General features: G+C 40.3%; 67 protein-coding genes, 1 tRNA gene, 2 other RNA genes and 2 other annotated features (1 of these 72 running past the window's edge). Of the genes, 16 read left to right on the top strand and 54 right to left on the bottom strand.

Annotated features, from left to right (window positions below; all coding sequences use genetic code 11):
• Positions 1-116 precede the first annotated feature (116 nt).
• Complete coding sequence (locus C7384_RS05370; protein WP_089938850.1) at positions 117-527, bottom strand: Rrf2 family transcriptional regulator; 411 nt, start codon at positions 525-527, stop codon at positions 117-119.
• Positions 528-608: 81 nt separating this feature from the next.
• Between C7384_RS05370 and C7384_RS05375 the strand changes: the two genes are divergently transcribed.
• On the top strand, positions 609-1208 hold the full coding sequence (locus C7384_RS05375; protein WP_089938852.1) for a nitroreductase family protein: 600 nt from the start codon (positions 609-611) through the stop codon (positions 1206-1208).
• Positions 1209-1290: 82 nt separating this feature from the next.
• Positions 1291-1611 (top strand): DMT family transporter, encoded by a 321-nt coding sequence (locus tag C7384_RS05380; RefSeq protein ID WP_089938854.1) that lies wholly within the window; start codon positions 1291-1293, stop codon positions 1609-1611.
• A 35-nt stretch (positions 1612-1646) separates the two neighbouring features.
• Here the strand turns inward: C7384_RS05380 and C7384_RS05385 are convergent, their stop codons facing one another.
• On the bottom strand, positions 1647-2819 hold the full coding sequence (locus tag C7384_RS05385; protein ID WP_089938855.1) for a hypothetical protein: 1173 nt from the start codon (positions 2817-2819) through the stop codon (positions 1647-1649).
• A gap of 152 nt (positions 2820-2971) precedes the next feature.
• Here C7384_RS05385 and C7384_RS05390 point away from each other — a divergent pair, with 152 nt between their 5' ends.
• From C7384_RS05390 to C7384_RS08130, 4 genes are all read left to right on the top strand, one after another.
• The gene (locus tag C7384_RS05390; RefSeq protein ID WP_089938858.1) at positions 2972-3472 is read left to right on the top strand and encodes an MscL family protein; all 501 of its coding nucleotides are present in this window, start codon (positions 2972-2974) and stop codon (positions 3470-3472) included.
• A 22-nt stretch (positions 3473-3494) separates the two neighbouring features.
• Positions 3495-3851, top strand: coding sequence for a ribonuclease G (locus C7384_RS05395; protein ID WP_089938860.1), 357 nt, complete (start codon positions 3495-3497; stop codon positions 3849-3851).
• Positions 3852-3953: 102 nt separating this feature from the next.
• The gene (locus tag C7384_RS05400) at positions 3954-4781 is read left to right on the top strand and encodes a GIY-YIG nuclease family protein (protein WP_089939025.1); all 828 of its coding nucleotides are present in this window, start codon (positions 3954-3956) and stop codon (positions 4779-4781) included.
• A gap of 87 nt (positions 4782-4868) precedes the next feature.
• Entirely contained in the window at positions 4869-5006 is a 138-nt protein-coding gene (locus tag C7384_RS08130; protein WP_165806782.1) for a hypothetical protein, read from the top strand.
• A gap of 65 nt (positions 5007-5071) precedes the next feature.
• On the opposite strand, the gene C7384_RS05405 is transcribed toward C7384_RS08130, so the two are convergent.
• Positions 5072-5653: a TMEM175 family protein gene (locus C7384_RS05405; protein WP_089938861.1), complete on the bottom strand. Its 582-nt coding sequence runs from the start codon at positions 5651-5653 to the stop codon at positions 5072-5074.
• Positions 5654-6664: 1011 nt separating this feature from the next.
• On the opposite strand from C7384_RS05405, the gene C7384_RS08135 reads away from it, so the two are divergent.
• From C7384_RS08135 to C7384_RS05420, 3 genes are all read left to right on the top strand, one after another.
• Entirely contained in the window at positions 6665-6814 is a 150-nt protein-coding gene (locus tag C7384_RS08135; RefSeq protein ID WP_165806783.1) for a hypothetical protein, read from the top strand.
• 29 nt (positions 6815-6843) lie between these two features.
• Complete coding sequence (locus C7384_RS05415) at positions 6844-7308, top strand: hypothetical protein (protein WP_089938864.1); 465 nt, start codon at positions 6844-6846, stop codon at positions 7306-7308.
• Between the two features lie 98 nt (positions 7309-7406).
• The gene (locus C7384_RS05420; RefSeq protein ID WP_089938865.1) at positions 7407-8996 is read left to right on the top strand and encodes an SIR2 family protein; all 1590 of its coding nucleotides are present in this window, start codon (positions 7407-7409) and stop codon (positions 8994-8996) included.
• Between the two features lie 1289 nt (positions 8997-10285).
• Here C7384_RS05420 and C7384_RS05425 read toward each other — a convergent pair.
• The 21 genes from C7384_RS05425 to gap all read right to left on the bottom strand — a co-directional run bounded on the left by C7384_RS05425 (position 10286) and on the right by gap (position 27233).
• A complete protein-coding gene (locus C7384_RS05425; protein WP_089938866.1) occupies positions 10286-10864 on the bottom strand; it encodes a GNAT family protein in 579 nt (192 codons plus the stop codon).
• Entirely contained in the window at positions 10854-11039 is a 186-nt protein-coding gene (locus C7384_RS05430) for a hypothetical protein (RefSeq protein WP_089938867.1), read from the bottom strand. The genes C7384_RS05425 and C7384_RS05430 overlap by 11 nt, the downstream gene beginning before the upstream one ends.
• 1158 nt (positions 11040-12197) lie before the next feature.
• Positions 12198-12560 (bottom strand): DUF1304 domain-containing protein, encoded by a 363-nt coding sequence (locus tag C7384_RS05435; RefSeq protein ID WP_089938869.1) that lies wholly within the window; start codon positions 12558-12560, stop codon positions 12198-12200.
• A 179-nt stretch (positions 12561-12739) separates the two neighbouring features.
• A complete protein-coding gene (locus C7384_RS05440) occupies positions 12740-13150 on the bottom strand; it encodes a DUF722 domain-containing protein (protein WP_089938871.1) in 411 nt (136 codons plus the stop codon).
• Positions 13151-13664: 514 nt separating this feature from the next.
• Positions 13665-14022: a transfer-messenger RNA gene (ssrA, locus tag C7384_RS05445) on the bottom strand.
• Between the two features lie 58 nt (positions 14023-14080).
• A complete protein-coding gene (accA, locus tag C7384_RS05450) occupies positions 14081-14881 on the bottom strand; it encodes a carboxyltransferase subunit alpha (RefSeq protein ID WP_089938873.1) in 801 nt (266 codons plus the stop codon).
• A gap of 1 nt (position 14882) precedes the next feature.
• Positions 14883-15722 carry an acetyl-CoA carboxylase, carboxyltransferase subunit beta gene (accD, locus tag C7384_RS05455; protein WP_089938875.1) on the bottom strand — a complete coding sequence of 280 codons (840 nt, stop codon included), beginning with the start codon at positions 15720-15722 and terminating at the stop codon, positions 14883-14885.
• Between the two features lie 52 nt (positions 15723-15774).
• Positions 15775-17163, bottom strand: a complete 1389-nt coding sequence (locus tag C7384_RS05460; protein WP_089938877.1) for an acetyl-CoA carboxylase biotin carboxylase subunit — start codon at positions 17161-17163, stop codon at positions 15775-15777.
• Between the two features lies 1 nt (position 17164).
• On the bottom strand, positions 17165-17596 hold the full coding sequence (fabZ, locus tag C7384_RS05465) for a 3-hydroxyacyl-ACP dehydratase FabZ (RefSeq protein WP_089938879.1): 432 nt from the start codon (positions 17594-17596) through the stop codon (positions 17165-17167).
• 58 nt (positions 17597-17654) lie between these two features.
• Positions 17655-18125, bottom strand: coding sequence for an acetyl-CoA carboxylase biotin carboxyl carrier protein (gene accB / locus C7384_RS05470; protein ID WP_089938881.1), 471 nt, complete (start codon positions 18123-18125; stop codon positions 17655-17657).
• Entirely contained in the window at positions 18125-19390 is a 1266-nt protein-coding gene (gene fabF / locus C7384_RS05475) for a beta-ketoacyl-ACP synthase II (protein WP_089938883.1), read from the bottom strand. Before fabF ends, accB begins: the two co-directional genes overlap by 1 nt.
• Positions 19391-19416: 26 nt before the next feature.
• Positions 19417-20145: a 3-oxoacyl-ACP reductase FabG gene (fabG, locus tag C7384_RS05480; RefSeq protein ID WP_089938885.1), complete on the bottom strand. Its 729-nt coding sequence runs from the start codon at positions 20143-20145 to the stop codon at positions 19417-19419.
• 3 nt (positions 20146-20148) lie between these two features.
• Complete coding sequence (locus tag C7384_RS05485) at positions 20149-21087, bottom strand: ACP S-malonyltransferase (protein WP_089938887.1); 939 nt, start codon at positions 21085-21087, stop codon at positions 20149-20151.
• A gap of 17 nt (positions 21088-21104) precedes the next feature.
• Entirely contained in the window at positions 21105-22070 is a 966-nt protein-coding gene (locus C7384_RS05490; protein WP_089938889.1) for a DUF561 domain-containing protein, read from the bottom strand.
• A 57-nt stretch (positions 22071-22127) separates the two neighbouring features.
• On the bottom strand, positions 22128-22370 hold the full coding sequence (locus C7384_RS05495) for an acyl carrier protein (RefSeq protein WP_089938890.1): 243 nt from the start codon (positions 22368-22370) through the stop codon (positions 22128-22130).
• A gap of 77 nt (positions 22371-22447) precedes the next feature.
• Positions 22448-23422, bottom strand: coding sequence for a beta-ketoacyl-ACP synthase III (locus C7384_RS05500; RefSeq protein WP_089939026.1), 975 nt, complete (start codon positions 23420-23422; stop codon positions 22448-22450).
• Between the two features lie 32 nt (positions 23423-23454).
• Complete coding sequence (locus tag C7384_RS05505) at positions 23455-23910, bottom strand: MarR family winged helix-turn-helix transcriptional regulator (RefSeq protein WP_089938892.1); 456 nt, start codon at positions 23908-23910, stop codon at positions 23455-23457.
• The gene (gene fabZ, locus C7384_RS05510; RefSeq protein WP_089938893.1) at positions 23903-24352 is read right to left on the bottom strand and encodes a 3-hydroxyacyl-ACP dehydratase FabZ; all 450 of its coding nucleotides are present in this window, start codon (positions 24350-24352) and stop codon (positions 23903-23905) included. The genes C7384_RS05505 and fabZ (C7384_RS05510) overlap by 8 nt, the downstream gene beginning before the upstream one ends.
• Positions 24353-24449: 97 nt before the next feature.
• On the bottom strand, positions 24450-25286 hold the full coding sequence (locus tag C7384_RS05515; RefSeq protein ID WP_089938895.1) for a YdcF family protein: 837 nt from the start codon (positions 25284-25286) through the stop codon (positions 24450-24452).
• A gap of 16 nt (positions 25287-25302) precedes the next feature.
• Positions 25303-26112, bottom strand: a complete 810-nt coding sequence (locus tag C7384_RS05520; protein WP_089938896.1) for a metallophosphoesterase — start codon at positions 26110-26112, stop codon at positions 25303-25305.
• A 107-nt stretch (positions 26113-26219) separates the two neighbouring features.
• Positions 26220-27233, bottom strand: a complete 1014-nt coding sequence (gene gap, locus C7384_RS05525) for a type I glyceraldehyde-3-phosphate dehydrogenase (protein WP_089938899.1) — start codon at positions 27231-27233, stop codon at positions 26220-26222.
• 247 nt (positions 27234-27480) lie between these two features.
• On the opposite strand from gap, the gene C7384_RS05530 reads away from it, so the two are divergent.
• Positions 27481-27981 (top strand): ECF transporter S component, encoded by a 501-nt coding sequence (locus tag C7384_RS05530; protein WP_089938900.1) that lies wholly within the window; start codon positions 27481-27483, stop codon positions 27979-27981.
• 131 nt (positions 27982-28112) lie between these two features.
• On the top strand, positions 28113-29450 hold the full coding sequence (locus C7384_RS05535) for a dihydrolipoyl dehydrogenase family protein (RefSeq protein WP_089938902.1): 1338 nt from the start codon (positions 28113-28115) through the stop codon (positions 29448-29450).
• Between the two features lie 59 nt (positions 29451-29509).
• On the opposite strand, the gene metG is transcribed toward C7384_RS05535, so the two are convergent.
• On the bottom strand, positions 29510-31549 hold the full coding sequence (gene metG / locus C7384_RS05540; RefSeq protein WP_089938904.1) for a methionine--tRNA ligase: 2040 nt from the start codon (positions 31547-31549) through the stop codon (positions 29510-29512).
• A 438-nt stretch (positions 31550-31987) separates the two neighbouring features.
• Here metG and C7384_RS05545 point away from each other — a divergent pair, with 438 nt between their 5' ends.
• From C7384_RS05545 to C7384_RS05560, 4 genes are read left to right on the top strand one after another with little or no spacing between them, the layout of a single operon-like run.
• Positions 31988-32776: a transporter substrate-binding domain-containing protein gene (locus C7384_RS05545; protein WP_089938906.1), complete on the top strand. Its 789-nt coding sequence runs from the start codon at positions 31988-31990 to the stop codon at positions 32774-32776.
• Between the two features lie 23 nt (positions 32777-32799).
• On the top strand, positions 32800-33498 hold the full coding sequence (locus tag C7384_RS05550) for an amino acid ABC transporter permease (protein WP_089938909.1): 699 nt from the start codon (positions 32800-32802) through the stop codon (positions 33496-33498).
• Entirely contained in the window at positions 33495-34229 is a 735-nt protein-coding gene (locus tag C7384_RS05555) for an amino acid ABC transporter ATP-binding protein (protein ID WP_089938911.1), read from the top strand. The genes C7384_RS05550 and C7384_RS05555 overlap by 4 nt, the downstream gene beginning before the upstream one ends.
• Positions 34229-35080, top strand: a complete 852-nt coding sequence (locus C7384_RS05560; protein WP_089938913.1) for a DNA/RNA non-specific endonuclease — start codon at positions 34229-34231, stop codon at positions 35078-35080. The genes C7384_RS05555 and C7384_RS05560 overlap by 1 nt, the downstream gene beginning before the upstream one ends.
• A 26-nt stretch (positions 35081-35106) precedes the next feature.
• Here C7384_RS05560 and C7384_RS05565 read toward each other — a convergent pair whose 3' ends face one another.
• Positions 35107-36102 carry an NAD(P)/FAD-dependent oxidoreductase gene (locus C7384_RS05565; RefSeq protein ID WP_089938914.1) on the bottom strand — a complete coding sequence of 332 codons (996 nt, stop codon included), beginning with the start codon at positions 36100-36102 and terminating at the stop codon, positions 35107-35109.
• 92 nt (positions 36103-36194) lie between these two features.
• Here C7384_RS05565 and C7384_RS05570 point away from each other — a divergent pair, with 92 nt between their 5' ends.
• The gene (locus tag C7384_RS05570; RefSeq protein WP_089938916.1) at positions 36195-37151 is read left to right on the top strand and encodes a nucleoside hydrolase; all 957 of its coding nucleotides are present in this window, start codon (positions 36195-36197) and stop codon (positions 37149-37151) included.
• 54 nt (positions 37152-37205) lie between these two features.
• On the opposite strand, the gene C7384_RS05575 is transcribed toward C7384_RS05570, so the two are convergent.
• The 28 genes from C7384_RS05575 to rlmB form a co-directional block, all read right to left on the bottom strand.
• Positions 37206-37856: a deoxynucleoside kinase gene (locus tag C7384_RS05575; protein WP_089938918.1), complete on the bottom strand. Its 651-nt coding sequence runs from the start codon at positions 37854-37856 to the stop codon at positions 37206-37208.
• Positions 37857-37909: 53 nt separating this feature from the next.
• A complete protein-coding gene (locus tag C7384_RS05580; protein WP_089938919.1) occupies positions 37910-38677 on the bottom strand; it encodes a M15 family metallopeptidase in 768 nt (255 codons plus the stop codon).
• Between the two features lie 56 nt (positions 38678-38733).
• A tRNA-Lys gene (locus tag C7384_RS05585) sits at positions 38734-38806 on the bottom strand.
• Positions 38807-38890: 84 nt separating this feature from the next.
• Positions 38891-40297, bottom strand: coding sequence for an APC family permease (locus tag C7384_RS05590; protein ID WP_176760693.1), 1407 nt, complete (start codon positions 40295-40297; stop codon positions 38891-38893).
• An 8-nt stretch (positions 40298-40305) separates the two neighbouring features.
• Positions 40306-41034: a gamma-glutamyl-gamma-aminobutyrate hydrolase family protein gene (locus C7384_RS05595; protein WP_089938920.1), complete on the bottom strand. Its 729-nt coding sequence runs from the start codon at positions 41032-41034 to the stop codon at positions 40306-40308.
• Positions 41035-41079: 45 nt separating this feature from the next.
• Positions 41080-41329 (bottom strand) — a binding site (T-box leader).
• Positions 41330-41406: 77 nt separating this feature from the next.
• The gene (locus C7384_RS05600; RefSeq protein ID WP_089938921.1) at positions 41407-42282 is read right to left on the bottom strand and encodes an ROK family protein; all 876 of its coding nucleotides are present in this window, start codon (positions 42280-42282) and stop codon (positions 41407-41409) included.
• Positions 42283-42740: 458 nt separating this feature from the next.
• The gene (locus tag C7384_RS05605; RefSeq protein WP_089938923.1) at positions 42741-43373 is read right to left on the bottom strand and encodes a CPBP family intramembrane glutamic endopeptidase; all 633 of its coding nucleotides are present in this window, start codon (positions 43371-43373) and stop codon (positions 42741-42743) included.
• Between the two features lie 91 nt (positions 43374-43464).
• Entirely contained in the window at positions 43465-44454 is a 990-nt protein-coding gene (gene galE, locus C7384_RS05610) for a UDP-glucose 4-epimerase GalE (RefSeq protein ID WP_089938926.1), read from the bottom strand.
• Positions 44455-44475: 21 nt separating this feature from the next.
• A complete protein-coding gene (locus C7384_RS05615; RefSeq protein WP_089938928.1) occupies positions 44476-45222 on the bottom strand; it encodes an acyl-[acyl-carrier-protein] thioesterase in 747 nt (248 codons plus the stop codon).
• A complete protein-coding gene (rsmI, locus tag C7384_RS05620) occupies positions 45222-46100 on the bottom strand; it encodes a 16S rRNA (cytidine(1402)-2'-O)-methyltransferase (protein WP_089938930.1) in 879 nt (292 codons plus the stop codon). The genes C7384_RS05615 and rsmI overlap by 1 nt, the downstream gene beginning before the upstream one ends.
• Entirely contained in the window at positions 46078-47013 is a 936-nt protein-coding gene (locus C7384_RS05625; protein WP_089938932.1) for a DNA polymerase III subunit delta, read from the bottom strand. Before C7384_RS05625 ends, rsmI begins: the two co-directional genes overlap by 23 nt.
• On the bottom strand, positions 47013-47336 hold the full coding sequence (locus C7384_RS05630; RefSeq protein WP_089938934.1) for a cyclic-di-AMP receptor: 324 nt from the start codon (positions 47334-47336) through the stop codon (positions 47013-47015). The genes C7384_RS05625 and C7384_RS05630 overlap by 1 nt, the downstream gene beginning before the upstream one ends.
• A complete protein-coding gene (tmk, locus tag C7384_RS05635; RefSeq protein WP_243400720.1) occupies positions 47333-47977 on the bottom strand; it encodes a dTMP kinase in 645 nt (214 codons plus the stop codon). The genes C7384_RS05630 and tmk overlap by 4 nt, the downstream gene beginning before the upstream one ends.
• A 1-nt stretch (position 47978) precedes the next feature.
• Positions 47979-48236, bottom strand: a complete 258-nt coding sequence (locus C7384_RS05640) for a DUF2508 family protein (RefSeq protein ID WP_089938938.1) — start codon at positions 48234-48236, stop codon at positions 47979-47981.
• Complete coding sequence (recR, locus tag C7384_RS05645) at positions 48233-48838, bottom strand: recombination mediator RecR (RefSeq protein WP_089938940.1); 606 nt, start codon at positions 48836-48838, stop codon at positions 48233-48235. The genes C7384_RS05640 and recR overlap by 4 nt, the downstream gene beginning before the upstream one ends.
• Positions 48838-50643 (bottom strand): DNA polymerase III subunit gamma/tau, encoded by a 1806-nt coding sequence (gene dnaX, locus C7384_RS05650; protein WP_089938943.1) that lies wholly within the window; start codon positions 50641-50643, stop codon positions 48838-48840. Before dnaX ends, recR begins: the two co-directional genes overlap by 1 nt.
• A gap of 39 nt (positions 50644-50682) precedes the next feature.
• Positions 50683-50780, bottom strand: an RNA gene (gene ffs, locus C7384_RS05655) — signal recognition particle sRNA small type.
• 46 nt (positions 50781-50826) lie between these two features.
• A complete protein-coding gene (tadA, locus tag C7384_RS05660; RefSeq protein WP_089938945.1) occupies positions 50827-51339 on the bottom strand; it encodes a tRNA adenosine(34) deaminase TadA in 513 nt (170 codons plus the stop codon).
• Positions 51329-51949, bottom strand: coding sequence for a class I SAM-dependent methyltransferase (locus C7384_RS05665; protein WP_089938947.1), 621 nt, complete (start codon positions 51947-51949; stop codon positions 51329-51331). Before C7384_RS05665 ends, tadA begins: the two co-directional genes overlap by 11 nt.
• Before the next feature lie 61 nt (positions 51950-52010).
• The gene (gene rplL / locus C7384_RS05670; RefSeq protein WP_089938949.1) at positions 52011-52376 is read right to left on the bottom strand and encodes a 50S ribosomal protein L7/L12; all 366 of its coding nucleotides are present in this window, start codon (positions 52374-52376) and stop codon (positions 52011-52013) included.
• A gap of 42 nt (positions 52377-52418) precedes the next feature.
• Positions 52419-52940: a 50S ribosomal protein L10 gene (gene rplJ / locus C7384_RS05675; RefSeq protein WP_089938952.1), complete on the bottom strand. Its 522-nt coding sequence runs from the start codon at positions 52938-52940 to the stop codon at positions 52419-52421.
• A gap of 27 nt (positions 52941-52967) precedes the next feature.
• Positions 52968-53087 (bottom strand) — a sequence feature (ribosomal protein L10 leader region).
• Between the two features lie 36 nt (positions 53088-53123).
• Positions 53124-53816 (bottom strand): 50S ribosomal protein L1, encoded by a 693-nt coding sequence (rplA, locus tag C7384_RS05680; RefSeq protein WP_089938954.1) that lies wholly within the window; start codon positions 53814-53816, stop codon positions 53124-53126.
• A complete protein-coding gene (gene rplK, locus C7384_RS05685; RefSeq protein ID WP_089938955.1) occupies positions 53816-54280 on the bottom strand; it encodes a 50S ribosomal protein L11 in 465 nt (154 codons plus the stop codon). The genes rplA and rplK overlap by 1 nt, the downstream gene beginning before the upstream one ends.
• Positions 54281-54404: 124 nt before the next feature.
• Complete coding sequence (gene nusG, locus C7384_RS05690) at positions 54405-54977, bottom strand: transcription termination/antitermination protein NusG (RefSeq protein ID WP_089938958.1); 573 nt, start codon at positions 54975-54977, stop codon at positions 54405-54407.
• Between the two features lie 97 nt (positions 54978-55074).
• A complete protein-coding gene (gene secE / locus C7384_RS05695) occupies positions 55075-55251 on the bottom strand; it encodes a preprotein translocase subunit SecE (RefSeq protein WP_089938960.1) in 177 nt (58 codons plus the stop codon).
• A 14-nt stretch (positions 55252-55265) separates the two neighbouring features.
• On the bottom strand, positions 55266-55415 hold the full coding sequence (gene rpmG / locus C7384_RS05700; protein ID WP_089938962.1) for a 50S ribosomal protein L33: 150 nt from the start codon (positions 55413-55415) through the stop codon (positions 55266-55268).
• 50 nt (positions 55416-55465) lie between these two features.
• Positions 55466-56011, bottom strand: coding sequence for a sigma-70 RNA polymerase sigma factor region 4 domain-containing protein (locus C7384_RS05705; protein ID WP_243400721.1), 546 nt, complete (start codon positions 56009-56011; stop codon positions 55466-55468).
• A 29-nt stretch (positions 56012-56040) separates the two neighbouring features.
• Positions 56041-56528 carry the 3' portion of a 23S rRNA (guanosine(2251)-2'-O)-methyltransferase RlmB gene (gene rlmB / locus C7384_RS05710; RefSeq protein WP_089938966.1) on the bottom strand. 262 nt of this gene lie beyond the right edge of the window, so the window shows 488 of its 750 coding nt (coding positions 263-750); its start codon lies off the right edge, out of view; it ends in the stop codon at positions 56041-56043.

The raw sequence follows: 56528 nt of genomic DNA on the forward strand, positions 1-56528 counted from the left end.
CGCAGTATCAAAAACAAAAAGTCGCCTAATTACCGTAGTAATTAAGCGACAAGATTTATGACATTACTTCTCTCCAATTTGGAGGGCGCACTTCAATAGGCGTCTTTTTATATTGTTTATAATTTTGCCATCAAATCAGCCAAAGTCATTTTCGCTAGCTGCTGTTTAACTACTTGATCCAATTGATCATATTCGATGGCCAAGGCCCTTTTAATATTTCTACCAACCGGACATTCTGGATTCGTATTTTCATCAATAGGAATCACCCGTTGCGGTTCATCTAAGGCTTGATAAACCGACAAAAAAGTAATTTCATCAACTGATTTTGCCAAAGAAGGGTTGGCTACCCCACTCCTCGAACAAATCAAACCGGCCTTTTTTAGTTTTCCCATGATCCGTCTAATCCGAGTTGGATTGGTATTAACACTATCAGCAATTTGTTGACTAGTGATACCTTCATTTTCTTCAAACATTTTTAAATAAACCAAAATATGTAAGGCATCACTAAACTGTAAAGAATACTTCATTATCTATCCCCTGACTTGACCATTCGTTAAAAAGAGTATAGCATATTAGGTGTATTTTATATAAGCACAAGGAGAAAACATATGACTTTTCATTCTTTACAACAAAAGCGCCGTTCCATCTATAACTTAGGAAACCAGCTTACTCAAACGCCAGAAGAGATTTTTAACATCGTAAATGGGGCCGTCCGTGAAGCCCCTAGTGCCTTCAACAGTCAATCTGTTCGGGCCGTAACCCTAACTGGCGCTGCTCATGAAAAGTTATGGGATTTAGTCTTGGCCCAATTAAAGACTGTTGCCAAAGACCCCGAAAGTTTTCAAAAGACTCAAAACAAAATCGATCATTCCTTTAAGTCAGGATTTGGCACGGTATTGTTATTTACAGATACCGCAGTTGTGAAAAATTTAGAAGAACGCTTTCCTTTTTACGCCGATAATTTCTATGATTGGTCCGAACAAGCCTTAGGTATTGCTAGTTATGCCATTTGGGTTACCTTAGCTGAGGCTGGTATTGGTGCTTCTAATCAGCACTACAATCCCTTAATTGACCAAGCACTCCAGGCTGAATTCAACTTTCCAGCTAATTGGCATTTACGGGCAGAAATGCCCTTTGGCTCAATCCAAGCCCCAGCCGATACTAAAGAATACATGGCCGACGATCAGCGTTTCCGCTTAATTCAGTAGTTTCCTAAATAGTTTTATTCTCTTTTAATGTATTTATAATAAACTGGAAAGAGCAATTTAAAATACTCAAGGAGAATCAACCATGGGATACTTACTCCTAGCCTTGGCAATTGCTGGCGAAATCATTGCCACCAACCTGTTAAAGGCTTCAGCTGGTTTCACCAGGCTCTGGCCTTCAGTTGGCTCCATGCTAACTTATGGTTTTTGTTTTTACTGCTTTGCCCTGTCACTCAAAAGTGTTAATTTGAGTATTGCTTATGCCGTATGGGCCGGATTAGGCATTGTTATAACCACTCTGATTGCGGTTTTCTTTTGGAAGGAGCCGATCAATTGGCCCATTATCATTGGGATTACTCTAATTGTCATTGGGGTGGTTATCGTTTCTTGGTTTGAACCATCATAATAAAAACGGATTCCTCACGGAATCCGTTTTTATTATTACTGAACAATCTGGCTAGGAATAGTCACAATGCGATCAATTATTTTAGGATGTTGTCCCTGTTCACGATACATCTTGGCTCCGCTCTCAAAAATTAAGGAGACATCCTGACTAGTATTATCCAAACTAACTTGCTCAACTGATGATGGTACCTGAACTTTTTTAGCATCTTTTACATCATCACGATAGTCAAATTTATCGCCCGTCTGGCCATTAGGCTGTACAACCATCAACACTGAATTATCATCCCCATTCGACTGGGTAATTAATGCCAAATTAGACTTAGTAATCGCTAATCCCTGCATGCGGTCAAAGCCGGAAGCTAAGGCACTAATTTTCTTTTCTTTGAATAAGGTTTCAACATATTCTTTAAAGCTCGTTCCTTGATAAACCACCTCAACTCGTTGATTATCCGTTGGTAAGCCCGTATTGGCGTCAAAAGGCATAACGGCAATCGTCCGTGTAGCAGCATTTAAACCATATTTAACAATAAACATTTCGTGGTTATGATAAGCAATGCCCGACGTTCGACTAGCCCATGGAATGGCAATCCGCTCACTTTTTAAAATAGGCCGATCTTTTGTTGGTTGATACTGCTTAATATTGGTGACATCCGTATAGGATAGACCCGCAAATTGCGTCCCATCATTTGACCACCATAGTCGCTGGTATTGTGGATCATAGGCTAAACCACCGACGTGTGATTTACTATCTAAAATTAAACTTTTTACATATTTTTGGCTAGCTTTATCAATCACCATAATGAGTGAATTACGCTGATGATCACCATCGTAAAGGCTGACAAAAATATACTGATTATTCTGGGTAATCCCCTGTGGTACCCAATTATTACCAAAACTAGCTTTGCGACTGCGGTGATCAACTGACCAAGCTCCTCGTAGTCCTGGTAATACAATTCCAGACAAATCATCAGGGCTTAGCTGGGTTGCTAACTTGCCTTGATGATTGGCTTCGATAAAATTATGTTTGAATTCATTTTCACTGACTAATGGTTGTGTATCCGCCTGCCACATTGGTACATCTTTGGCGGCAACAATCATTTTTTTATATTTATCGGTTCGATTAACGTGACTGATACTTAGCGCCGTGCCACAAAATAATAGTACGACGATTCCCACATAAATCACACAATCCCAATTTTTACGCTTCATTATTTATATATCCTCTATTAATTAAATTATAAAATATTTTTTAAAAAAAGGCTTATAAATACTACAATCCACTCACCATGCTAGAATGGAATAAGGGGGAAAGGTTATTAGGCTTAGTTATCACAACGGACATTACAAGGAGTTTCAATGTTATGAAAACTACAGACCGCATCACACAAAAAACTGATAAGTTACTCAACAATACAAATGCTAAATGGGTAGCCTTCCGGCAATTTATTTTTGCGCCTAACCTACTCACCTTTGTTATTTCGGTGGTTGTTGGTAACAGTTTTGGATCGGCCATTAAGGATTTAATTTCCACCGTCTCTGGTACAGTTAACTTTTTAATCAAATGGTCGCTATACAAGGATCATCCACTTGATTTTGATTTAATTGCCTCTCCTTTTGGCGACTTTTTTAATAGTTTTTTGACAATGCTCTTTATCGCTGTAACAGTCTTTTACACGATTCAATTTATTAATAAGTCCCTGATTCGTACTAAAGAAGAACAATGGGGCTTTGACCAAGCACATGAAGATGCCCTTGTATTCCAAAAGATGCAGGCGGAAAACAATAAATTGCAAGCGGAAAATGCCCAGTTACAAAAGCAAATGTTAGCTAAGCTAGATGCTCTAACCTCCCAGAAAAATTAATTTATTAAGGAGAGAGTAAGACATGAATGAAAATAGTAAAGAAGTACCACAAGAAGTCAAGGGCTGGAACTGGGGAGCCTTTATGTATGGTATCTTTTGGGGAATTGGAAATAAAACCTATCTGCCTTTGTTAAGTTTAATTCCAATCTTTAACTTTGTCTGGATTTTTGTCTGTGGCTTTAAAGGCAACGAATGGGCCTGGCAAAAAGGTGATTACCAAGATATCGAGACTTTCCAAGCCGTTCAAGCGACTTGGAATCGTGCCGGTCTAGCTCAATTTATTATCGGCATTGCCGGATTAGTACTTTATGTCATTTTTATCTTCTTTATTTTATCGATGGCTACCACCCATGGACATGTCCAAACTCAAATTGGCTAATAAACAGTGAAAATAGCTACTCTGAATTAATGAAAAGCCCCAATTTAGGGGCTTTTTTACGTTATAATTTATTTAGCAGATTTATTGAAAGCGATGAACTATATGCCCCGTCACATTTTTATTAGTCAAGAATCAACTAATGACCATATTTCTATTTTCTACAATGAACCAATCTTTATTGTCACTGCCGATAAAAATGATTTAGCTAAACTTAGTCTTTTAGATGAAGCCCATAAACCCGGTATATACATCCTCATTGGCCACCAACGCCGCTATATCGGACAAGCTTCTAGTGCAACATTTACTCGGTTACAGCAACATAATCTTCATAAGGATTGGTGGAATAAGGTCATTTTCTTTGGTCGTGAAGATGGTCACCTCTCCAAAGCCCAACTAGATTACCTAGAATCTGAACTTATTGAAGAGTTTGCACAAACAAGCCTAGTACTTGATAATAATACTCAAGGTAATATTAGTTATATTGATAAATTAGGCAAAATAACTGCCAAAGCACTCCTAGTTCAAGTTAAGGATACACTAGCTAATATCGCCAATATTGATTTACTAGAAGAAAATCCGATTGAAGAAAATGAACCAGAAGAAAATAACGATACCGATCAAAAATTTGTTAACTATAATGGTAAAAAATACACAGGCCCTTCCGCCCGCCAAATCTTTATCACTGTAATCACTGATGTCTTAAAATTCGAATCATTAGCGTTACTAACACCATTAATCAGCGATAATGAACCGAATACAGTCAAATTCATTGGGACAACAGCTCGCATTTCTAAATCCGGTACTGAGTTAACAAAAAAAGTCAACGGAACACCTTATCATATATATATTAATTATTCCAAAGATATGTTACGTAAACGCTTAGAGGTCGTGGCTAAAGCTACTGAAAAGCCCATTGATATCCAACTTTAATTTTATACATACTAAAAGATTAAATAGTGGGATAAAATAATTAGAAACCTGTTAAACACAGCTACAGTATTAGATAAGGGGATAAATATGAAAGAACAAGATCAGAAGCAAAATAACGAAGGGCAACCAACGGTAGATAGTCCCTATAAACAACCCTGGTTCATTGCCATCGGCGTGATTGCCGTACTTAGTATGGTTGGTTCCGTTTTACTTTGGTTATGGTAAAACCAAAATAAGCGCTCGTGATTAGGAATCACGGGCGCTTTTTATCACTATATTTTTAATAAATATCAATGTCGAACAATCTGTTTACAAAATTTTACTATCGTTGGGCTAATGAGCGACAGCATAACACAGAAAAAGGCCGCCGGAGTATAAATTGTGAGCGTCAATAAAATTCCGATCGCTTTTAGTACCAAATCAAACCGGATTGTTTTCAACCTAATATCCAGTTGTTTTAAGGTCTGGCGATCATCTCGATGTAGTTTCTTTAATTCATCATAGATATAAGCATTGATGACATTGGTCAGCAGTACTACCACCCCATAAATCATCTGCGCAATCTTATTGTTAAAATTTTCTGCGACCATAGTCGTTGCGTATGGAAACAAGGTCAGCATAAACAATGATATAAAATTAATCCAAATGACACGGTTACTTATCTTTTGCACATACTGCCAACCACTATGAATATATACCCAAAGCCTAGCTAATACTAAAAATGACAGCAAATAGGCGACAAAATGTACACTAACTGTAGAAAAACTATTCAGCATTAAAGGCTGGTTAGGTTGCGGTAAATCTAATACCAGTAAGGTCATAATCACTGCATAAACACCATCGGTTAAGGTATTCAATCGTTCTTTATCCATCTAATATCCTCTGCCAAAATTATACCTCGATAGATAATAATTAAGTATAGGTATCGTATTCCATAGTTCCTAACATTTTTATAGCCTCCCTGTTTCACAAAGGCCCCATTTTGTTGTCTTTTTAATCTATAATTTAAAGTATAAATGTGGAGCACGTGAATCTAAATTTGCTACTTGGGAAAAGTTTTAATATTCCAGTTTGTTATGTAAAAGGGCCTAAGCTTCTCAACTATAATGACTTACAGATATCTCCAATGGCCTACAAATCTATTACAGTGCTGTTGTCTTTTTTAAGTCATTAAACAATGAGGATGAGGAGTAAATATTATGCAAGTAAAGATTATTGATGCTAATACCCAAAATGGTCTAGAAAAAAACTAAATCAGGCTATTAATGACTTGGAGGCGCAAAATCGTGAAATTATTAGCGTTACCCCTTGGTCTATAACGTACCGGGCACTCATTTTGTATAAATAATAGACCTAAAAACAGGCTGAGTTTAGAGGTAAAGAAAAATGAAAAAAAGCATTATTTGTGCTACTGGATGAGTATGCAGATTGGGAAGGTGCCTATCTATCCAGCATGCTCAATAAAACTTATGAATGGTGCGTCGAAATTGCCTCCAATACCGACACTGTGACGTCTATTGGGGGATTTAAAACGTTAGTCGATAGACAATTCACTAACTTAATCAATGATATGGATTTTTATGAAATGGGTTTCTATGAATTTTCTGCTAAGTATAGCAATCCATATCAATAAAAAAACGCCCCCAATTAGGACGGTAGAAAGTAAGTTTTATGTACGAAATTTTACTAAAAACATTTAAAATTTTATTACTTGCGAGCCTGTTTTATCAAATTTTACTAATATCTAAATACAGAAAAAATCGAACAGAAGTCTCTAAGAAGCAAAAACTAATTTTGGTTTCTACAATTACAATGTTCATTATCAGCACAACCTTAAAATAAAACCCAAACAGAGAAATTCCCAATGGTAAGGAGTGAATATTATGCAAACTAAAGTAGTATCAGCCGTGACAGATAACGGGCTAGAAAAGAAGTTAAACAGCGCTATCAATGATATTGAACAGCAAGGCCATGAGGTCATTAATCTTAAGGGTATTTCTAGTGGTTATTGCGTGATTATCATGTACAAATAATAGACCTAAAACAGGGATGAGAGAAGTGTATGAAAAAGAGAACATATAAATACGTCATTGTGGCAGTAGGTGTGCTTGCTATAGCTAATATAGGATTTGTACTTAACAGCAGTTTTCATAATAGATTAACAAATAAAACACATAAGGCCACTAAGGGTAGCAGCATAAAGATCAGCTCTAGTAGCCCCGTTAGCTCTTCTAGTAGTCAGCAAGAACAAAGTAATAGCTCTAGTCAGACAGTTCAGAGCAATGCTGACAATAACCAAGTAGCTAGTCAAGAGCAACAAAGCCAGCCAACAGAGCAGCAATCAGATACTCCAGATAGCTCAATGACATTAGCTGAATACCTAAAAACACACACCGAAACACCTACAGCTACCAAGATTAAGAACGGTATGAGTGTTAAGGACGCTTTAAACGATACATACGCTACCACCCCTAACCTAATGAGTAGTGGTGAAATACAGAAAATGCACCAATTAGACGGGAATTAATATTGTCTATTTGAGTATCAAATCAGATAAAAACACCCCCGATGATAGGGATGAATAGTCAATAATTTGGTTATAAGAGATAATACAAAGGTTGAGAAATGAATTTTTTAGAAAACTTAGTAAAAGAAAATAAATACCCAATAATATTTATAGGGTCTGGGATAACTAAAAGGTACTTTGAAAATGCTCCTACATGGGAAGATTTATTACGTACACTGCTTATTAAAAGTGGCCAAGAGGAAGATGAGTATTACGCTAAATTTGCTGAGTTGTCTTCAAAATACAATCAAGATTCTTTTAAAGTATTGACAGAGCTAGCTTTGATAATTGAAAAGGACTATAACAACTCTTTCTGGAGTAAGAAAATATCCATGGATACTTTAACGTTACGGGAAGCTCATGAACAAGAAATATCCCCATTCAGAGCAGCGATTGCCGAAATATTTTCCAACTTAAAACCCAGATCTGGAGTAGAAGACGAGGTTGAGGACTTTTCAAAAATGCTGTCAAAGGCACGTATGATTATTACTACAAACTACGATAATCTTATTGAAACATCTTTACAGAAGAATAAGATCAATATCAATGTCCATGTTGGAAACGGTGGCCTTTTTGATAGCTCAACTAGTTGGAATGATCTTTATAAGATACATGGCTCTATATCTGAACCAAATTCCATTATGATTACTGATAAAGACTATGAAAAAATGAAACGTAGTTCAGTTCTGGTCAATGCTAAAATACTTTCTAGTCTCACTGAGTCTCCCATCATTTTCTTAGGGTACTCTCTAACAGATAAAAATGTGCAATCGTTATTGTCAGATTTTAGCGATAATTTACCATACTCCATTGCACAGGCAGCCAATTTAGTTGGTGTTGTTGAATATAAACCTGGATTATCCGAAATAACTCAGGTAATTAGTCAACAATCCGAGTCAAAGTTATACTATACGAGCATTACTACTGACAATTTCACATCAATTTATCAACAAATATATAAAGTTAATCAAGGATATTCACCAAACGAAATATCAAAATTCAAAAATGCATTTAAAGAAATTATCGCAACAAAAGGTCAGGAAGGAAATTTAGATACAGTATTAACATCATTTTCGGATCTCAACAACTTGTCAGAAGACATAAAAAATAAAAACATTGTTGTTGCATTTGGTGATAAACGGGTTATTGTAAAAATCCCAACTGTTATAGAATACTTACTTGATTATTTCTTTAAAGAAAATAACTATCCTATTGAGGCAATGTTGTCCTGTATTACTAATGAAACAAAGCAATCCCAATTACCTGTTTCAAAAATTTATAATTCCATTCAACAGAGTGGTTATCGAAAGGAGCTAGTTTCAAACCAAGAAAGACTAGATAGAAATCTACAGTACAAATTGAACAATCCAAAAGATATGAACGAATTAACATCTAAAATTCAAAAAATTGGAGTCAAAACAAGCCACCTTCTAGATAATTTAAATACTGACGATCCGATGGAAATATTTACTTGTGCTAATACAGAGGTACCATTCGGGGTTAAGATAAGCTACATATCTCTTCATATAAACAACTTTAATCGCGAGAAATTAGATGCATTTATGAAATATATTTTAAAAGACTATTTAGGTACTAATCACTTAACAACTAATATCAGACGTATGTTCTTGGCTTATGATTTCTTATAAAAAAACAAATAAAAAATCCCGAACAGCAGTGTGCCGATCAGGATTTTTTATAATGTGCGAAAAACAAGCTAGTCTAGCTATACCGTATTTTCTGTAACTCCATATTACCATTCAACACACATTAATTGCAATAATTCATAAATCAAAGTTTAGTTACAACTACATTAATTATTTTTTACACATTTATTTATATTGTTTATATCTACTCCCATTGTTCCTTAATGGCCTTGTCGTGTGCTTCTCTGGCCTCTTTGTAGATTTGATAGAGCTTAAATAGTTGCATACTGATACGGTCAATCTGCTCCAGCTTTCTAGCGTAGGTAGTCTAGTGCATTCCCTTTGGCCGTTTGGGTGTGACTGCTAGCAAACTTTAAGACTCCAACTAGTGCAAAAATTGCACGAACCACAGCCTAGATTTAGGGATCTATTTTGTGACTTTTTAAGTGTAACCTTATCCCCTTTTTTGTATGCAACCTTTTGCAACAAAGTTGCACACTTTTTCGACTTTGTGTGCACAACTTTTTTACCACGGGGATGTACCTTTTTACCGCCTTAAAGCAGTCACAGAATGCTGGAAAATGCTGGAATAAATCGCAACAGATACCCTAACATTTACTAACATTTTTCTATCTAACAATGTTGCCATTTGTTGCAATTTTATTGGCTTAAAATCCTAGTATTTCCTAGTATTCATCCCCAGTAGCTCGGCTTAGTTAGGCGCTACACCACAGGCCTCAACCACTGTAACCATGTAACTTTTTAGGTGTAACCTTTTATCCTTTGGTTACACTTTTTTGTTGCAACGCTTTTAACAGCCTGTATTCACTGCTCAGGACGGCTGTATATTGCCCTTATAGACTGCGATGATATGCTAGTATTTATGCTAAGAATTGCTAAGGTTACATGTTGGAATAAAATGTTGCCATTTGTTGCAATTGGATGATGGTATTTGTTGGTATAAAATATACTAACTTTTACTAACCTGATTGATAACAAATGATAACGTTTTATCTCAGTGTTTCTTGGGTGTTATTGCAACCATCAGCAAGCTACCTCATTCCCTTTCTGCCAGATAATCTGGTTTAAACACAAACAAAAAGACCCCGTGAGCTGAACTCATGAGGTCTTATTTATGTAGTTGCCTGTGAGTGGTCAGGCGTTACCACTGAAACATACGCCGTTATTCTTATGCCCGCGGCAGGCGATATATAACAGGCCGTATATATCTTAGTTAGCGTAACTAATTACGCCATTATTATCAAATAGTGATGATATTTAGCAAATATAGTTTAGTGAATAAAGCTACTACTCTTCTCTAACTCTTCATAACCAATGACTAACGTATAACTTTCTTTATAGCTATTTTCTTCAAAGTTATTTAAAAAATCAAACCCATTTTTGATATAAAAATCAACTGGATCAGGAAGACTGTCAACGGTTACCCCAGCAATAGCGACATTATACTTGACACGTAAATCAACTACTATGCCGAAAATAAATTGAAGAATGGCTGTTCCTATATGTGGGCTGTCATCGCTCCCATCATACTGATACAGTTTGTTTACAGATAAATGGTCAATGCTTAATAATGGTAATTGATTATACAAACTACTAGCCACACCAAAGGCTTCATTCCCGTGTTTATCCTCTTGATAAGTAACTGTACTAGTAGTGGATAAAGCAAACATCCCCACAACGGTTTTACCTATAAGGACAGCACTCAGTGCTGTCTTGTTATATTCTTCCATCTCTCTTGAATATATTTTTATAAAGTCATCAAGGCCAGGGACACCACAGGTATAACTTTCTAGCTGACTTGAATCTATTAAAGAATCTGCCGGTACAACCTCAAAAATATCACTCTTCATGCTCTAAACTACTTTTAAAGCGCAACACGCTCGTATGAGCATTACGAAAACGCTCCCCAACTCGCTTAGCTTTTTCGTTTGCCTCGGTCTTAGTTGGTTTAAAAATCTTACGCAAGCGCTCTACTTGGTTAGTGCTGTCTATTTTAATTACTACATTATCATTTCTAACTACCATAGCACGCCACTCCTTCTTCTGTTTATTATCATCTAAAGTCTAACATAAAAAAGTAATATTTTAGATTATATTAGTTCCTATTAGTTGTTCTTAGTTATTTATGATACCAAAACTAATGCACTCAAAACAATATTCCACCATGATATTTAACTAAGGCTATCCAAGGTTGGCACTCCCTTACATGAGGCCTCGTTTCAGGGCGTCATCTTAAATATCTTCGCCACTTCTGGCGAAAGTTACTCTAATGCCATTGATCTAACGCACTAATTCCGTGCGTCAGGTTGTCTGTGCTAAAGTCGAAAAGCACGACCTTAGGTTATTAATTTATATTGTCCGTTGGTGTCCCTAAGGGGGTCGTGATTCGCTACCCCCTTCACCTACTTCATGTCGGTATAGATTGGACTCTCTTTCTAACCTGACTCGGTAGATCACAGTAGCAGGTCTAAGGTGGCAATTTACCACCCCAGCTTACTCCACGTCGGGCTAGGTTTAAGCTAGGCCGTTACGTTTCGTTACTCCCTTTCCCCAGACGTGGGGCATATTCATACCCACTTTTGGGCACAGTGTTCCCGTTTGTTTCTAAATTGTCCAGTTTAGGACAACAAAGGCCTAATAGATTCTAAAATACTGACAAGGTTCTCACACTTTGAGGCGGTATCTAATCCTCTGTTTCTTTGTTGACCAGTTTTGGTCAATCTGTACCAAATGCGAAGACTAAGAGACCTAAAACACCAATAAAGTTCCCACGATAACAACCAAAACAGCCACAAACGCTTATGTATCAACGCTTAAAGTGCCGTCAACTTATTATTTTTTTAGAATATAGCTACTTACTCTAAAATGCGCACGTTTTTAGTTTAATAATCGCTAAATCATTGCCATCAATAGATTTATAGCTATCCTAAACATGCAGAAAGCACTCAATAATCGCCCTATTTAGCGCCTTTTTCTGCCAAAAGTGGCAAAAACACAAATCACTTAACACTGGGCTTTGTCAAGGGTACCCCCCTACCTAAAATTTTCAAAAACTGAACTTTTTTATACGATGACGATATATGAGCGCTCTCTTCGTCAGAAAAACAAGGGCGGGGGTATCTAGCTTTTTATGTCTGCGTTCGTGTAAATACACCACTGCAAAATAAAAACGCTTAAATCGAATTATAAGCGTTCAAACGTTATTAATAGAATTGTTAACATTGCTAATCCCGCCTGCTTAAAGACAAGAGTCTTATCACCACTCGATAGACTTCCGTATAGTGCTACTAATACAATATAAATCATAATTGGTAACAGCATTTCAGGCATAAAAAGCACGGCATATAGAATTCCAACACCAATCAAACCATTGTAGATGCCCTGATTTTTAAATAGCGTTTGAATATCGTTATCTGCTAATACCTCACTCGATAAATTAAACACCCTACTAGTCGCTTTTGACTGGGTAGCAAACGTCTCTAAATACATGATGTAAAAGAATTCTAACGCAACCAAAGTACTAAAAATATTTACTAAATATGTCATATTTCCTCCAACAGATATATGTAATTCTACCAGAGAATACTTTTTACTACATGGCTACTACCTCATAAAACCTCAACCCTATTATAGGGATTTGGTTCGTATATGTTGGGTTTTGTTAGGTTCTTAGCTCTGCAAATTGTCGGATTTTGTCGGTATGGATAGCAGGTTTTGGCAGGTTCTTACGACCTTATCCCTAGCAAGTAAGTATCATCTAACACTAGCCAGCTCTTAGCCTCCTTGAGGTGTCTGTTACCTGTCCTGTTACCAAGGGCTAGCCGATACTCAATGTTTATCCAGCTATGGCCTGTGTATCTTAGTTTAATAATCTGTTGATCTAACTCATCAAACACCTCAAGCCATTCACTAATATACTCCATGACCTCTTTAGTTGTGTTTATGTATGGGTCTTGTTCTAAGACTGCTAAGGTTGTCTCAGTAGTATGGCTTTGTTTATTCTTAGCTCTAATGTTACGGTTTACGTCGTCAACATGATTGTGCCCGTGACGTATTTCTAACTCTCGCTGTTTAATCGCTAAGGCCATCTTACCCGTGAAGTATGCTTTGAGTATCTTGTCTTTATAATCTGCCATTCATCCCCCATAACTTAGCTATGTACTGTCTATCTCTGAGCCTGCGTAGTTGTAACTACGGTGGTCTCACAACCGTGCTTGTAGGCACCCTTGTAACAAGCGTAGCTCTAACTACTCTTGTACCTTAACTGCTTGCTACGTGGATATAACCACATACCAACAACAATGAAAGGGAGCCCCAATTTAGGGCGTCCTACTACCTGTGTACTTCCATGCACGGTGGTTCATTGATAACAGGCGTACCTTAGGTACACCCGTTTAAAACCGTGGACACATCGACAATATACTAACAAAGTATTTTACTATTTATCTGTTATTTTCTGTTATTTTCTGTTATTTCAAGACGAATAAAAAACAGCTTAAACGCCGTTACATTGCTAGGAAGCTAGGTTATTTTATCTGTTACTTTTTCTGTTATTTTACGTAATTTCTAATGATTTCTCTTGATTGTCGAAAATCACTAAATCGCATAACAGCAACGTTTTTCAATGCTCTTGACTTCTCTTGAACACTACAATGGATCTGAGGGGAGTCGAACCCCTGTCCAAACCGCCCGATACACCAGCGTCTACATTCTTAGGGCTATCATTTAATTTCATGATGCTGTCCGCCATAGCTCACGGCCCATCAACACCACTAACCTGATTGATTTAACCAATTCTTATCAGGTGGGTAAGAATTAGCGGTCTAGCCATTTATTAAACCTAAATTCAAATGCTAGCCTTCAAATTCAGGCTACGGATCACTGGTTTTTAGGCAGCGATTGCGTAAGAATTATTGTTTTTTGCAGTTAAATGTCTGCCCGTTTTACGCCCGGACGGCGGAATGCAGCCAATGCTCTAAACAGCCTGTCGAATTCCATAAACAGACCCAAAATAAAAGCTACTAGGATATCCTAGTAGCTTTTATTATAACAAAGATTAGCTAAGGCTAAAAGGCACGAAAACGGGCACGACGCATTTTAACTAATTCTTGTCCACCAACTTGTTCTAGTTGGTTAATTTCAGTTGTTAACTTAGCTGATAAAGCGCTAAATACTTTGGCATGATGACGATTTTCCGGAATAACATACTCAATAACGTGCTTTTCCAACAAATCTTTTGGTGTAAGCCCCATGATACCGGCTGCTTCATCACTACGCTTACTATCTTTCCACAAGATAGAAGCAAATCCTTCTGGTGAAAGGATTGAATAGGTCGCATTTTCAAACATCCAGACCTGATCAGCAGTAGCCAAGGCTAAGGCTCCACCAGAGCCCCCTTCACCGTAGATAATCGCAATCATTGGCACGGTCAATTTCATTGATTCTAAAATTGACTGAGCAATAGCATCTCCCTGTCCTTGGGCTTCGGCCTCTTTACCAGGGAAAGCACCTGGAGTATTGATAAAGGTAATAATTGGACGATGAAATTTTTCGGCCTGTTTCATCAAACGTTGGGCCTTACGATAACCCCAAGGTTGGGGTGAACCATTCCGCTTGGATAACTTATCATTAATATCGATTCCCTTATCAATGGCAATGACCGTTACCGGGCGATTCCCCAGCATGGCAATACCGCCAATGACGGATTCATCATCCCCACCGCCAAGACGGTCTCCATGAAGCTCAATAAAGTCGGTAAACAAACCGTCAATTAATTCTCGGGCAAAAAAACGGTCCTCACGGGAACGCTTCACAACTTCTGCTGGAGCTACATCATGTTTAAATAAAAATCCTAATAAATCAGCCATTTTATGCCTCCCCTGAATGCATTTGAACAATCTTAGCAATGACAGCAGCTAAATCAGGACGAGGAACAATTTCATCAACAAAACCGTTAGCTAGTAAGGTTTCTGCTCGTTGAAAATCTTTCGGTAGCTTTTCATGGATTGTTGATTCAATAACGCGGGCACCGGCAAAACCAACTAAGGCGTGAGGTTCAGCTAGCGTAATATCACCCTGCATGGCAAAACTAGCCGTTACACCACCGGTGGTTGGATCAGTTAAGACAACTAGATATAACAAACCAGCTTCTTGATGGGCAGCCACGGCACCCGAAATCTTAGCCATTTGCATTAAGGAATTAATTCCTTCTTGCATTCGAGCGCCACCAGAAGCAGTAAACATCACAAGTGGCAATCGATTAGCAGTAGCATACTCAAACAACCGTGTAATTTTTTCACCAGTTTTTGACCCTAAAGAACCCATCATAAAGTATGAATCCATGATTCCCAAAGCAACCGTTTGGCCCTTAATCAACGCCTTTCCAGTTAAAACTGACTCGCCCATATCGGTTTGTTTCTTTGCTCGAGCTAGTTTATCAGCGTAACCGGGAAAATCCGGATTATGCATTGATACATCTTCATCGAATTCTTCAAATTCGTCGGCTAATAAAGCAACTCGTTCACGTGCTTGCAAACGGAAACCGTAACCACAATTAGCACAAACTCGGTACTCGCCCAATTGCTTATTGTACATTTGGCTACCACAGTATGGGCAGGCCAAAAAGAGGCCATCGGGAATCCGATTTTTGGCCGCTTCATCAACCACAATATTAGCAATGTCATTTTTGTGTGAATTAAATAAATCCATAGTCTTTGACGCCTTCTCCTCTAATTCTCCGACCAAGAATCAAACAGACAAATTAATCATCTTGAGCTGCTAATTCAGCTTTTTGCTTTTCCCAATTTGGTAGAAAACCATCTTCCAAATACTTAGTATCAAAACGATCATTTTGAACATTTTCATCTAACAAAAGTGCTTTTTGGAACTTTCGACTAGTAGAAACCCCTACCACAACAGTCTCATCAACAATCCGTTCCAATTTTGTTAGTGCTTCTGCTCGCGTATTATCATGTGCAATTAACTTGGCAATCATCGAATCATAGAAAGGTTGAATAGTGTCTCCGGTATAAAGAGCTGAATCAATTCGAACACCTGGTCCACCAGTCGGTAAGAAAACAAATTCAATCTTTCCAGCACTGGGCGCAAAGTCTTGTTCTGGCTTTTCAGCTGTTAATCGCATTTCAACCGCATGGCCTTTAATTTGAATATCTTCTTGTTGAAGAGGTAAATCCATACCAGCAGCCACTTGTACCTGTAAACGAACCAAGTCCAAGCCAGTGACCATCTCAGTTACAGGGTGTTCAACTTGAATTCGCGTGTTCATTTCCATGAAATAGAACTTACCATCATGGTCCTGCAAAAATTCAATCGTTCCGGTATTTTCATAATCAATGGCATTAACCGCCTTGGTCACAATATCAGCTAATTCAGCTCGCATCGTTGGCGTAACTGAAGCTGCTGGTGATTCTTCCATAACCTTTTGATTACGACGTTGTAGGGAACAGTTTCGTTCCGGCAAGCATAAAACATGACCATTCTGATCACGAACTACTTGCATCTCGATGTGACGAACATGGGTCATCACTTTTTCAATGTACATGTGCTCGTCACCATAAGAAACTCGCGCTTCACTTTGAGCACTGTCAAACTTTTCAGCTAGTTCCTCTTCATGATAAACGAAACGCATTCCCTTACCACCACCACCAGCAGCAGCTTTCAATAGTAGAGGATAGCCAATTTCTTGCGCAACAACTTTAGCTTCATCGACATTGTGGATAAAGCCTTCTGATCCTGGAATCACAGGCACCTTAGCCTTACGCATTTCTTCACGCGCATGAGCTTTGTTACCCATCAAGTCAATGGTTTCTGGTCGAGGACCAATCCACTTAATACCAACTTCACCGACCATTTCAGCAAACAAACTATTCTCTGATAAGAAACCGTAACCGGGATGAATTGCCTCAGAACCAGTCAACACAGCGGCACTTATCACATTTTTCATGTTTAAGTAGGAGTCAGTAGGTTTAGGGCCACCAACACAAATGGCCTCATCAGCTATCTGCACGTGTAAACTGTCGCGGTCTACCGTAGAATAAATTGCTACTGCAGCGATTCCCATTTCCTGAAGGGTGCGGATAATGCGCACGGCCACCTCACCCCGATTGGCTACCAATACTTTTTTAAACATTTTATTCTCCAATAATAAAGGTTAGTTCAGCAGTTGTGGCCTTCTTCCCATTAACCCAGGCAATTCCCTTACCTGTTCCAATAGGGCCGCGCAAACGATCCAAAGTCACTTCTAGGCGAACTTGATCGCCGGGACGAACCATCTTACGATAACGCGCCTTTTTGATACCACCAAAATAGGCAGTCTTACCTTTGAATTCTGGCATCGACAACAAGGCCACGGCACCAGTTTGAGCGAGTGCTTCAACTGTTAATGCTCCAGGAAAAGTCGGATTACCAGGAAAATGTCCTTGAAAAATTTCTTCGTTAATACTGATATTTTTCAAAGCCACGGCCCGCTTGCCGGGCTCTAATTCCTCGACTGTATCCAACATCAACATAGGATAACGATGTGGCAAAATCTCTTGAATTTCCTGGGTATTTAAAATAGTCATTTACACTCTCTCCTTTTGTTTTGACTTATGTACGTTTGGCCGAAACCAAACATGTAATTTAATCAACGGTCACAAGATAAAGTGGCTTATCGTAATCAACCACTTCTTCATTTTTAACTAGCACTTGCGCAATGGTACCAGTGACATCACTCTTGATATCTGTCATTAGCTTCATTGCTTCAATAATGGCAACCGTTTCACCAGTCTCAACATGATCCCCAACTTGCTTAAAATCGGGCATATCTGGCTTAGGCTTCAAGTAAACTGTTCCCACCATCGGTGCCTTAATTTCTTCACCTGACACTGGTGCTGCTTGACTAGCAACTGGCGCAGCTTCTGTAGCTGTTACCGGCGTAGCAGGCACTGCCGTGGCTGGAGCCGTAGCAACTGGCGCAACTACTGGAGCCGCAACATTTTCATTTTTGGAAAGATGCAAAGCAAAGTCACCCTCTTGGATGTTTACTTCTCGTAGTGAACCCTTCTCAAGATCCGCCATCAATTCTCGGATTTCTTTAATATTCAGGTCCATTACTTATTATCTCCCGCCCATTTTTTAAAGACTACAGCGGCATTATGTCCACCAAATCCATAGTTAGCACTCATAACATATTCAGGAGCAGTATTTTTACTACTCTCATCAACTAGGTTAACCAACTTAGTATGTTCGTCTGGTTCCTCAAAACCAACGTTTACTGGTACTTGACCACGTAGCAAACTACCGATTGAAGCAACTGCTTCAATGGCTCCGGCTGCACCAAGTAAGTGACCAGTCATTCCCTTAGTCGATGATACTAAGACTGAGTCAGGACCAAAGATTGAAGCAATGGCTTCTGATTCAGCTGAATCATTGGCGCCCGTAGCAGTTCCGTGAGCATTAATATAACTTACTTGTTCGGGTGTAATTTGCGCATCAGTCAAAGCAGCCTTCATGGCCCGAGCAGCACCTTCCCCATCAGGAGCAGGGCTAGTCATGTGATAAGCATCGGATGAAACACCGTAACCAACTACTTCAGCCAAAATATTAGCACCACGTGCTTGGGCATGTTCTAAGCTCTCAAGAACCATAACACCTGATCCCTCACCTAAGACGAAACCATGACGGTTTTTATCAAAAGGCTTAGAAGCCTTGGCCGGATCAGTTTCCTTAGAAAGAGCAGTCAAAGCGGCGAAACCAGCAATTCCAATTTCGTTAACCGTAGCTTCAGCACCACCAGTTAACATCACATCTTCCTTACCAGATTGAATCCGCCAAAAGGCTTCCCCAACAGCGTTCGTAGCTGAGGCACAAGCTGTTACAACAGTAAAGTTAACACCCTTAGCGCCAAAACGAAGAGATACATTTCCTGATACCATGTTCGGAATCGATTCAGGCACGAACAAAGGACTTACTCGTTGAGGCCCCTTATCGTGCATCTTAATCACTTGTTCTTGGATGGTTGTCAAACCACCTATTCCGTTTCCTAAAATAACACCAAATCGAGTTGGATCAGCTACAGTGGTTGGCTCTTCCGATCCTTCAGGAGCCTTTAAACCAGCTTGTTCCATTGCTTGATCAGCAGCATCAATGGCATACTGTGAAAACAAATCAAGCTTACGGGCATCACGCTTCCCAACGCGTTGAGCAGGATCAAAACCATCAACCTGCCCCGCAACGGTAATACCAGTCTCACTTGCATCAAACTTAGTAATTGGCTTGATACCTATCTTTTCATTAAAAATACCATCTAAAAAGGTCTTGGTATCATTCCCAAGGGGTGTAACTGCCCCAATTCCAGTAATTACTACTCGTGTCATCTTCTATCCTTTCTCTATCCAACGGTTTAAATATGTAAACCGCCATCAACTGTAATTGTTTGTCCAGTAATATAGTTATTACCAGCTAGAAAAACAGCAACATCAGCAACATCTTCTGCTGAACCAAATCGGCTCAAAGGGATACTTTCCAAAAGTGATTCACGCGCCTTATCTGATAATTGATCAGTCATATCAGAAACAATCATCCCTGGTGCAATTGCATTGACTTGAATTTGACGTCGAGCACCTTCTTTGGCCAAGGTCTTAGTCATACCAATTAATCCAGCCTTAGCAGCTGAATAATTAACCTGTCCAACATTACCCATTTGCCCAACAACGGAACTAATATTGATAATTGAACCGTGCTTTTGGCGAATCATTTTCTTAAAAATAGGTTGTGTGACGTTAAAAGTACCATTTAAATTGACATTAACGACTTGGGCAAAATCAGCTGGTGACATACCAATAGTGATTTGGTCCTTAGTGATACCGGCATTATTAACTAAAATGTCAATCCCTTCAAAACCATCTTGCTTGTACAAAGCCTTCAACGCTTCTTCAGCAGCCTCAGCATCAGCAATATCAAATTGCAAAGTCAACGGCTCTTGATGAAAACTAGCAATTACCTCTGGTTTGATAGCTGAGCGTGCATGTAAGACTAACCGAGCCCCTAGATTATCAAAGGCATGCGCAATTGCCAAACCAATACCTCGTGAGGATCCGGTCACTAATACAGTTTTATCGGTAAAATTCATTGTCTATTCCTTTCCAGCACTTAGCATTTCCTGTACTTCTTGGAAACTGTCTAAGTCGGTGATTGAATAACGCGCCACTTCCTTGGGTGCAATTTTTTTAGCAAATTTAACCAAAGTTGCTGCAGGACCAATCTCAATCAGAGTGTCCACTCCCTGGTCCAACATGGCCTGTAAGTCTTGTGAAAAATACGTTGGTGAAACAATTTGTTTCTTCAACGTGTCTTTTAATTGATCAATAATAAATGGTTGTTTCGTAGTATTAGAATAAACCGGATAAAGCAAAGGCTGGAAAGTCTCATCAGCCAAACGATTTTGCAAACGAAGAGCAGCCTCATTTAAGAGTGGCGTGTGGAAGGCACCCACCACTGGTAATTCAACCATTCGTTTGATACCAGCAGCGGTTAATTCGCCCACTGCTTGATCAACATCAGCAGCCACACCACCAATCACTAACTGGGCAAAAGTATTAAAATTAGCAGGATAAACTTGGAGACCACGCTCTTGCAACTTTTTTAACGTAGTCACAATTAAATCTTGGTCATCACCCATTACCGCAACCATTTTACCTGGATTTTGGTCCCCAACTTCTTGCATATAGCGACCGCGATCTTTGATAATAGCCAGTGCTTGATCAAAAGTCATTGCTCCAGCTGCTGCTAGAGCGGAATACTCTCCCAGACTAAGACCGACACTAGCCACTGGCTTTGGTAAATCAGCTCCTAAAGCCTGAACAATAGCTAAACTCATAGCTACAATCGCAGGTTGAGCAAATTCAGTTTGCTTAATTTTACTTTCATCTTGCACCACTTCAGTTAAATCATAGCCAAGTTGCTGAGAGGCTTGATCAATTAGGGTGCGATAGGCTGGTAGTGATTGGTAGAAATCCATCCCCATATCAACTTGCTGAGCTCCCTGCCCTGAAAACATTAATCCGATTTTCATGGTTTTATTCTACTTCCTTACTTGGTTGTATCTGGAATACCCATTAAGTCTGTTGCTTGTGCCCAGATATCAGATAAAATATCTGCAACTGGCTTTTCATCTTTGATCAAACCAGAAATTTGACCAGCCATGAAGGCGCCATGATCCTTATCTCCCTCTTGAACAGCAGCTCTTAAGGTACCAGACTCTAATTTTTCAATGGTTTCATAATCAGGCTTTGGCTTTTGTAATTCATTCACTTCATTCTTTACAAATTCCTTCGCCATCTTGTTTTTAAGCACACGCGCACGGCTTCCTAGCAAATTACCAGTAACAATCGTGTCAATATCACGCGCTTTTAAAATCTTTTTCTTAAAGTTCTCATGAACTTCTGATTCAGTTGCCGTTAGGAATCGAGTGCCCATTTGTACTCCTGAAGCTCCTAACATAAAGGCAGCAGCCACTCCACGACCATCGCCAATACCACCTGCGGCAATAACTGGGATGGAAACAGCATCAACTACTTGTGGAATCAAGGTCATAGTTGTCATTTGACCAATATGACCACCAGATTCCATACCTTCAGCAATGACCGCATCCACACCTTTACGTTCCATCATCTTTGCTAAAGAAACGGAAGGTACAACTGGCATAACAGTAATACCAGCAGCGTGTAATTCATCTAAGAATGGTGAAGGATCCCCTGCACCAGTGGCCACAACCTTGACACCCTCTTCTAAAATAACGTCGAAGACTTCACGGATATGACGACTCATAAGCATGACATTGACACCAAATGGCTTATCGGTCAATGCTTTAGCGCGCTTAATTTCACGGCGGACATCATCCCCGTGCCAATAACCAGTCCCAATAAAGCCTAGTCCACCGGCTTCTGAAACAGCAGCAGCTAAGGCCCCGGTCCCGGCCCAAGTCATACCACCTTCAACAATCGGATATTTCATTCCTAATTTTTCAAAGATTGGGTTATTAATTTCTACAGTCATCTGCTTATCCTCTTATTATCAATCCTATGTACGCGGTATAACGTACCGCTTGTGATATTACTTCTTGTCAGTTTGTTCCTTGATCTTGTTAACCAAGTCTTGGACAGTCTTAATGTCTTCAGCAACTTCCAACTTGATGTCAAAGTCATCTTCCACACGGTTCAAAACTTCAAACAAGTCTAATGAATCAGCATCGATATCATCAGTCAAGTTAGTTTCCAACTTAACTTCGCCTTCTTCCAAATCAAATTGGTCAACCAAAATCTCGTCTACCTTGTTAAAAATCTCTTCGTTAGTCATGTTTTTTCTCCTATATATAAACCGAAAAATACGTTTGATTTTTACGGTGCAGCCTACTACACCGTGTTACTAAAATTTTATAGTTGCCAAATTTGCACGCCAATAGCTAAACCACCACCAAAGCCGACAAAGGCAATTTTCATACCGGGATGAACCTGGCCTGATTCAACCAATTCATCCAATAAAATAGCGGTTGATCCGGCGGATGTATTGCCATATTCGGCCATGTTGGTCGGAAACTTAGCCAAATCTTGGCCAAAGTTCTTCGCCATTGAACGAATAATTCGCTCATTAGCTTGATGAGCCAAATACAGATCAATATCATCAGCAGCTAAACCAGCCTTATCAAGAGCCTTATTCATAATCTTAGGTACTTCACGAGTAGCAAAGCCATACACACTACGACCATCCTGATGGAAATAAGGATCTAACGGTGAAATTTCACCGGAAAAGGCATTTTGATTGGCAAAACGTCCGGTTAAAATGGCATTCCCCATTTCACCATAAGACTGTAATTCTTCAGCAATTAAGCCAACAGATTCATTAGTTTGCTCTAGCAATACACCACCAGCACCATCACCAAACAACACGGAAACCGTTCGATCTTTCCAATCTACTAACTTGGAAAGCACCTCGGCCCCGATAAACATTCCCTTGCGATAACGGCCAGAAGATAGTAGGGCTGAAGCAGCTGATAGCCCGTAAACGAATCCAGAACAGGCCGCATTAAGGTCAAAAGCAAAAGCCTTGCTAGCCTTAATATTTCCTTGAACAATCGCTGCAGTATGAGGGGATAAGGAATCAGGTGACATGGTTGAAACGATAATAAAATCTAACTCATCAGCTGACCAACCCGATTTCTCTAATAACCGTTGTGCCACATGGGTAGCTAAATCAGAAGTGTTTTCATCAGTGACTACATGGCGATTATGAATACCAGTCCGGGGATAAATCCACTCGTCACTAGTGTCCATGATAGTACTGAGTTCATTATTGGAGACCACTCGTTCAGGAATATAACGGGCAGTAGCTGCAATTTTCAAGTTTTCCAAAATTTCTATCCGGTCCTTAACAATCACTATTTTTAAATCAACGAAATTAAGTAATGCTTCAAATTATGAATAGCCCGTTGAAGGGTGCTAATTTCATGGGTGGACATATTTTCAAAGAGGCTGTGTGTTAAGCCTCGATGAAATTCTTGATGGGCACGATAAACGACACGGCCGACGTGCGTTAACGCTAATTCAACTACCCGACGATCTCGTTTTGAACGACAGCGCTCAACATAGCCTTTTTCAACTAACCGATCAATAGCCGTTGTCATGGCGCTTGGCGTAAGGTGAATTAATTTAGCTACTTCTGAAGCGCTTTTGTGTTCATACATTGAAATAGCATCAATGGTATGCACTTCCTTAACTGATAAATCAAAAAAAGGTCCCTTACGAATAGCACTCTCTTCTACCCACATGACATTGGTAAACACTTCAACTAGTTCGCGATTAGTTTCTTCAAAGTTAAATGTTGTAACTGGTTCATTCATTCTCTTTTTCATCTGGAGCAACCACAAACATCAACTCTGCTGAAGTGGCTACCTTCCCATCAACCTTCGCTGTCACGAGGACGCTACCCATGTTCTCGCGCACTTTACCAAAGGTTACGTGTAACTTCAAAACATCACCAGGTACAACCATCTTTTTAAACTTAGCATCATTGATACCAGTCATATAGGCTGTCTTCCCTTTAAACTGTGGCGAGGATAAAATCAAAATCGAAGCTGCTTGAGCCAACGATTCAATAATTAAAACGCCGGGCATGACTGGATTTCCAGGGAAATGACCTTGGAAATATTGTTCGTTAATCGTTACATTTTTGACCGCCAAAATTGACTCATCTGGCACCATTTCCTCAACATAATCCATATAAAGAATTGGGTAACGATTTGGAATTAATTCCATAATTTCCGTAGTAGTCAAAACTGGCATAATAGTCCTCTCTAAATCACAAATCTTATAAATACTTCGATTATCGAAATAATCTTATAACGTAACTAGCCTAACATGCTATATTTTGATTGTCAAACTATCGCCAAGCCTCTAATAACAGCAAAACGCCGTAGATTAATGGCAAGCTAAGTATCAAACAGAAACGGTATTGATTAAGTAAAGCAATAAATTCACGACCAACGCCCTGCCAAAAATTTCTAGTACTACTTTTACTGGTACTAATCACAAAATTAATGTTTAACTGGCGCGCTAAAAGCCAAGTTCGCAAACAGTGATAATCGCTGGTGAAAATGACCAGTCGCCCTGGCCAATCAGGTTGGTATTGATAAATAACCCTAAGGGTATTTAATAGATTCTCCTGTGTACTATGACTAGCATCTTCAATCCACAAATTCTTAGCTGGATAGGCAAAATGCTCCTGGGCAAAATCTCGCATAGCCAGACCCTCTGGAAGCTGTTCATCGATTCCCTGGCCCCCTGAGAAAATAACGACTGGCAATGAGGAGTTTTTTTTAGCAGCCAACATTGCTGTTGTAATCCGTCCGCCTAGCAAAGGGCCAACTTGTTTTCCATGAGCTAAATAGGCCCCCAATACTACATAATAAGTAGCCTGATTGACTTTTAACCAAGGCTCCGGCTCATTCAAAAAACGATGAAACATTAATAAGAAGATAAAAATACCAAATAAACTATTTAACAGTATGATACTGCCTAAACTAGCAACTCTCTCAAAGTAGCCAAGTGGCGCAATCACGGTACCCCAACAAGTGCCAAAGGCAATTACGATAAAAAAGATAGCTAATAATAAGCTCATCCGATTTTTTGACTCCTGTCGACCAATTTTAAAGGCTAAAAGTATCCACAAAAAATCACAAATCAAGGCTGGTAATGATAGAAAAAACAAATAACTCATCTACACCTCATGTAACTTAAACTGTCAGAAATACCATACTTTGCTGCCATTCAGTCATAAAATTATCACTCTGCCATTCGTGAATTCGACGAGTTTGGTAGCCGACCGCCGAATTATAATAGGTATTTTTTCCATGATTAATGGGCGATAAATGCAAGTGTAAATGACCACTAATCGTAGCAACTACCGGTGATTGATCAGCTAGTTCCCCTAATTTAGGACTTCCTAAGAAAGCATTCAAAATTTTTAAACGGGGATTGCGATAAGGCAGCTGATCAACAAAATCGACAATGGGCACAAAGTGATCGACTAAAATTAATTTGCGCCCATCAGCCTGTTTAATTTGATTTTCAATCTGCTGTAAATTAATCAAACAGCGTTCTGGGTCACTCATCGGCTGTTGAATCCGCCGGTCATACCAAAGCTCATGTTTGAAATGTTCGATTTCTGCTTTAGGATGATTTTGATTATCAAAACCATAGTCATACCAACCATTATTACCAATTAATCGGTAGCTATCACCTATATCTAAAGATTTATTATGAAAATATAATGGATCTATATCGCTCTCTAATTCTTCATAAGTAACACCACTGGCCATGTCATGATTGCCTGCCAGAAAGCGAACTGCAAAACTCCCCTGACCAATTTCGGATAAACGGCGGCAATAGGCTAAAGATTTTGAAAAATCATTAAATAAATCACCCGCAATGATATATAAATCAATTTGATTTTGGACTAAATACTCCGCTTGACGTGGCAACAGTTCATCCACCGACAAACGGTTCACATCAAAATGATTATCAGAAGAAAAAGCTAATTTCACTCAAACATTCCTACGTTTCCATAAATTTCGACTCAGTATACCATATAATCCCATCAGTCATTGAATACAAAAAAGAGTGCCAAAGGCACTCTTCAAATGTTTAATTATTAACCGATGTGAGCAAAGTGCAACAATGTACGGATCATGTTTGAAGTGAAACCGTATTCGTTGTCATACCATGAAACAGTCTTAACCAATTGCTTGTCGCCTGCTTCAACGATTTGAGTTTGCGTTGCATCGAAAGTAGCACCGTGAGTGTCACCAATAATATCTGATGAAACAATCTCATCTTCGTTGTAACCGAATGAATCAGAAGCAGCAGCCTTCATAGCAGCGTTAACTTCGTCAGCAGTTACCTTCTTGTTCAAAATTGAAGTCAATTCAGTAACTGAACCATCAATAACGGCAACACGTTGTGCATGTCCGTCAACCTTACCCTTCAAATCAGGAACAACAAGACCGATAGCCTTAGCCGCACCAGTTGAGTGAGGGATAGTGTTTACTGAAGCAGTACGGTTTGAACGGAACTTCTTACCCTTAGGTCCATCCAAAATCATTTGTGTTGAAGTGAAGGCGTGGATGGTAGTCATCGTAGCAACTTCAACACCAAATTGGTCTTGCAATACACGAGCCATTGGTGCCAATGACTGTGTAGTACATGAACCAGCAGAAACAATCTTGTCGTCAGCCTTCAAGATATCTTGGTTTACACCATAAACAACAGTTGGTACATCACCAGCTGGGGCAGAAATCAAAACCTTCTTAGCACCGGCATCCAAGTGAGCTTGTGACTTTTCGGCTGAAGTATAGAAACCAGTAGCTTCCAATACGTATTCAACGCCATCGTTTTTAACCCATGGAATATTGCGAGCATCACGTTCAGCGTAAACAGTATAGTGCTTACCATCAACGATGATACCAGTTTCGTCAGCTGAAACTTCAGCATCCAAAGTACCGTGAGTTGAATCATACTTTAGCAAGTATGCCAACATTGATGGGCTAGTCAAGTCGTTGATTGCTGCAACTTCAACATCAGCGGCTGAAGCACCCAACTCCAAAATACGGCGGAATGCCAAACGACCAATACGACCGAATCCGTTAATACCAATCTTTACAGTCATGTGTGTAGAGACCTCCAATTCATTTTTTGACTTTTGTCAACGCATTTATTATAACACAAAGCACTCTTTTGGGCGAAGTGCTAAGCCGACTTAGTGAAATTGTTTCAAAAGTAATCCAGGTGTATTCCAGTAGAAAAACAATAAAGATTTAGGCACATTTTCATCTCAAAATTAGAATAATTTAATGCTAAAATAGAAATTAATATTTTAGATAATTGTGGAGAAAAAAAGAGAGGTTTAATCAACTATGGCTAATAACCATACTCGTAGAATTGCTGTTTTAAGTGTCATCATCGCTGCTAATGTCGCCCTATCCTATATTGTTAAAATCCCTATCCCCGCTACTTCTGGTTTTGTAAATCTAGTCGAAGCCGGCATTTTTCTAGTAGCACTACTAGGTGGGGCTCGCAGTGGTTTAATTGTCGGTGGCATGAGTGGCTTTTTACTAGATATTCTAGCGGGTTATCCGCAATGGATGTTCTTTTCGCTAATTATTCATGGTTTGGAAGGCTGGTTAGTCGGCTATCTTGGTTACAATAAAAAATGGCCTCAGCAAACTTTAGCTATCATCCTTGGTGCAGTAGTCATGCTGATTGGCTATGTTATTGCCGGTGCCATCTTGGTTAATTGGCCCGCCGGTTGGGCTTCTATTCCTGGTAATATTGCCCAAAATATTATGGGCTTAATTGTCGCCTTAATTCTAATGCCCGCCCTAAAGCGCGTACCAGCAATCACTTCCTACCTATAACGAAAAGCAGAGAAAACTCTGTTTTTTTATTGTAAATATTTTCATTTGGTATAGCTTATATTTTCATTTAATCTAGTTTGCCCTGTAAGGGAGTATAATAGTAGGTGGTATACCTGTAAGGAGGATTGAAAATGACTGAAAACTATGATTATGATGTGCTTTATCTCGGAAGTGGTCACGCGGCCTTTGATGGGGCCGGCATTTTAACTGCAGCAGGTAAGCGAGTAGCCTTTGTTGAAGAGGATAAAATTGGTGGCACCTGCCCCAACTGGGGATGTAATGCTAAAATCCTACTAGAATATCCGGTGGCCTTAGCACGCCAAATTAAAGATTCCAATGGCATTCTAGATGGGAACGGTAAAATCGATTGGGTAAAAAACCAGGCTCATAAACGTCAAGTATTGGACGATTTACCTGATATTTTACAAAATATTTTTGAAGGATTAGGCGTAACCTACCTATTTGGACAGGGTAAGTTTGTTGATGCCCACACGATTCAAATCAATAACCAGCAAGTAACGGCTGATAAAATTGTCATTGCCACTGGTGAACATTCACACCGCTTGGACATTGAGGGGCGTGAGCTATTACATGATTCCAAAGACTTTTTGGCCATGGCCCAGATGCCGGAAGAAATGGTCATTATTGGTGGTGGATACATCGCCATGGAAAGTGCCAGTATGGCCGTAGCCGCTGGTGCTAAAGTTACCGTTATTTTGCATAACGATCGGCCATTGAGCGCCTTTTACGCAAAATTTGTTAAAAAATTAATGGCCGACTTAGAAGCTCAAGGGGTCAATTTCATCGTTAACGCCAATACCCAGTCCGTTCAAGAAACTGCAAATGGTTTGTTGGTCAAAACCGATATCGGTGAATTAAAAACTGAATGGGTTTTGGATGCTACCGGCCGAGTGCCCAATACGCAAAATATTGGCCTCGATGAAATTGGTGTGGCCTACAGTAAGCACGGTATTATTGTAAATGATCATCTCCAAACATCGGTTGATAACGTTTATGCTGCTGGGGATGTTGTGGATAAGGTCGTACCAAAGTTAACCCCAACAGCAACCTTTGAATCACAGTATCTAAGTCAACTATTCATTGGTCAAACCCAAGAAGCAATTGATTACCCCGCCATTGCAACCAATCTCTTTACCAGTCCACGAATTGCTCAAGCTGGCATTAGTGTGGAAAAGGCGCAAGCAGAACCAGACAAATACACAGTCGTCGAAAAAGATGTAATGGGTGATTGGTACCGACATGTCGATTATGAAAAGGCCGGTGAAATTGCCTTGGTCTATGATCAAGATCATCGTTTAGTAGGAGCCACCGAAATTTCTGAACGCGCTGAAGATATTATTAACAGCTTACTTCCAGCAATTGAATTCGGCTACACACCAGAACAACTGGCTCGTTTGGTTACCATTTTCCCCACCATTGGTTATTCTGCCTTTGGGGAATTGGGTTAATTATTAGTCTTGATACCATCAAAAAAACACTTTGCTCACGCAAAGTGTTTTTTAATTAGTTATTCAATTCCTGAACCCGGTTCAATCGAGTCGGGCAAAATCGTAACCGTGACAATATCATGCTTTTCAGCAGATAAAATCATCCCCTGACTTAATTCACCAGCCATCTTCCGTGGTTTCATGTTGGCCACAATCACCACCATTTTACCTAGCAAAACTTCTGGTTCTGGATACCACTGACGAATACCAGAAAGAATTTGACGATCATTACCGGAACCGTCATCCAAAGTAAATTTAATTAGCTTCTTAGATTTAGGCAACAATTCAGCCCCTGTGATTTTTGCCGCAACTAACTGAATTTTATCAAAGTCATCATATTCAATTGGCGCCTTAACATCAACTGCTAATTCTTGAGCTTCTTGCTTCTTGGCCGCTTCTTTGACAGCCCGTCCTTTTCCCTTAGTATCCTTAGAAACCAAGCCCGAAATAAACTTAACTTCGGCTTCCATATCCAAACGAGGGAAAATTGGCTCACCCTTAGCGACAACCTTACCACCAGCAGGAAGTTGGTCAAAGGCCAAGCCTTCTAATTTTATGCCTTCTTCAGGATAATCCAAACCTAATTGAGCAAAAATTTGTTTAGGTGCCTGGGTCATAACGGGTTGAATCAATACGGCAATAACCCGCAAGGCACCCGCCAAATGCGCCATAACATCAGTTAACTCAGTAATCTTAGTATTGGTATTATCATGTTGAGCTTCCTTGGCCAAAACCCAAGGCTGAGTTTCATCAATGTACTTGTTAGCCCGACGAACAATCGCCCAAACATCCTCAATGGCATCAGCAGTCCGAATATCTTTAAAGTGCTTTTGGTAATCAGCAATGCTTTGGGTAATGGTGGTAACTAGCTCTTGATCAAAGGGGGTTTTACCCGTATCTAAGGCTGGCACAACGCCATCAACGTACTTGTTAATCATCGCCACAGTCCGGTTTAACAAGTTACCCAAGTCATTGGCTAAATCATAGTTAATTCGGGAAACAAAGTCTTCTGGTGTAAAGACACCGTCATTACCAAATGGCATCGAGCGAAGCAAGTAGTAACGAACGGCATCCAAACCGTAACGTTCTTCTAAGACTTCTGGGTAAATGACATTTCCCTTAGACTTAGACATCTTGCCGTCCTTCATGACTAACCAACCATGACCAATAATCTCTTCAGGCAATTCCAAACCTAAAGCATGGAGCATAATTGGCCAATAAATCGTGTGGAAGCGGACAATTTCTTTTCCAACTAATTGAACATTAGCTGGCCAGAACTTTTGGAAAAGTTCATCTTGATCACTGCCATAGCCAAGAGCCGTAATATAGTTGGCTAGCGCATCGATCCAGACATAAATGACGTGCTTTTCATCACCAGGAACAGGCACTCCCCAGTTAAAGGAAGTCCGAGTAACCGCTAAGTCTTCTAAACCAGGTTCGATGAAATTGTGAATCATTTCATTCATCCGTGATTCTGGTTGAATAAAATCTGGATGACTATGGTAATAATCAACCAACCAGTCAGCATATTTACTCATCTTGAAGAAGTAAGTTTCTTCTTGAACTCGCTCCACTTCATGGCCTGAAGGGGCAATTCCACCGGTTACCTGTCCCTCGCTATTGCGGAACACTTCGGCTAACTGTGACTCAGTAAAGTATTCTTCATCAGAAACTGAGTACCAGCCTTCATATTTACCCTTGTAAATATCACCTTTTTCTAACAAGGTCTCAAAGATTTTTTGAACTGCTTTTTCATGATCTGCTTCAGTTGTTCGGATAAAACGATCATAAGAAATATCCATCAATTGCCACAAATCTTTAATTTGCTTGGCCATACCGTCTAAATAAGCCATCTCAGTGGTACCGGCCGCTTCGGCCTTTTGTTGGATTTTCAAACCGTGCTCGTCGGTTCCGGTGAGGAAGAAAACATCATCCCCTAATAAACGATGATAACGGGCAGCCGCATCGGCCAACACCGTCGTATAAGTATTACCCAATTGTAATTTACCGGATGGGTAATAAATTGGGGTGGTGATATAAAAAGTATTTTTCGCTGACATATGAGTCTCTCTTTCTAGCCCTAATGGCGGGCCAATTAGCTTTATTATATCAAATTTTAATAGACCAGGAAGTCTGATAAGCCATCCTAAGGATAGTAATGACAAAGCTAATTAGTAACTAGGCCAATCTTATAAATAATATAAAACAAACAGACAAAGTCCTCGAAAATAATCGATACAATAGAAAAACAGAGTTAAACCAATTACAAGTATAACAATAGTTACAGTTGACAAAGGATGATAAGACCGCTAAACTGATGGATATGTTGGAGGATATTATGTCATTATTGAACACGACTAACTCAGTTTGTTTAACGCCGGGCGCTTGTTAGCACCGGTATTTTGACGTATATTTTCTACACTTCAAAATCATCGTAACTAGCAAACCGCCCTAGCCTTTATCTGGGGCGGTTTTTTTATGTACAGGGGGATTCGGATATGAAAAAAGTTATTATTCTATTAGTTGGTATATTGGTCGTAATCGGTGGTATCGTTGGAATTACCCAGTATTACAGCCAAAGTCGTCAATCTGAAACAATCACCAAAGGGACTTTAACCGTCGGTTTAGAGGGAACTTATGCCCCGTTTTCCTATCGTGAAAATGGTAAGTTAACTGGTTATGAAGTCGATGTCGCCCAAGCCGTCGGCGATAAACTACACCTAAAAACAAAATTTGTCCAAACGAAATGGGATTCCTTAATTGCTGGTTTAGGCAGTAATCGTTACGATGTTGTCATGAACAATGTTGGGATTACCCCTGAACGTAAAAAAACTTACCGCTTAGCAACACCTTATATTTATCCTAAAACAGTACTAATCAAGCGTAGTGATGATCAGAACCTGACCAATCTAGAGAGTATCAAGGGTAAGAAGATGGCCCAATCAACGACTTCTAATTATGGTCAAATTGCCCGCGATCATGGCGCCGAGATTGTCGCTGTTCCAGGCATTGTTGAAGCCATGAATTTAATTAATACTAACCGAGCTGAAGGTTCGCTAAACGACTTAGGGGCCTTTGCCGCTTGGCAAAAGCAAAATGCTAACGCTGATTTAACAACAGTTGATATTTCTAGTGAAGTTAAGTCACAACCGTCCGGTCCACTTCTTAAAAAAGACAACATCAAACTAGAAAAAGATATCAGTAAGGCAATTGAAGAGTTAGAAAAAGATGGTACTTTAACTAAGTTATCAATGAAATACTTTGGTACTGACTTATCCCATGAATAAATAGCAAAGGAATAATGCCTACTATGTCGGAATTTTTTGAATTAGCAGTCAAATATCTACCCAGCCTACTCCAAGCAGCGCTACAGTATACGATTCCCTTGACAATAATGTCCTTTAGCTTAGGACTAGTATTTGCCTTAGTGACTGCTTTAATTCGTCTCAGCCAATCACCCAAGAATGAATGGGCAGCCGCCTTTTTAAAAATATTAAAGGGGTTTGCGGCCTTTTATGTCTGGACTTTTCGTTCCACCCCCCTCATTGTGCAGTTATTCATTGTTTTTTACGGGCTCCCCAATGCTCATATTAGTTTTTTTGCCAATGCATGGGTATCGGCAATCACTGTTTTCTCACTTAATACTGGTGCCTATGCTTCCGAAACCATTCGAGCGGCGATTTTATCAGTACCGCACGTTCAAAAGGAAGCCGGTCTTTCGTTAGGCATGTCTAACTGGGAAGTTTATCTTTATGTCGTTTTGCCACAAGCAGCTCGGATTTCAATTCCACCGCTAAGTAACTCCCTAATTTCTTTACTAAAGGATACTTCCTTAGCCAGCGTCATTACCATCGTGGAAATGTTTTATCTTAGTCAGCAAATTGCAGCCCAAAACTATCGTATTTTATCTATGTATATTTTAGTCGCTATCGTTTATGCCTTTTTAACTTCGATTTTGTCAATCGGACAGCACTATTTAGAAATTTATACGTCGAGGTTTGCTCAATGATTACAGTCAATAATTTAACAAAAAAATATCCAGACCAAGTCGCGCTAGATAATATTACAACAACCTTTCCAGTCCATCAGACTACTGCTATCTTAGGACCTTCTGGTTCCGGAAAATCTACGCTACTAAGGTCACTAAATTTATTAGAACAACCCACTAGTGGCGAAATGATTTTAGATGATTTACAAGTAGATTTTAGCCAGGTCATCAGTAACCCAACAATTTTAAAAGTACGTCAACAGTTTGGCATGGTTTTTCAAGAAAAAGCTTTGTTTACCCACTTAGATGTGTTGCATAATTTAACTGAGGGATTAATTCACGTTAAGAAATTAACCAAAACCGAGGCTAACCAGCAAGCTTTAGATCTTTTAGAACAATTTGAGATGACCGAATTAGCTGATCGCTTTCCCTATCAACTCTCCGGTGGCCAACAACAGCGAATCGCAATTATTCGTGCCTTAGCCATGCACCCCCAATATCTACTCTTAGACGAACCAACCAGTGCCTTGGATCCTGAATTAGAAGCACAAGTGTTGCGCATTCTCAGGAATTTAGCTGAGCAAAATACTTCCATGATTATTGTGACTCATAATATGTCCTTTGCCCGTCAGGTTGCCGATCGCATTTTATTTATCGATCATGGTCACTTAGGCTATCAAGGTGACACAGAAAAATTCTTTACTTCTGACAACCAACGGATTCAACAATTCTTAGGAGCAATGACTTTCTAATGGCCCGTAAAAAAAATATCAAATCAAACTATCGCCGCTGGGTGGCCCTAGGTCTGTTATTAGTTTTATTAGCGCTAGCTTTTTTTTGGAAACAGCCTAGTTCTCATAAAGCCCCCACTGGAAATTTCAGCAGCGCCCAAATCCGTTCCAACCAAGATTTATTAGCCCTAAAATGGGACGGCACCCTAGATGGGGATGTCGTCCACATCAATGACAATCAGGCCACTTTTTCACAAAGCGAACTAACCGAACAATTCCCTAGTGAAAATAATCGTCTACGACCAACTGACGGCTTAGCCTTATCCCCTCTAGATAGTTTGGGGCGGTCTCAACAGGCTAACTTTGTCGTTAACCAAGCGGCCCTTCAAAAAGTTACTAAACGGCCAGCGCGGATTCCCAGCGATGTCCGACCTTCTGGCTGGTATATAAATGATCATTATAACGGTCAAAAATGGGTCGGTGGTACCCACGTTAATCCGCAGGCCGAATTAGGTGGCAGTAAACAGGCCCTTTGGAATAAATCCCATATCGTCGGTTACCAATTCTTTGGCATGCCGACCATGGTTACTGAAAATATGACCACTGGTACCCGAGTTGAAAATGCCTACCCAGGTCAATTAGTACCAGAAGATGACATCCGGAATGCTTTGAAACAACATCCCAATATTTCCATCCGTGGTCAGGTCACTCCCCTCTATCAGGGAACCGATCGGCTCGCCCGAGGCGTTCATTATATGGCTAAATCAGTCGAAGATAATGGCCAAAGTCTCAATCTTAATTACTGGATTTTTAACGTTCAACCCGGCGTGACCATCAATTATCAAACAGGTGAAGCTCAACTTCAATCTTAAAAACAGCATCCTTAGGGATGCTGTTTTTATTCAATAATTAGACTACTAGAGTGTCCTGGCCCACCCCGGTCAGGATCAAAACAGCGAATCGCCGCATTAACGGCTTCTGGCGCCTGGCCAAAGCCGATGGCAATCAAATCTGCCTGGCCTGGATAGGAATTAACATCCCCAATGGCAAATAATCCTGGTTGGGAAGTAACAAAATTTTCTTTCACCAAGACCCCGTAAAGATCTCGGTCTGGGGCTATGGCCCACTCCCGTACCACTTGATCTTGTGAAATAAAGCCATATTGAACAATCAACTGGTCAACTACCAACTTTTCATTTTTTTCGAACTCTTTAACATGAGTCAAATTAACCTGTAATTGTCCATTAGCAAGCCGCTTTAGCCCAGTTACTTTTTTGGGCGTTAAAACTTCAACTGGACTATGTTCTAGCTGCTTGACACTTTGTTCCAAAGCCCGGAATCGATCTCGGCGATGAATTAGATATGTTTTTTTTGCATAAGGTTCAATAGCTAAGGCAAGCTCAACTGCTGAATCACCCCCACCCACAATGGCAACAACTTGTTGCGCTAATGTTTCTGGTTGGGACAAAAAATAAGATAAACCAGCCCCTTCGAACTTCGATGCCTCCTCAATTTGAAGCCGTCGTGGTTCAAAAGAACCCTTACCGGTCGCCATTATGACCGTTTTAGCTAGTAAGGTCTTCTCTTTATCAGTGGTTAATGTAAATAAAGCATCCGTCTGCCTAACATCAATAATTGTCGTATCAGTAAAAATATCAACTTTAAACAGTCCCATTTGTTTTTTTAAATTAGTAACCAAATCCCGACCGGTGACCCCTAACAATCCCGGTACATCATATATTTTTTTATCAGGATATAGGGCTAACGGCTGCCCGCCTAATTCAGGAAGGGCTTCAATTAGGGCAACTTTTACATCTCGTAAACTAGCATAAAAAGCAGCAAACATTCCCACCGGGCCACCACCAATGATGACAATATCATAGACTTCCGTCATAAGATCCTTCTTCCTAAAATTAAATGAACTCACGTTATTTTTTAGCAATGCACTTGTTATAATGAAAGTAACGAAAAAATGGAGAAATAGCAATGGCAGAGAAAAAAATGATTCTTGATTTGGACACTGGTATTGACGATGCTTTGGCTTTAGCCTATGCCATCGGCAATCCTGATGTTGATTTAATTGGGGTAATTGCCAGTTATGGTAATACAACCAACCAAATAGCGGCACAAAACACCTTAAACTTATTGCACCTATTAGGTGCCGATGATGTACCAGTTTTCATCGGCGAGGGACATTCAAGTACGACCAACCATTTTGATGTCATGCCCATTTCACAACAAATTCACGGAAAAAATGGTATCGGCGATGTCGAGTTAACCACTGCTAATCATCAAGTTAGCAATCAAAGTGGCGTTGACTTCTTAATTGAAGTTGCCCATAAGTATCAAGACCAGCTAATCATGCTGCCAACCGGACCACTTACTAACCTAGCCAAAGCACTCGAAATTGATCCAGCAGTTGGCCAATTAATTGGTCAAACAACCTTAATGGGTGGTGCCTTGAGTGTTCCTGGTAATGTAACGCCATTTTCAGAAGCTAATATTCATCAAGACCCTGAAGCAGCCGATGTTGTTTTCCGCCATCAAGAAAACCTAACCATGGTTGGTTTAGATGTTACCTTACGAACACTACTCACTAAAGCCCACACCGCTGAGTGGCGTGAATTAGGTACAGTAGCAGGACAAAAATATGCTGATATCGTTGATTACTACATCGATGCTTACCATGATCTTGGTATCAACGAAAATGGCGCAGCCTTGCATGATCCTCTTGCCGTGGCCGTCAGCATTGACCCCTCTTACATGACGACCCTACCATTAAACATGAAAGTCACTTACGACAACCAAACTGGTGATTACGGTCGTACCATTGGTGACACTGCCCGTTTGTTAGATCCAACAACTGCTCAAGCAGCTGTCTTGGTTGATCAAAAGCGTTTCGTACCTGATTTCCAAAAACAAATGCTAGCTGTCCTAAAGTAAACTAAAACCTCTGCCATACATGTGGCAGAGGTCTTTTTTATGCAAAATTTTTAATTACTTAGTGGATAAAGCGCCAACATCAGCTAACTTATCCTCAATCATTTGTAAGACAACTTGCCGATCAGCTTCGTTTTCAACAAAATTATAACGATCACCATCAATTTGAATTTTAGGCGAGCGGTTATAGTTAGCAAACCACTGGTCGTACCTTTGATTAAGGTCTTGATAATACTGATAAAGATCAGGGTCTTGCTGAACTTGTTCAAAAGGTCGTCCGCGCTTTTTAATCCGTGCTAACATGGTATCCAAACTTACCCGAACATGTACCAATAAATCGGGTTTCTGAACTAAATTATCACTATTTGAATCATCCAGCATGTTATCAACCAAATCTTGGTAAATATCAACTTCAGTTTGAGTGGCGCGTCCTAAGTCCGCATTTAATTGGAATAAAAGTGCATCCTCAAAAATTGAACGGTCAGACACATTTAGCCGGCCCTCTTGAGCTTTTACAATTTGAGCTAATCTCGTATTTAAAAAATAGATTTGCAAAAGAAATCCATATTTTTGTGGTTCCTGATAAAACAACGGCAAGATTGGATTATCATCCACACTTTCATAAAAGGCTTGACTACCCAAGCGTTGCGCCAACAATTCAGTTAAACTAGTTTTCCCAGCACCAATTGTCCCTGATAAAACAATCATTTAGCTACCCCCTGTATCATTCCATCTTAGTATATCAAACATAACTAATATTTTTATGCTTGACCGGCGTCTTTTAAATAAGTTAAATATTGTTCCAAGGTTAAATGGTGTTTAGTCATATACTGCGCATTGGTATACCCAACATAGCGAAAATGCCAAGATTCATAGTCAATACCGGTTTGTGCTTGGGATTTTTTATCGGGTAAAAATCGTAAAACAAAGCCATATTCAGGGGCATGCTTAATCAACCACTGCTGTGAAGGAAATTGATCCATATTAGCTTCTAAATTAGGACATTTTGCTAAGGCATCATTTCCTGCCAAATCAACAGCCAAACCGGTTTGATGCTCCGATGAGCCTGGGGTTTGCACGACTGCTTCAGTCGCTGCTTTAGCATCTTGCGGAGCAAGACCATTCCGCTCGTTTTGAGCGGTTACGTTAGCAAAAACATTCCGCTGATCGGCAATCGAACGATACCCGGATACCAAGGTAGTCGGATATCCAGCTGCTAAAGCCGCTTTCCGAAAATCTGCCAAAGGCTTAACAATCCGCGTATCGACCTGCTTATCATCAACAGTGGCCTTGGTAAAGTTTAGCTCTTGATTTTGAGGATGTTGCTTATTGACTAAAACTAGTTGCCAATCACTAGCCCGACTATTTTTAGGTAAACCATCAGTCTTGATTGACTGAGAATTCGTCGCTTTTCCCTTTGCCAAATGAGGCTGGCTGGATAACCAATAACTGGTTCCCACCAACAGAACTAATAGACAGCCTAAACTAATCCATAGCCATCGTAAATTATTTTTAGGTTTTTTAAGCATGAATTACTCCTCCCCTTTGGAAAATAAAAAAAGCGGACCAAAGTCCACTTTCATTATGGTCAGCCAGGGGCTCGAACCCTGGACCCACGGATTAAGAGTCCGTTGCTCTACCAACTGAGCTAGCTGACCGCTGTGCTATTTCACAACAGAATATATTTTACCATAGCAATCAGCTAGCTTCAAGAATTTAACACCAAAATACCTGTTTTTCTTTTATTTAGTTACCGAACGATTTTCCAACTTCGTAATCAGGGTAATCACCAACGGCAAGACAACAAAGCCAAAGACGGCCATCCCAATTGCATACCAATTAATACCAATAACTTGACCATTTTCTACAATGCCAAATTGCAATTTCCAGTTATAGTTAATCAATAGAAAGACTACCAGTAAAATTGATACAATCGGGGCGCATACATCCGTGATAAAGTTTTTAGGAGCTGGTAAGACTGCTACTTGGCTTTTATTAAAGTAAAAGAAAATAACCGCTAGCGGCACCATAATAAAACCTAAGAACCGTACAAGCGCACTGAGGGTGATCAAGTTAGTCATATTGTAATTAAAGGCTAGTGGAATAAGTACGGCCAATAAAATTGAAGTCACAAAAGAACGCAATGGAAAATTATTTTTAGTTCGCCGAGTTAGCTTACTAGAAATCTGGCCTTGTTTGGCCATCGCTTCTAAAATTCGCGGCGCATGAAAACTAGACGCAACATTGATGCCAAACATAGAAACCAAAGCACCAATTAAAATTATATCCCGCAAAATAACGTTATTAAAAATAGCCGTTACTGCTACCACTTGATTGGTGGTCATAATTACTTCAGGATTGACTAGCAAGGTCACAGCGACTACCCCAATATAAATCGCCGCAATAATTAAAATGGCTAACGGAATCGCTCGTGGAAGATTCTTGGATGGATTTTGCATATCTTCTGAACCCGATGCTACCGCTTCAAAACCAGTGAAAGCATAAAAAGCTGAAACCACCGCCATGGTAAAAGTAGCCGTCGTTAGTGTTGGTACAATCACTTTACCATTTTGCGTAACCTGATCAACCTGAGATAAATTACCAGTCGCCCCGGTCGTCAATAGTAAAAGCAGGCCAGCTACAATAATCAAAAGTAGTACGGCCACCTTAACGATGGTCGACAAATTCATGACGTATTTAACAACCCTTTGCCCCAACGCATTAATTAGGCTAATAATTCCCATTAAAATCAGGATTCCTAAGATAACCCGGCCATTGTCGTTTGGATTCATGCCAAAGATGGCCAAAGTTGATTTAATCACCCCAACAGCCATCACTCCCCAAGCCGTCGTGGCCGAAAAATAACGCAAAATACCAATGTAAAAACCAACTTTATCACCAAAAGCAGCTTTAGCATAAGCGTAGGCTGCGCCCGATTGCGTGACATACTTAGCAGCCGCAGCAAAAGAAATGGCGATAATTGATGCTAGAATAGCTGCCAGCAAATAGGCTATTAAAGCCTGACTACCAACCTGGCGAACCACACTACCAGGAGTTAAAAAAATTCCAGAACCAATAATCGAATTAATGGCTAAAAAGACGATAGACCAAAAGCCCAGCTTATCCTTGAGATTTATTTGTTGCTTCATACCTACTCCTATTTCGCTTGTTCAATCACATACCGGAACAGATTATTCATGAAAGCCGTATCCGGATTACTGCACATCATCTCCGGATGCCACTGAACGCCAATCACAGTGCCCGAAGCATTTTCAAACCCTTCACAAATACCATCGTTAGCATAGGCGCAAGGTTTTAATCCGGTACCAATTTCTTTAAGAATTTGATGGTGGAAAGTATTGACATCAAAAGTAGTTTTCCCCAGAATTGCGGCTAACTTACTATCTTTATCCACACGCATCCCATGGGTCGGTTGACTAGCAACAATATCTTGTACGTGCTCTTGGGTTTCTTGGTCACGATAAGATTGATCTTGGAAACAACTGCCCCCATGGGCAACGTTAATTAACTGAGCCCCACGACAAATACCCAATACAGGAATACCACGTTTTTCGGCTAATTTTAACAATAGCTCATCAAAATGGTCTCGTTTAGGCCAAATATCTCCCAAAGCTGGTTGTGGCTTTTCATTATATAAGGTTGGATCTACATCATGACCACCAGACAAAATCAATCCCTGAACATGGGCTAACTGGGCTTCAATCACCTCGTCATTGTCACTAACCGGCATGATAAAGGGTACCCCACCATTTTTAATAACAGCTTCAACATAATTTTCATTTACATAACTACGATTTGAGCCATAAAAAGCCTTATCGTGATCAATAATTACTGAACCAGAAATGCCGATGATTGGTTTATCCATTTAAATCTCCTTTTTTAATATACAAAACGCCTCATAGCTCTAAAGCTACGAGGCGTTAATAACGCGGTACCACTCGTTTTAATAGTTTCCCAAACTACTCTACCGACAGAATCATCCTTAAATAAGAGAATTCTTAGCGCGATAACGGGCGTACCCAAAATTGACTTATCATCGGGACTCGTCAATTTAACTAACTCTGAGACCATTTTCAATAATATGACGACGCTAACTTACACCAATTGTTAGCTCTCTAAGGACGTCAGGGAAAATCTACTCATCTCTTCAACGTTTGGATTGACATTTATGGTAACGATAAAAATGATATTTGTCAACTTGAGGTTCCATTTATTTTTAATAATCTTATATTAAAAGTTAATCTTTGTTTAGCAAGTCCTTACATAGATAGAAGCAACCTAAAATTCCAGCATTATCACCGTTTTCAACTGGAACAATGTATTCATCCAACGGTGGCACAGCCAAGTAATCACTCATTTGTTCGGCAAAGCTTTGACGAATCAATGGGAATAGACTTTCTCGATGAGGAACCCCACCACCAAAAATAATTTTTTCTGGCCGTAAAATCATGGTGTAATCCAAAGCTGCTTGGGCCAAGTAAAAGGCTTCGATTTCCCAAGCCAAATCGCCATCAGGAATATCCTTAGCACTCTTGTTCCAACGTTCTTCAATTGCTGGACCGGCAGCCAAACCTTCCAAACAGTTAGCACCGTGGAAAGGACAATGTCCTTGATAAGAATCTTGCGGGTGCTTTTGTAAGAAAATGTGGCCGGCTTCTGGGTGCCCTAGGCCACTAAGCAAATGACCGTTAGTCACGATTCCAGCACCAATACCAGTTCCAACAGTTAAATAAACCATATTTTGGACGTCACGGGCTGCTCCGGTCTTAAATTCGGCCCAGCCAGCACCGTTAACATCAGTCGTCCAAAAGTATGGAATATCACGCCAAGCCTTCATTCGACCCAAGAAATCATAACCCGACCAGCCCCGCTTTGGTGTGTCTAGAACACGACCATAAGTTTTTGATCCTTCAACAATGTCAATGGGCCCAAAGGCAGCAATCCCAATAGCATCAATATTGTCATATTGATCAAAAAAAGCAATTACTTGATCTAAAGTTTTCTCACCGTCTAAAGTAGGAAAAGCTTCCCGCTTAATAATATTAAAATCATGATCAGCAACTGCAACGACAAACTTAGTTCCACCTGCTTCAATTGCTCCTAGTAGTCCCATCAACTGTCTCCTTTAAACTTTTTCATTTATACAAGCCAACTATACCACACCTGAAGTGCTATACGATTGGCCCTCTTATACAGTCATTGTAACCGCTCTCAAAAAATAATGCAAAACGGTTTCATAAAATTTAATTTTCACTTTATTTTGACTTTATGAATATTTAACTTAAACCCCTTATTATAAGAATCATCAACAACGCGAGTTAGTCTCAAGCAACAAGCCAAGTTGAAATTATCCTTTAATTAAACGGAGGTTCCCCATATAAGCGGAATAACTAGTGCTTCCCACTAGGACCACGAAACCCCAAGCCCAGGGACTAAAAACTTATCGTTTCTCCCAACGATGACATTCATATTCTTTTCCCTCTCCCAAATATTCTCAATTATTTCCCCGATTACCACGCTAGGTAATCGGGGTTTCGTGTTTTATAGAAACTAAATAAAAACACCTTACTCCTAAAAAGAGGAGAAGGCGTTCCAGATAATATGGGCAAACATTGGGTATTGAACTTTTTTAGTATAAAAACGAATTATCATTAACAGGGTGGCTAAGCTACCATAGGTCAACCAATCAGCTAGACGGCTCGGTCCATGAACTAAGGTAAAAAGTAAGGTTGGCAGGATAAACTGAATTATTTTACCCCAACCGGCCAGACCCCATACCAGCCAACCTCGAAAGAGTAATTCTTCAAATAAAGGGGCCAAAAAGATTAGCGTAAATTTAAAAAATAGTTGGTTAATGGCGCCAATGTGCGTATTTATATAATTAATTTCGGCTTGATTATCACTCACTGGGCTGGGATAAAGCTGGCTAATCACAATGATGGTCAAATACATCAAGAAAAAGACCATTAGCGTAAAGATCAATTTATATCCTTGTGGCCGCTCCCAGACACTCCCATTAGTGGCTTGTAAAAAATAAGCTGTTCCTGCAATTATTAGCATGACAATCACCGAACCAATGGCCATCGATCCGGGAAAAAAGCCTCTAAATAGGAGTGGTAACAAGTTAATATACCCAATTTGAAAAGTAATAAAAATCAACACTATTAAACTCGGAATATGCAGATCATTTAATTTCTTCATCATTTGTTTAGATTAACATAGAAAGCCAAAAAGACACAATAAGGCCCTATCTTATGCAATCAAAAACAGCGCCCATTGAGCGCTGTTTTTATCATCAATCGTTATAACCAGTGGGATGGCTTTGAGTCCAATGCCAAGCAGTTTTAATAATATCTTGCACATTATCGTACTTAGGTTGCCAATGTAAAATATCCCGAGCCTTGCTAGAGTCGGCAATCAAAATATCTGGATCGCCTGGCCGGCGAGGTCCCACTTTGGCCTCAATATCGACTCCAGTTGCCTGGCGAGCAGCTTCAACCATTTCCTTGACGGAAAAGCCAGTAGCTGACCCCAAATTAAACTGATTAGATGGTTGTTCATCAGCCAAATACTTTAAAGCTAAAATATGGGCATCAACTAGATCCAAAACATGGACATAATCGCGAACATTGAAGCCATCTGGGGTTTGATAATCATCCCCAAACATCTCAATATATGGTCGCTGTCCAGCAGCAGCCTGTAAGATAATTGGTACCAAATGGGTTTCTGGGTGATGATCTTCACCAATAGTACCATCTTCAGCTGCCCCGGCTACATTAAAGTAGCGTAAAGCAACCCATTTAATCCCATCGGCCTGATCGGACCAATCCATGATTTTTTCCATCATTAACTTGGATTCCCCGTAGGGATTGATTGGTCGTTGCGGATCAGTTTCCTTAATAGGAATTTGAACCGGATTACCGTAAGTAGCGGCAGTAGAAGAAAAGACAATTTGTTTAACGTTATGTTCCTTCATGACTTCCAACAAGGTAATCATGCCACCAGTATTGTTGTCAAAATACTTTAGTGGTTGCGCTACTGACTCAGGCACAATTGAAAAGGCTGCAAAATGCACCACTTGACTGATATTTTCTTGATCAAATACTTCACTTAATGCCGCTTTATCACGGATATCAACTTCATAAAACTTAGCCTTAGGATCAACAGCTTCCCGGTGACCGGTAACCAAGGAATCAACTACAACTACTTCAGCGTTTTTTTCAACTAAACGCTTAACCATATGAGAGCCAATATAACCGGCTCCACCTAAAACTAGAACTGCCATTTTAGTACCTTCTTTTTAATTTTATTGATCAATGGATCGCCATTCAAATTCGGCTTCGGCACTGACGGTATTATCCGTTTGAATACGATGCCTAGAGTAATTATCACCCTTAACGACTTGAGATACCACTGTTTGATTCAAATGAACCTCGTTTTCAAACTTTAAATTAATCCGTGTAACCTCATGGGTCTCCAAAAAGTCGGCGCCCATCACATCTTCCATCCACTCAAAATATTTAGAATTATTAACATGCTGATTGGCATCAATATCTAAATAACGTACTCGATACCTTTGCTCTTGTACTGTTTCATCCGCTTTAATTTTGCTTGGATTGGGAATTCGATTTAATCGCTTAGCTGCTACAGCACCATAAGGTTCAACTAAATCAAGGGGCAAACGAACCATATGGCGCTTTTCAATATCAATCAGCGCCCAAAGGGAATTAATGTTTACTAACTCCTCCCCCTGTTCATCTAAAATCTTAAAGGAGCGCTGGGCAAAAAATGGATTGAAATGACCAACAGTTGTTTGCAATCGGATTGATTCATTAACTTCTGGCCGACGATAAACATGTAAATCGTACTGTAATATGACCCAACCTAAACCACGCGCTTGCGTAGTTGCCTGTCCGATATTTAGGATATCGCCTTGTTTTTTAGAAGCTAGGACTGCTAAATTAACAATCATTGGCAGCGATAAACGACCATGACGATCCGCCTCGTAATACTCAACACAGCGTTCAATTTCAAAGACACTTTCATCAACCATTACGATTCCTCCTCTAATTGATGATAAGCACGATAAACACTTTGACGTTCTAATTGGCGTTCTCGGGCAATTTGTTTAATCGCTGCATTGGGCTTTAATCCCTGCGCAACTAATTGCTCCACTGCCTCAACCACGGGTAATATTTCTTCTTCTGATTCAGTTACATCAGGAGCTGAATTACCAGCAATCATAATCACAAATTCACCTCGAACTGGATGGCTTTGCACCCAGCCCAAAATTTCACCAGCCGTTCCGCGTAAAAATTCTTCGTAGCGCTTGGTTAATTCCCGTGCTACCACTAGTGATCGGTCTGACCCTATGACTTTAACAAGGTTGGATAAAGTAAAAATTAAACGGTGGGGGGCTTCATATAAGATAACCGTTTCCCGTCGTTCTTTTAATTTAGCTAATTCAGCCACCTGCTCATTTTTTTTGCGGGGTAAAAAGCCATGGAAGTAAAACGGCTGTGGTACTAAACCACTGGCAATCAAAGCAACAATCCCCGCACTAGGTCCCGGAAGAGGTACCACCGGAATATCAGCAGCAATTGCCGCAGCAACTAATTCTTTACCCGGATCAGAAATTGAAGGCATTCCGGCATCACTCACCTGCCCAATTGATTGTCCAGCTTGCAAAATGCCAATCAATTCTGGAATTTTATGCTGCCAATTATGTTCGTGAAAACTAGTTTGTTTAGTTGTGATTTCAAAATGATTCAACAATTGCTGCGTATGGCGAGTATCCTCAGCTGCAATTAAATCAACCTCAGCTAATGCAGCTAAAGCCCGTTGACTAATATCTTGTAAATTCCCAATTGGAGTTGGAATGAGATACAAAGTGCCAGTCTGATGTTGTTCAAAACTTTTTTGTACTTGCATCATTTACTCCTAATTCTAAGGATAGGTCTAACGTTATTTTTTCCAAACGACTTTGCCAAGATAAATTGATTTTACGTAAATCGTCATCTGCTAACACACTATCGCCAGCAGCCATGAGCTGATCCAAGGTATATTGACGATGCAAACTAGTATAAAATCCCCGTAACTGTGGGAAAAACAAACGTTGATCACCAATCTGATTAAAAACAATCATATCGCGCGTTAACTGATGTAGCCATTCTAACAATAAATTTTGTTGTTGTTTTTCAGTTGCTACCGGTACCAGCTGCGTTTGAACTAAGCTAAAGGCCGATAAATCACGCTGCATCGCTTTTTCAAACCACTTAAACAAAATCGGTTGCGCCTTATCAACCCAATCCTCGTCTAATCCAGTGGTTTGATCACCAAGTTCTTCCCCTTTTAGGGTATGTAAGTGCACCACTTGAGCTCGAGAGCGAATCGTCGGTAAAACCTCTGCAACACTATCAGTTAATAACAAAATCAACTGCGGTCCTGCCGGTTCCTCAATAAATTTCAAAAGTGAATTAGCCGCACTGGTGGTCATCGTTTGAACTTGATCAATGATAAAAATTTTACGTGAACTCTCCAAACTAGTTGTCGTAAACTCTGGCATCAAAGCCCGAATTTGTCCCACCTTCAGAGCATCGCTGCCGGCCTCAGGGGTCACAATAAAAATATCAGGATGATCGTTTTGTTCAATTCTAAGGGCATTTCTCTCTGTTGGTCCAGCAACTAACCATGCCAACGAGCGGGCAAAAGCTAATTTAGCCTGGGGGTTGCTCCCAGCCAATAGGTATAGATGACTTAAATGATCATCTGTAATCAATTGCTCAAAGCGGGCTAGCTGCTTTGGGTAAGTTTTTTGCGCTAATTCAATAAAATCTGCTGTCATTAGAAACGATAGAAATCATCAATAGCTTGCGTAAAGACCGTGGCACCACCAACTTCAACCTCGACTGGATAAGAACCGGCATGATCGGCATCCATCCCCAATGGCGGTACCATAAACTGCTTACGTTTTTGTGAAACAGTCTTGATAATCTCCAAGACTTCCGTCACGCGTTCATCCTCAATCGCCATCATATAGGTGGTATTTCCTGAACGCAAAAATCCGCCCGTTGTCGATAAACGTGTTGCCCGAATATTAGCTTTGACAAAGGCATTGCTTAATTTTGTTGCATCTTTGTCTTGAATAATTGCTGTTACTAATTTCATGATTCTACCTCCAAAACTTTACTAAGCTCTACTCGAGCCGCTTGAATAACTTGTTCAAGTGGTTGATTAGCATCTATTTTGACGATTCGGTCTGGAAAACGCTCTAACAAGCTTAGGTAAGTTTCCCGAACCCGCTGATGAAAATCTAATTTTTCACGATCCAAACGATCAATTTTACTTTGACGCTGTTGGTTAATTCGCTCTAAACCAATTTCAACGGGTAAATCCAGATAAAGGGTTAAATCGGGTAAGACATGATCAATCGCAAATTCATTAAGAGCTAAAACATCATCAACGCCGAGCCGACGACCTCCACCTTGATAAGCTAGAGAACTATCTAAATAACGATCAGACAGAACAATTTCATCTTTAGCCAGGGCTGGCAAAATTGTTTCCACTAAATGTTGTCGTCGAGCTGCTGCAAACAGCAAAGCTTCGGTGCGAGCATCCATATTCACGGATGTATCGGCCGCTAGCATATTGCGAATTCCTTCAGCAATTGGGTTCCCACCTGGTTCTCTAGTGGTCAGTACTGGTCGTTTTAAATTTTGTCTTAATTCAGGTGCTAGGGCATTAATCAAGCTTGTCTTTCCAGCCCCTTCGGGTCCTTCAATTGAAATAAACACTGATTGGTCTACCACGTTACTCTCCTTGGAACCACATATTTTGCATATCTTCGACCGTTTGACGATGACGAGCTTCGCGATAAACATAATTAAATTTAGCGCGTTTTAAGGCCGTTTGTGCCTCAATTAGATGGCCATTAACACGACTATCTACCAGGGCAGTTTCCGATTCTTGGGCTAATAACAAGGCCCGTTTTAAATAGCGAACCTGATAAAGCAAAATTTGGTCGTACTCATTTTTAATGTCAATTTTTTTATTTTTCTTAAACATCATAGTTCGTTACGCCCCTCCACCGCCTTAATTAGGGTTAACTGATCCGCATAATCAATATCAGAGCCAACTGCCAAACCATGGGCTAACCGTGTAACTTTAATGTTCGCTGGCTTTAGCAACCGCGCTATATACATGGCCGTTGCCTCGCCATCAGCATTAGCATTCGTTCCCACAATCACTTCTTGAATTTGATCGTTACTAGATAAACGACGGATTAAACTTGGCAAATTGATATCTTCTGGTCCCGTTCCTGCACTAGGAGAAATGACACCATTTAACACATGATAAAGGCCGTGATATTCTCGAGTATTTTCCATGGCCATCACATCTCGTGAATTTTGAACCACTAAGACAGTTGACTGATCGCGACTCTTATCCTGACAAATCATACATGGATTCACATCCTTACTGGTGATATTGCCACAAATTTCGCAAAAAGCAATATCAGCTTTAACGGCCTGGAGAGATTTAGCAAAGGCGATTACGTCTGCTTCTTCCATACCTAGCGTGTAAAAAGCTAACCGAGTAGCTGTTTTGGGGCCGATTCCAGGTAGCTTAGTATAGCTATCAATTAATCTAGCAATCGGTTCTGGATACTGCATTAAGAAGATCCTTTCCTGGGTTGGTTAACCACTTTAACTAGCTCTTCACCAAACATTTGTTGCGCTGCATCAACAATGTCAGGAATTTGTTGATCATTTTCAATGATTTCTGGAGCATTTTCATGCTCGTTAGTAGTCATTTGAAGTGGCTCTAGCTGATCAAAGCGCTCATGTGGTTCTTGACCTAGCTTTAATTTAGTCACATAATCACCACGATCCTTAGTCCATTGATCTTGACTAATTAACACCAACTTGATTGGGAAATTATTTTGTTGGAAGGTCGCTTGAACCTTACTTTGAAAATTACCATCGTGTAAAGCCTGCTCCAACAAAGCTGGGTACTCAAAGGCCAGTACAACCCCTTCACTACTTGCGGCTACTGGATTCGCGGTCTGTAACAAGGCCTGCACCTGAACTGGTAAAGTGTCTTGCAACTGTGACCAAGCCTGCTGAATCGTGGTTAACATTTTACGCTGGGCTTGAGCCAACACCGCAAATACCGCTGATTGGCCGGTATAAGCCACTGGTTGGCTGCTTGGCGTCACTGGTGTTGAAACTGATGGCGTTGCTTCTGAAGTTGCCATTGCCGAAGTACTGGTTGCTTGACTGGACTCTGAAATAGGTGAATCAACTGGGGCTGCCTGAGATTCAATAATTGGTGTGGACTTATTTACCACGACAGCATCATTTGTCGCAACTGGACTGTTTTCACGCGCCTTAGGTGCTGCAACTGATTCCTTAACGCCAGGATGAGTATCCTGCTGTTTGTTTTGCAACAAAACCAATTTAACAGTCAGCATCTCCAAATACACATCAGTCTGGAGGGACTGAGCAATTTGTTTTTGCATATCATCAATTGCTAACATCATGGTTTGTAAATTATCTAAACTAAACGATTGGGCTAACTCTTGTAGCTGCTGAATGGAAGTCGTACTACGAACCAAGTCTGGGACAACATTGCTCAGCATAATATCCCGTAACAATCCCATTAAATCAGCTAAAAACCGATAGGCATCTTTACCATCGGCGATAATCGCACTTAGCAATTCTAAAGCAGTGGGCGTATCTTGATGGCCAATTGCTTGTAAATAATCAATTAATTGATTAACCGCAACGGTACCAGTTACCGTTCGAGCCGTTTCGACAGTCACTCGTTGCGGTTGGTAGGCAATAACTTGATCTAAAATTGACAAAGCATCTCGCATACCACCTTCAGCAGCAGTAGCGATTAATCTGAGACCTTCAAAATCATAGGCAACTTTTTGTTGGTCTAAAATCTTAGCTAACTGGTTTTGAATTGTTTGATCACTAATCCGCTTAAATTCAAAACGCTGAGTTCGCGATAAAATTGTCGCTGGCATTTTTTGTGGTTCCGTCGTTGCTAATATAAATTTAACGTTAGCCGGTGGCTCTTCTAACGTTTTTAATAAAGCATTGAAAGCACCCGTTGATAACATATGCGCTTCATCAATAATGTAAACCTTATAAGGCGCCTTGATTGGGGCATAGTTAGCGCTATCGCGAATATTTCGGATTTCATCCACACCGTTATTAGAAGCTGCATCGATTTCAACAATATCTGGAATTTGACTGTCATTAACGCTGGCATCAATGCCATTGATCTCACGTGCAAATATTTTTGCTGCTGAAGTTTTACCAGTTCCACGGGGGCCGCTAAACAAATAAGCATGTCCTGTTTGATTGGCTGCAATGGCATTTTGCAAGGTCTGGGTAATGACGTCTTGTCCAACCATATCTTGAAATGTTCGTGGTCGATAAACACGATAAAGTGCTTGATAAGTCACAGTACTCCCCCTTACAAAAAAAGCTGCCAATTGGCAGCTTTTGCATATGTACACAAGCACAACGCTAATCATCCTTAGAGCTGCTACATTCCTGTCCTGACTCGGTTCGGGAGCCAACGTTTGCTCGCACAATAATTATATCGAATTTTAAAAGTGATGGCAACCGGAGTTATTAAGGATTAGTTACTTTTTACGCTGAGCGATTTTACGAGCCTGTTGTCTAAGACGAATAGCTTGGAAAAATTGCTGTAATAGCCGGCCACTTTCTTGGGCCATAAGCCCGGTGTGTACGTCAACGCGGTGATTTAAACGTGAATCCTCCAACAGTTGATGTAAGGAACGTACAGCGCCACCCTTAGGGTCATCAGCACCGTAATAAACTTGAGGTATGCGGGCATTAACAATGGCGCCTGCACACATAACACAGGGTTCCAAAGTCACAAATAAAGTAGTATTTTCTAACCGAAAAGAACCTAAAACTGCATTTGCGGCTTCAATAGCTAACAACTCAGCATGAGCAGTCGCTTTTTGGTCAATTTCTCGATGATTATACCCGCGGGCGATGATTTGACCACCCTGAACAATCACCGCGCCAATTGGTACTTCCCCAATCGCCTCGGCTTTTCGAGCTTCCACCAAAGCCTCTTTCATAAAATAATTGATTTCTTCAGTCGTTAAAACCGGATCAATCCGCATTAATACTCTCCAAAACGTAGTAACCCTTACTTTTCCCAATTACCTTCACATTGCCAAAAGCAGCAGCCATATTCTTTTGAGCTGAAGGGGCTCCCTGCTTTTTTTGCAATACCGCGATTAACTTTCCTTGCTTAATCAAATGATTTTTAGCCTCGGTTAACATGGCTGTCACAACCGTTTTACCAGCCCGAATTGGCGGATTAACTAAAATCGCTGCGTATTTTTGGTCAATTTGCTGATAAATATCTGATTGGAAAATATCGACTAATTCAGACACGCCATTCCGCTGAGCATTTTGTTCTGCTAAAGATAAAGCCCGTTGATTGACATCAACTAAATCGACTTCACGTTGCCAAGCCTTAGCCATGGCAATCCCCACCGGCCCATAACCAGTACCTAAATCTAAAATTTTTCCTGCTGGCAGTTGCTGGGAACCGACTGCTTCTAGCATGGTACGACTACCAAAATCAATCGTTCTTTTAGAAAAGACACCCGCATCGGTAACAAAGTGTAATTCCTGTCCCAAAAGCTGAAAATCAAACTCATGCATTTCATGTTGCGCTGTTGGCTGTGCTGTAAAATATTGTTCCCCACCCGTTACCTGTGTCATGGAGATACCTTCTTTCCTATGTACAAAAAAAGAGCACCGCAGCACTCTTTCTTTAGAAGAATTACTTCAAAGTAACTGAAGCACCAGTTGCTTCCAAAGCTTCCTTCAATTCGTTAGCTTCGTCTTCTGAAAGACCTTCCTTAATAACTGATGGTGCACCATCAACAAGGTCCTTAGCTTCCTTCAAGCCCAAGCCAGTTGCTTCACGAACAGCCTTGATGACCTTAACCTTAGCAGTACCTGCTGAAGTCAATTCAACATCAAATGAGCTCTTAGCAGCAGCGCCGCCATCAGCAGCACCTGCAGCTGCAACTGGAGCTGCAGCAGAAACGTCAAATTCTTCTTCGATAGCTGAAACCAAGTCAGCCAAATCCAAGATGGTTGCATCCTTCAATGATGCGATAATCGCGTCTTTATCAAAAGCCATGATTAAATTCCTCCAAATATTATTCTTTTTACTAGTTTGTTATTATTCAGCAGCTGCTGTTCCTTCGGACTCAGCTTCCTTCTTTTCTTGCAATGCCTTAACAGCATAAGCAAAGGTACGGATTGGGTACTGGAACTCGGCCATCAACTGACCCAGCAAACCATCGTGAGATGGCAATGAAGCATACTTGTTGATGTCTTCCAAATTGGCAATGTTACCATCAACAACACCACCCTTGATTTCAAGAGTTGCGTTTTCATCAGCAAACTTCTTCAAAATACGGGCAGGTGCCACAGCATCATCGTTTGAAAAAGCAACAGCAGATGGACCAGCAAACAAATCATTTAGTTCTGGGTAACCAGCTTTTTCAGCGGCACGAACCAAAATCTTGTTCTTGATAACCTCTAAGGTAACACCTTCTTGACGTAGTTGGTGACGCAAATCAGTTGATTCAGCCACAGTCAAACCACGAGCATCGACAACCACAGCTGAAGTAGCGGCGTTAAACTGCTCAACAACTTCTTCAACCTTCTTGGCCTTAAGTGCAATCGTTTGTTCACTCATTGTGATTAATTCTCCTTCCTTTGAATTTTTTGCAAAAGAAATCCCGCACGCCAAGAAGACATGCGGGCAAAGTTAAAAATCAACTTCCTCGGCAGGAAATTAAGGTGCAAGCACCACCTGAGTCTTAGGCAAAATGGGTTCAATTACTTTTTAAATTCTAACAATTAATAATTAATCTGTCAATTAAAGACTAGCAACATCAACAGTCACAGCAGGACTCATAGTTGATGAAAGTGCTACGTTTTGGACATATGTTCCCTTAACGGCAGCAGGACGAGACTTCAAAACAGTGTTAGCAATAGTCTTAATGTTTTCAGCTAACTTTTGGTCATCAAAAGATACACGACCAACAGTAACAGAAACGTTTCCGTCACGATCAGTACGGTATGTTACTTGACCACCCTTGGCATCAGACACAGCCTTAGTAACATCCATTGTCACTGTACCAGTCTTAGGGTTAGGCATCAAACCTTTAGGTCCCAAAGCACGACCAACACGACCAACCTGAGCCATCATGTCTGGTGTAGCAACGGCAACATCAAAGTCCAACCAACCGTCTTGGATACGTTGAACCAAGTCAGCAGCACCAACAACGTCAGCGCCAGCAGCTTCAGCTTCCTTTGCCTTATCACCTTGAGCAAAGACAACAACAGTCTTGTCCTTACCACTTCCATTAGGAAGCACTACGGCACCACGCAATTGTTGGTCAGCTTGACGAGTATCAACGTTCAAATTGAAAACTAATTCAACAGAACCATCGAACTTAGCATAGCTAACGTCCTTCATTAAAGCAATCGCATCGTCGAGGCTGTATGTCTTTTCGGCATCAACCTTGGCAGCAGCTTCTAAATACTTCTTACCATGTTTTTGTGTCATTATTCTGCGTCCTCCTTGATTGCTGTACCATCAACAGTCAAGTCAACACCATCAACAGTAACACCCATTGAGCGTGCTGTTCCTTCAATCATCCGCATTGCTGCAGTGATATCATTGGCGTTCAAATCGTCCATCTTATTTTCAGCAATGGCACGGATTTGGTCAAGAGTAACGTTACCAGCCTTCTTGGTGTTAGGTTCACCAGAACCCTTACCAACAATCTTACGCAACTGGTCAGCTGCTGGTGGTGTCTTAGTAACGAATTCAAATGAACGGTCATCAAAGACAGAGATTTCAACCGGGATCATTGATCCCGCTTGATCAGCTGTACGCGCGTTAAATTCCTTTGTGAATTGCGCGATGTTAATACCGGCCTGTCCAAGCGCTGGTCCAACTGGTGGAGCTGGCGTTGCTTTGGCGGCGGCAATTTGTAGCTTAACTACATTTACGACTTTTTTAGCCACGATTATTTCCTCCTCGTGTTGTGGTAAAGCGCAGCTTCAGTGCTGCTTCCACGCATGTCTTTGACATGCCTATTCAGTATACCAAATAAAAAGGATAATTACCAAGTAATTATCCTTTTTATTATTAAGCTAGGCTGGTATCAACATCATTAAAAGTCAATTCAGTTGGTGTTTCCCGGCCAAAGACTTCAACTGTCGCTTCAATAGTTTGTTTTTCAGGGTCAATTGCTGTAACAACCCCTTCCATCCCATTAAATGGCCCAGTGATGATTTTAACTGTTTGGCCAACTTCTACGTCTAAGTCAATAACTTCTTTGGTAACCATCCCCATCCGACGCATCAATAGGTCAACTTCTTCAGGCAATAAAGAGTTGGGCTTTGAACCAGCTCCGTGCGATCCCAAGAAACCAGTTACACCTGGCGTGTTTCGCACAACATACCATGCTTCATCGGTCATATTACCATCTTGAGGAGTAGCTATTTCAACTAAGACATATCCAGGGAAATCATTTTCAACAGTGGTTTTAACTTCACCATCTTGCACAGTTGAAACTTCTTGCTCTGGTACCAAAATGCGGAAGATTTGTTCCGTCATTCCCATTGTCTGTGTTCGTGACTCCAAATTAGCCTTAACTTTATGTTCGTAACCCGAATAGGTGTGGACAACAAACCATGCTTTTTCCATTTCTTCTGTCATATTACTAAGATGCTCCAGGCACCATAACCTCCTAAATGTAAAATAAAAAAGAGCTCCAAGAGCCCTTTGCGCTACTAGTAGTATACTACAGATACTTTTAGTGTGCTAGCAACAAGTTAACTAACTGCTGTAAAATCCAATCTGAGCTACCGACCACAATTGCGAAGAAAGCAGACACAGCTAAAACAGCAACTGTCTCTTTACTGGTTTGTTCGCCAGTTAACCAAGTAACTTTATGCATTTCAGCGGCAACATTTTTAAAATATGTAATCATAAGATTTTTTACCTTTACTTCGTTTGCTGATGAATTGTGTGCTTTCCACAATGGGGACAAAACTTTTTAACAGTCAATCTTTCAGTACGATCTTTTGACAAAACTACGGTGTAATTACGCGAACCGCAAACTGTGCAGGCTAAAGAGCCCTTTGAACTTGGCATACTAACGCCCTCCACTTTGCTTTCAATTCTAACACCTGCAGCCTTGCAGTTCAAATCACCGCTTGAATCGCTCGTTTAAAACGATACTGCATTTGATCAAAGCTACGTCGGTTAATCTCAGTCCCCTGATAAGATTGAGCGCCAACTAACTGACGAACAACTTTACAAAAATCCTCAGTCTGGGCAAAACTAACGCTTGAAAGAGCTTCTTTTAACAGCGAAATCTGTTCAGGATTATAGGTATCATTCCCTTTCTCTAAGCCCTCTAATTCAGCTTGATCCTGACTATACAAGGCCCGTTCGAATTGATTTTTAGCCGTGTAGTGGCTTCTAATTAAATCGGTTGCTCGATTTTGTAAAGCAGAGGCATAATACGTCGAAAATTTAGCTCGATTACGCTCCATGTTATAACGCTTGATACAACGTAATAGGACTTCCAATGCGTCTGAATACCAATCATCTGGACTAACCCGAGCACTAATTTTTTGGTGATGCACTTGGTAAATTAGTCCTTTCAAACGACTAATCAATACCGGATAAGCACAATCATGTCCTTTTTTAGCAGCATACACAACTGCTCGTAATTCATCTTTCATCACTTTCCCCAATAGGCACCTTTCGGTGTTTATAGTGGGTGTCGTGAATTATATCCTTGATACACTAATAAACTAGTAGCCACACTGGCATTCAAACTCTGCACATGTCCAACCATCGGAATAGTTAACATGCCATCCATTTTCTTCTTCAGAAGGGGAGAAATACCTTTTCCTTCATTACCAATCACTAGTGCTACTGGACCAGTAGCATCCCACTGACGGTAATCTTGTCCGGCCATGTCAGTTCCAAAAATCCATAGGCCACGTTTCTTAAGGTCATCAACCAGATTAACTAAATTACCAACCCGAACAACGGGCACATGTTCAATGGCCCCCGTGGAAGTTTTAGCAACGGTTGCTGTAAGTTGGACAGCCCGCCGTTTAGGAATGATGACACCATGGACACCGGCCGCGTCTGCTGTTCTTAAAATCGATCCCAAATTATGAGGATCTTCAATTTCATCTAAAATCAAGAAGAAGGGATCTTCATTAAGTTGGACTGCCTTGGCAAACAAAT

This window comes from Convivina intestini, from assembly GCF_003096575.1.
Classification (GTDB): domain Bacteria; phylum Bacillota; class Bacilli; order Lactobacillales; family Lactobacillaceae; genus Convivina; species Convivina intestini.

Bases quoted from the DNA above. Each gene is read 5' to 3' on its own strand.
- C7384_RS05370 (WP_089938850.1), bottom strand. From the start codon at position 527: ATGAAGTATTCTTTACAGTTTAGTGATGCCTTACATATTTTGGTTTAT.
- C7384_RS05375 (WP_089938852.1), top strand. From the start codon at position 609: ATGACTTTTCATTCTTTACAACAAAAGCGCCGTTCCATCTATAACTTA.
- C7384_RS05380 (WP_089938854.1), top strand. From the start codon at position 1,291: ATGGGATACTTACTCCTAGCCTTGGCAATTGCTGGCGAAATCATTGCC.
- C7384_RS05385 (WP_089938855.1), bottom strand. From the start codon at position 2,819: ATGAAGCGTAAAAATTGGGATTGTGTGATTTATGTGGGAATCGTCGTA.
- C7384_RS05390 (WP_089938858.1), top strand. From the start codon at position 2,972: ATGAAAACTACAGACCGCATCACACAAAAAACTGATAAGTTACTCAAC.
- C7384_RS05395 (WP_089938860.1), top strand. From the start codon at position 3,495: ATGAATGAAAATAGTAAAGAAGTACCACAAGAAGTCAAGGGCTGGAAC.
- C7384_RS05400 (WP_089939025.1), top strand. From the start codon at position 3,954: ATGCCCCGTCACATTTTTATTAGTCAAGAATCAACTAATGACCATATT.
- C7384_RS08130 (WP_165806782.1), top strand. From the start codon at position 4,869: ATGAAAGAACAAGATCAGAAGCAAAATAACGAAGGGCAACCAACGGTA.
- C7384_RS05405 (WP_089938861.1), bottom strand. From the start codon at position 5,653: ATGGATAAAGAACGATTGAATACCTTAACCGATGGTGTTTATGCAGTG.
- C7384_RS08135 (WP_165806783.1), top strand. From the start codon at position 6,665: ATGCAAACTAAAGTAGTATCAGCCGTGACAGATAACGGGCTAGAAAAG.
- C7384_RS05415 (WP_089938864.1), top strand. From the start codon at position 6,844: ATGAAAAAGAGAACATATAAATACGTCATTGTGGCAGTAGGTGTGCTT.
- C7384_RS05420 (WP_089938865.1), top strand. From the start codon at position 7,407: ATGAATTTTTTAGAAAACTTAGTAAAAGAAAATAAATACCCAATAATA.
- C7384_RS05425 (WP_089938866.1), bottom strand. From the start codon at position 10,864: ATGAAGAGTGATATTTTTGAGGTTGTACCGGCAGATTCTTTAATAGAT.
- C7384_RS05430 (WP_089938867.1), bottom strand. From the start codon at position 11,039: ATGGTAGTTAGAAATGATAATGTAGTAATTAAAATAGACAGCACTAAC.
- C7384_RS05435 (WP_089938869.1), bottom strand. From the start codon at position 12,560: ATGACATATTTAGTAAATATTTTTAGTACTTTGGTTGCGTTAGAATTC.
- C7384_RS05440 (WP_089938871.1), bottom strand. From the start codon at position 13,150: ATGGCAGATTATAAAGACAAGATACTCAAAGCATACTTCACGGGTAAG.
- accA (WP_089938873.1), bottom strand. From the start codon at position 14,881: ATGGCTGATTTATTAGGATTTTTATTTAAACATGATGTAGCTCCAGCA.
- accD (WP_089938875.1), bottom strand. From the start codon at position 15,722: ATGGATTTATTTAATTCACACAAAAATGACATTGCTAATATTGTGGTT.
- C7384_RS05460 (WP_089938877.1), bottom strand. From the start codon at position 17,163: ATGTTTAAAAAAGTATTGGTAGCCAATCGGGGTGAGGTGGCCGTGCGC.
- fabZ (WP_089938879.1), bottom strand. From the start codon at position 17,596: ATGACTATTTTAAATACCCAGGAAATTCAAGAGATTTTGCCACATCGT.
- accB (WP_089938881.1), bottom strand. From the start codon at position 18,125: ATGGACCTGAATATTAAAGAAATCCGAGAATTGATGGCGGATCTTGAG.
- fabF (WP_089938883.1), bottom strand. From the start codon at position 19,390: ATGACACGAGTAGTAATTACTGGAATTGGGGCAGTTACACCCCTTGGG.
- fabG (WP_089938885.1), bottom strand. From the start codon at position 20,145: ATGAATTTTACCGATAAAACTGTATTAGTGACCGGATCCTCACGAGGT.
- C7384_RS05485 (WP_089938887.1), bottom strand. From the start codon at position 21,087: ATGAAAATCGGATTAATGTTTTCAGGGCAGGGAGCTCAGCAAGTTGAT.
- C7384_RS05490 (WP_089938889.1), bottom strand. From the start codon at position 22,070: ATGACTGTAGAAATTAATAACCCAATCTTTGAAAAATTAGGAATGAAA.
- C7384_RS05495 (WP_089938890.1), bottom strand. From the start codon at position 22,370: ATGACTAACGAAGAGATTTTTAACAAGGTAGACGAGATTTTGGTTGAC.
- C7384_RS05505 (WP_089938892.1), bottom strand. From the start codon at position 23,910: ATGAATGAACCAGTTACAACATTTAACTTTGAAGAAACTAATCGCGAA.
- fabZ (WP_089938893.1), bottom strand. From the start codon at position 24,352: ATGCCAGTTTTGACTACTACGGAAATTATGGAATTAATTCCAAATCGT.
- C7384_RS05515 (WP_089938895.1), bottom strand. From the start codon at position 25,286: ATGAGTTATTTGTTTTTTCTATCATTACCAGCCTTGATTTGTGATTTT.
- gap (WP_089938899.1), bottom strand. From the start codon at position 27,233: ATGACTGTAAAGATTGGTATTAACGGATTCGGTCGTATTGGTCGTTTG.
- C7384_RS05530 (WP_089938900.1), top strand. From the start codon at position 27,481: ATGGCTAATAACCATACTCGTAGAATTGCTGTTTTAAGTGTCATCATC.
- C7384_RS05535 (WP_089938902.1), top strand. From the start codon at position 28,113: ATGACTGAAAACTATGATTATGATGTGCTTTATCTCGGAAGTGGTCAC.
- metG (WP_089938904.1), bottom strand. From the start codon at position 31,549: ATGTCAGCGAAAAATACTTTTTATATCACCACCCCAATTTATTACCCA.
- C7384_RS05545 (WP_089938906.1), top strand. From the start codon at position 31,988: ATGAAAAAAGTTATTATTCTATTAGTTGGTATATTGGTCGTAATCGGT.
- C7384_RS05550 (WP_089938909.1), top strand. From the start codon at position 32,800: ATGTCGGAATTTTTTGAATTAGCAGTCAAATATCTACCCAGCCTACTC.
- C7384_RS05555 (WP_089938911.1), top strand. From the start codon at position 33,495: ATGATTACAGTCAATAATTTAACAAAAAAATATCCAGACCAAGTCGCG.
- C7384_RS05560 (WP_089938913.1), top strand. From the start codon at position 34,229: ATGGCCCGTAAAAAAAATATCAAATCAAACTATCGCCGCTGGGTGGCC.
- C7384_RS05565 (WP_089938914.1), bottom strand. From the start codon at position 36,102: ATGACGGAAGTCTATGATATTGTCATCATTGGTGGTGGCCCGGTGGGA.
- C7384_RS05570 (WP_089938916.1), top strand. From the start codon at position 36,195: ATGGCAGAGAAAAAAATGATTCTTGATTTGGACACTGGTATTGACGAT.
- C7384_RS05575 (WP_089938918.1), bottom strand. From the start codon at position 37,856: ATGATTGTTTTATCAGGGACAATTGGTGCTGGGAAAACTAGTTTAACT.
- C7384_RS05580 (WP_089938919.1), bottom strand. From the start codon at position 38,677: ATGCTTAAAAAACCTAAAAATAATTTACGATGGCTATGGATTAGTTTA.
- C7384_RS05590 (WP_176760693.1), bottom strand. From the start codon at position 40,297: ATGAAGCAACAAATAAATCTCAAGGATAAGCTGGGCTTTTGGTCTATC.
- C7384_RS05595 (WP_089938920.1), bottom strand. From the start codon at position 41,034: ATGGATAAACCAATCATCGGCATTTCTGGTTCAGTAATTATTGATCAC.
- C7384_RS05600 (WP_089938921.1), bottom strand. From the start codon at position 42,282: ATGGGACTACTAGGAGCAATTGAAGCAGGTGGAACTAAGTTTGTCGTT.
- C7384_RS05605 (WP_089938923.1), bottom strand. From the start codon at position 43,373: ATGATGAAGAAATTAAATGATCTGCATATTCCGAGTTTAATAGTGTTG.
- galE (WP_089938926.1), bottom strand. From the start codon at position 44,454: ATGGCAGTTCTAGTTTTAGGTGGAGCCGGTTATATTGGCTCTCATATG.
- C7384_RS05615 (WP_089938928.1), bottom strand. From the start codon at position 45,222: ATGGTTGATGAAAGTGTCTTTGAAATTGAACGCTGTGTTGAGTATTAC.
- rsmI (WP_089938930.1), bottom strand. From the start codon at position 46,100: ATGCAAGTACAAAAAAGTTTTGAACAACATCAGACTGGCACTTTGTAT.
- C7384_RS05625 (WP_089938932.1), bottom strand. From the start codon at position 47,013: ATGACAGCAGATTTTATTGAATTAGCGCAAAAAACTTACCCAAAGCAG.
- C7384_RS05630 (WP_089938934.1), bottom strand. From the start codon at position 47,336: ATGAAATTAGTAACAGCAATTATTCAAGACAAAGATGCAACAAAATTA.
- C7384_RS05640 (WP_089938938.1), bottom strand. From the start codon at position 48,236: ATGATGTTTAAGAAAAATAAAAAAATTGACATTAAAAATGAGTACGAC.
- recR (WP_089938940.1), bottom strand. From the start codon at position 48,838: ATGCAGTATCCAGAACCGATTGCTAGATTAATTGATAGCTATACTAAG.
- tadA (WP_089938945.1), bottom strand. From the start codon at position 51,339: ATGCGGATTGATCCGGTTTTAACGACTGAAGAAATCAATTATTTTATG.
- C7384_RS05665 (WP_089938947.1), bottom strand. From the start codon at position 51,949: ATGACACAGGTAACGGGTGGGGAACAATATTTTACAGCACAGCCAACA.
- rplL (WP_089938949.1), bottom strand. From the start codon at position 52,376: ATGGCTTTTGATAAAGACGCGATTATCGCATCATTGAAGGATGCAACC.
- rplJ (WP_089938952.1), bottom strand. From the start codon at position 52,940: ATGAGTGAACAAACGATTGCACTTAAGGCCAAGAAGGTTGAAGAAGTT.
- rplA (WP_089938954.1), bottom strand. From the start codon at position 53,816: ATGACACAAAAACATGGTAAGAAGTATTTAGAAGCTGCTGCCAAGGTT.
- nusG (WP_089938958.1), bottom strand. From the start codon at position 54,977: ATGACAGAAGAAATGGAAAAAGCATGGTTTGTTGTCCACACCTATTCG.
- secE (WP_089938960.1), bottom strand. From the start codon at position 55,251: ATGATTACATATTTTAAAAATGTTGCCGCTGAAATGCATAAAGTTACT.
- rpmG (WP_089938962.1), bottom strand. From the start codon at position 55,415: ATGCCAAGTTCAAAGGGCTCTTTAGCCTGCACAGTTTGCGGTTCGCGT.
- C7384_RS05705 (WP_243400721.1), bottom strand. From the start codon at position 56,011: ATGAAAGATGAATTACGAGCAGTTGTGTATGCTGCTAAAAAAGGACAT.